This is a genomic window from Ferrovum sp. PN-J185 (assembly GCF_001581925.1).
In the GTDB taxonomy this organism is placed as follows: Bacteria; Pseudomonadota; Gammaproteobacteria; order Burkholderiales; family Ferrovaceae; genus PN-J185.
Genome location: NZ_LQZA01000001.1, coordinates 865,070 through 922,740, shown reverse-complemented (window position 1 = coordinate 922,740; position 57,671 = coordinate 865,070). Strand labels below are relative to the sequence as shown.

Below are 57,671 nucleotides of genomic sequence, written 5' to 3'. Positions count from 1 at the left end.
AGAGTCATCATTGGCCCAAATGGTGCGGGGAAGACTACTGTATTAGATTTGATCTGTGGAAAAACAAAAGCCACATCTGGATCAATTAAATTTAAAGATTCGGAATTAACAAAATTACCTGAATATAAATTGGTACAGCTAGGAGTTGGTCGGAAATTTCAAACCCCGTCAATTTATGAAAATTTAACAGTCTTTGAAAATTTAGAGATCTCTTATCCCAAAGGTAGAAATGTATTCGGCGCACTCCGATTCAAAAGAGATGAGGTGATCTTAAATAAAATTTATGAAATTGCTGACATGATTTTTTTAACAGAATTACTTCAAATTCAATCTGGATTATTAAGTCATGGTCAAAAGCAATGGTTGGAAATTGGTATGTTACTGATCCAAGACCCAGAGCTTTTAATGCTTGATGAACCTGTAGCAGGGATGAGTGTGGTTGAGAGAGAAAAAACTGCCGAATTACTGAATAAAATTGCTAAAGGTCGTTCTTTGATAGTAATTGAACATGACATGGAATTTGTAAAACAGATCGCGCATCGAGTTAGTGTATTACACCAAGGAAAGCTATTAGCAGAAGGAAGTATGGAATCTGTCCAATCAAATCCAAAAGTCATTGAAGTATATCTTGGCCATTGAGGAAAATTTTATGTCAAAAAAAATGTTTTCAATACAAGAATTAAATTCTGGTTATGGTCAAAGTAAGGTAATTAGTGACATAACACTTGATATTAAGCAAAAAGAAATTGTTGCCATTATGGGTAGAAATGGTATGGGAAAAACTACCTTATTTAAGACGTTAATGGGGATTATTCCAACTATGTCTGGAGATATTATTGTTGATGACGTTTCTTTAGCCAAAATGGAAACCTACAATCGAGTGCAAAATGGAATTGCTTATGTACCCCAGGGTAGGATGATATTTTCAAATATGACCGTACTAGAAAATATCCAAACTGGTCTACCTCAAAAAGCAAATGGTAAAGTCCCTGATGAAATCTACTCTTTATTTCCTGTGTTATATGACATGCGTTCTCGTAAAGGAGGCAATTTATCTGGCGGACAGCAACAACAATTGGCTATCGCTCGAGCATTAGTAACTAATCCCAAAGTATTGCTTCTTGATGAACCTACTGAAGGTATTCAACCTTCAATAATTAAAGATATTGCTAAAACACTAAAAGAGATTCGTAGTTTAAAAGACTTAACAATCATTGTTTCTGAGCAAGTGCTAAGTTTTACTATGGAAATTGCTGATCGTTTTTGTGTTTTAGAAAAAGGCAAGTTGGTTTATCAAAATAGTGCAGTAAATGTTGATGAAAAAATTATTAGTTCATATTTATCCGTTTAACTTAGGAGATTGTCATGGCAGATACATTAATTAAAGTTGATCTTAAAGAGTCCCCTTATAACAATGAAATGGTACATAACCGTTGGCATCCCGATATTCCTATGGCCTGCTGGGTTAAACCTGGGAATGACTTTATTTTAGAAACTTATGATTGGACAGGTGGTTTTATAAAAAACAATGATAGCGCTGACGATGTAAGAGATATTGATTTGTCTATAGTTCATTTTTTATCAGGACCCGTTGGTGTTGAAGGTGCTGAACCTGGTGACTTACTTGTTGTTGATTTATTAGACATTGGTGCTAAACAAGATAGCTTATGGGGATTTAACGGCTTTTTTTCAAGAAAGAATGGTGGTGGCTTTCTTACGGATTTTTTTCCTCATGCTCAAAAATCCATTTGGGATATACAAGGAATGTTTACTAAAAGTAGACATGTGCCTGGCGTAAATTACGCTGGACTAATTCATCCTGGATTAATTGGTTGTCTACCAAGTCATGACCTACTTGAGCAATGGAATAGCCGTGAACAGTCTCTTATAGATACTAATCCTAATCGAGTTCCTCCTTTGGCAAATCCACCTTTCCCAACTACCGCACACATGGGTAAATTAACTGGCGAAGCAAAATTAAATGCTGCTATGACTGGTGCTAGAACGGTTCCTCCGAGAGAACATGGTGGTAACTGTGATATTAAAGATTTATCAAGAGGCTCAAAAATTTACTTCCCTGTCTATGTTAATGGTGCTGGTTTATCTGTTGGTGATTTACATTTTAGTCAAGGTGATGGGGAAATTACCTTTTGTGGTGCTATAGAAATGGCAGGATGGGTTCATATGAAGGTTGAACTTATTAAAGGTGGAATGGAAAAATATGGTATAAAAAATCCAATTTTTAGACCAAGCCCTATTACTCCAACATACAAAGATTACCTAATATTTGAAGGAATTTCTGTGGACAATACTGGTAAACAGCATTATCTTGATGTAAATGTTGCTTATCAACAAGCTTGTTTAAATGCAATAAATTATCTTACAAAATTTGGATATAGTCCTTCTCAAGCCTATTCTATTTTAGGTACAGCACCTGTTCAAGGTCATATTAGTGGTGTTGTTGATATTCCTAATTCCTGCGCGACACTCTGGTTACCAACAGAAATTTTTGACTTTGACATTAAACCTAACGCATATGGTCCTACGAAATTTATAGATGGAGGAGCAAGTATGCCAATTTCATATGATAAGGAATAGTTATGCCTACCTATGATTTTGATTGCCCCAAATGTGGATCATTTGATTTGATTTTAAAAATAAATGATCGAGATGCTGATCAATTTTGTCCGATATGCGGAGAGAAATCTGTAAGAAATATTATTCAAGCCCCACAATTTTCTTTTATGACTACAGATAAACGAACAGCGTATGAGATAAATGAAAAAGCTTCTCATGAACCTAAACTTAGATCCCACGGCTCAAACTGTTCTTGTTGTGGGTCAGGAAAACAAAGTAAAAATCCTAAGTCTTTTATTAACAAAAGACCTTGGATGATAAGCCATTAATTAAATAATTAACTAATAGAGGAATAATATGATACATGGTGATATATCTAGTAGTAATGATACTGTTGGTGTAGCAGTTGTAAATTATAAAATGCCTCGTTTACACACTAAAAGTGAGGTATTAGACAATGCAAGAAATATTGCAAGAATGGTTGAAGGAATGAAAATTGGTTTACCAGGATTAGATTTGGTAATTTTTCCCGAATATAGTACCCATGGAATTATGTACGATAGTAAAGAAATGTACGAAACTGCATCGACTATACCTGGAGAAGAAACAGCAATATTTGCTGAAGCCTGTAAGATGGCAAATGTTTGGGGTGTGTTTTCTTTGACCGGAGAGCAACATGAACATCATCCACATAAAGCACCGTATAACACATTAATTTTAATGAATAACCATGGTGAAATTGTTCAAAGATATAGAAAGATTATGCCTTGGACACCTATTGAAGGATGGTATCCTGGGGATAAAACCTATGTTACTGAAGGTCCAAAAGGATTGAAAATTAGTCTTATTATTTGTGATGATGGTAACTATCCTGAAATTTGGCGGGATTGCGCAATGAAAGGAGCTGAGTTAATTATTCGATGTCAGGGATATATGTATCCTGCAAAAGAACAACAGGTATTGATTTCTAAATCTATGGCTTTTGCGAATAATACTTATGTTGCTGTTGCAAATGCATCAGGTTTTGATGGGGTTTATTCATATTTTGGACACTCTGCAATTATCGGCTTTGATGGTAGGACATTAGGAGAGTGTGGTGAAGAAGAAAATGGTATTCAATATGCTGCGCTATCTAAAAGTTTAATACGTGATTTTAGAAAAAATGGACAATCTGAAAACCATTTATTTAAACTATTACATAGAGGTTATACGGGTACAATCAATTCAGGAGACAGTGTAGATGGTGTTTCTGAGTGTCCATATGATTTTTATAAAGATTGGGTTAAGGATCCCATTAAGGTGAAAAAATCTGTCGAAAATCTGACAAGAGATACTGTTGGTACTAAAGAGTGCCCAATACCTGGTATTCCTAATTAGATACGTGGAGAATGGCTCTGAATCAAATTTCTAATAAATATTTCATTTCAAAAAATGATTCAGTAAAAAAATCTCTTGGATGGAGTGCTTTTTTGTGTTTGCAATATGCTAGAGACAACAACAGAACAAAACTGTTATTTCATCGTCATTCTGGCCCGTTAAGAATACAAAAAGTACTCTATCCTGAGGATGAAGAAATTTGTCATACTTTGATTTTACATCCTCCAGGCGGATTAGTAAGTGGCGATGGTTTAGAGATAGATATAGATCTTCAAAGCAAGTCGCATGTTTTAATTACTCAGCCTGGCGCAACCAAGTGGTACAAAAGCTCAGGATTGTATGCTACACAGACGTTAACTATTCGTGTTGATTCAGGTGCGGTTTTAGAGTGGTTACCACCAGAAACTATTTTTTTTAAAAGTACTAAAGCAAAAATTGAAACTTTAGTTGAACTTAAAAAAGACTCAACTTTTATAGCTTGGGAGATATATTGCTTTGGAAGACGTCTCTCTAATGAGGTATTTGATTATGGTGAAGTACAGTCAAGATATCGTATTAGACTTGAGGGGCAGTGGTTGTTAAATGAAAGGGGGTTATTTAATGCTACTGATCCTTTTATGAAATCTTCTATTGGAATGGCAAACAAGTCCATTTTTGCAACCTTCATTATTTATCATTCAGAACTTAGTAAGGATTTATTGACTTTATGTCGTAGTGTTATTCCACAAGAAAATGACTCAAAACATGGTTTGACACTAGTTAATGGCATGCTTATTGCTAGATATTTGGGTGATTCCTCGGAAAGCGCGAAGAATTATTTTATTAAACTTTGGCAACTAATTAGACCCTTAACGATAGGCAAAAAAGGGATTTTGCCTAGGATTTGGAGGACATAACCAATTATGGAGTTAACACCAAGAGAAAAAGATAAATTATTACTTTTTACTGCATCACTGTTGGCAGAGAGACGCCTTGCGAAAGGACTTAAACTTAATTATCCAGAATCAATAGCATATTTGTCTGCTGCAATTATGGAAGGTGCACGAGAAGGTAGGACGGTTTCAGATTTAATGAGTTATGGGACAACGCTATTGACACGGGAGCAGGTTATGGATGGCATTCCTGAATTAATTCCTGATGTACAGGTTGAAGCTACTTTTCCTGATGGGACAAAGCTAGTAACAGTTCATCAACCAATTAGATAGGTATGAATATGATTCCAGGAGAATATTTGTTACGTAGTGAAAGCATTGTAATTAATAAAGGACGATCTAGTATTGTCATTTCTGTTGTTAATTCTGGTGACAGGCCGATACAAGTTGGCTCACATTATCATTTTTATGAAACCAATGATTTTTTGTTATTTGATAGAGAGAAAACAAAAGGTATGAGATTAAATATTTCTGCAGGCACTGCTGTACGTTTTGAACCTGGACAAGAAAGAACTATTGAATTAGTTTCTATTGACGGATTAAAAATTATTCAAGGATTTCAAGGTAAGATCCAAGGAGAGTTAGAATGAAAAGATCTACTATTCAAAAAATTAGTTTACTATTTTTGATTTTAATATCCCCTAGTTTGGCTTTCGCTCATCCTGGACATTTACATGGCTTAGTTGGTGGCTTAGTACATCCGTTTACTGGTATTGATCATATTTTAGGTATGCTTTCTATGGGGGCTTGGGCTACATTAAGATTTAATAAAAATAAATTTTTACTTTTTATAATTTATATACTTGGGTTAATTGTAGGTGGCGTTATTGGTATTAATTTAAAAATACTGGCAAGTACTGACTTTTTAATCGCTTTATCTATTGGTATTACTAGTTTATTTATACTTAAAGACTCAACTACAAAATGGTATGTCCAATTATTTTTAACAATGTTTTTTTCAATAACGCATGGAGTTGCTCATGGAAGCGAAATTGCTTCTTTAGCTAATCCTGTAACCTATATTTTCGGTTTTTTATTATCCAGTTCAATTTTATTCTTACTAGGAAGTTATATAGGTAATTATTTAAAAAGCCATTCTAAGACTAAAGAGAATATAGCTTACTTATTACTTATTTCTGCTATTGGTTTAATTTTGGAGATATAAATGTCTCAAGAAATAGATAGAAAAGCTTATGCGGAAATGTTTGGTCCAACTATAGGTGATCGTATACGTTTGGCGGATACTAATCTTATTGTAGAAATCGAAAAAGATTACACAATCTATGGTGAAGAAGTTAAATTTGGTGGGGGTAAGGTAATACGTGACGGAATGGGGCAGTCACAATTAACTGCTGATAAAGTTGCGGAAACTGTTATCACTAATTCAGTAATTATTGATCCAATATTAGGAATTATTAAAGCAGATATTGGAATTAAAGATGGTCGTATTTGGAAGATAGGAAAAGCTGGTAATCCAGATATTCAACCTGGGGTCACAATACCTATTGGCGGTGCTACAGAGATAATTGCTGGCGAGGGAATGATAGTAACTGCTGGCGGTATAGATACACATATACACTTTATTTGTCCTCAACAGATAGAAGAAGCCCTTTGTTCTGGGATAACTACCATGTTTGGTGGTGGAACTGGACCTGCCACAGGAACTTTTGCTACTACTTGTACGCCTGGACCATGGCATATCTATAATATGCTAAAAGTATCAGATTCCTTTCCTATAAATTTAGGATTCATGGGTAAGGGTAATGTTTCAACGCCGCTACCTTTAGAAGAACAAATTCAAGCTGGTGCTATAGGTTTAAAACTTCACGAAGATTGGGGTAGTACCCCTGCGGCTATTGATAACTGTTTAAATTTAGCAGAAAAATATGATGTGCAAGTTGCGATACATACCGATACATTAAATGAGTCTGGTTTTGTTGAAACAACAATTGCTGCTTTTAAAAATAGAACGATACACACTTTCCATACAGAAGGTGCAGGAGGTGGGCATGCGCCTGATATCATAAAAGCAGCGGCAATGAGTAACGTGCTTCCATCCTCCACCAACCCTACACGACCATATACTATTAATACTATTGATGAACATCTTGATATGTTGATGGTATGTCATCATTTAGATTCAGCAATTGCTGAAGATGTTGCATTTGCTGAATCACGTATCAGACGAGAAACTATTGCTGCCGAAGATATTCTTCACGATATGGGTGTATTTTCAATGATGTCTTCTGACTCTCAGGCAATGGGAAGAGTAGGGGAAGTTATCATGAGAACATGGCAAACTGCCCATAAAATGAAATTACAACGCGGTGTATTACCTGAAGACTCTAGGTTAAACGATAATTTTAGAGTTAAAAGATATATAGCAAAATATACTATTAATCCAGCTATTTCTCATGGAATAAGTCATGAGGTTGGATCACTTGAAGAAGGTAAGTTGGCAGATTTGGTTTTATGGAAACCTGGTTTTTTTGGTGTAAAACCTTTTCAAGTTTTAAAAGGGGGAGTCATCACATACTCTGTGATGGGTGATCCGAATGCGTCAATTCCTACTCCTCAACCTGTACATTATCGTCCAATGTTTGGTGCGTACGGAAAGGTGATTTACTCAAACAGTATAACTTTTGTATCACAAATTTCACTAGAACTTAATGTTTTTGAAAAGCTGGGACTGGAAAAGAGACTAGTACCTGTAAAAAATATTAGACAAGTAAAAAAGCAAAACATGATACACAATAATGCTACACCAATTATAACTGTAGATCCTGAAACATATTTAGTTTGTGCGGATGGACAACCCCTTATATGTGAACCTCTTTCTGAATTACCAATGGCACAACGTTATTTTCTTTTTTAGTGAGTTTCATCATGTTAGTGATTGAAAAAAAAATTGATACTGAAATTAATCCTACAATTCGGTTAGTTCTCCCATTTGAATTACGTTGTAAAAACCGTCTTTTAACTAAACTAGAAAATGGTGAGGAAGTTGGATTATTTCTTGATAGAGGGACTGTTTTAAGGGGTGGAGATAGATTGTTAGCTAACGATGGTCGGGTTGTTGAGGTTATATCAGCACCAGAACATTTGAATATTGTGCGTACAGATAATACTTACTTATTGATGCGTGCAGCATATCATTTAGGTAATCGACATATTCCAGTGGATATACAAATTGATCGTTTAATGTTTCAAAAAGATCATGTTTTAGCAGAAATGATTAGAGGGCTTGGTTTGCTGGTTGAAGAAGATTTTGTTGCTTTTGAACCTGAGTCAGGGGCTTACGGAAAACATGTAGGTCATTCTCATGGGCATAGTGCTGAAGGAGTAGGACGTGGAGCTAGGATACATGAAATGCTCTAATGATACTCATGATTTGAATTTATTTAAATTATTACACATTGTTAGCCCCACACTACCGGTTGGCGCCTTTAGTTACTCGCAAACTCTTGAGTGGTGGGTTGAACAAGGTGTAGTAAAAGATGAAAGTAGTTTTATTAAATGGCTAAGTGACTTTTTATTATTAGGCCAATTTAGAAGTGACTTGGTTTTTTTTAATCAAGCTTTTACTTCAATAAAAACAAATGATTTTAATCATTTTTTAGAAATTAATTCGTTATATTTAAGCTCTAGAGAAACCAGTGAATTAAGACTAGAGTCTATTCAAATGGGGTATTCTCTCTTAAAGTTAATTCCTGAAATCACATCCTTAGATTTAAAACTTTTTCCTTTTGATAATAAAGAACTTGGATATCCACTGGTATGGGTATTGTTAAGTTACTATTGCGGTTTAAATAATGTAACAGCTCAAAAGGGTTTTCTTTGGTCCTGGTTGGAAAATATTGTTATGGTTGGAGTAAAAGTAATTCCTCTTGGACAAACTGCAGGGCAGCGAATTTTAGTCAAAATGATTGAGATCTTAGATTTAAATCTTGAAAAAATGATATCTATTAATAATGAAGATATACCTATAACCACATTACCTGGATTAGCTATTGCTAGCTCATGTCATGAAACACAATATACGAGGCTATTTCGCTCATGAATCAAACTAAACAATTGTTAAGAGTAGGCATTGGTGGCCCTGTTGGGTCAGGAAAAACAGCATTAACATTAGAGTTATGTATTGCTTTTCGTGATAAATATAATATCGCTGCAGTTACCAATGATATCTATACAGAAGAGGATGCACAATTTTTAGTTAAAAATCAGGCATTACCACCTAATCGAATTATGGGAGTAGAAACTGGTGGTTGTCCACATACTGCTATACGTGAAGATGCAAGTATTAATTTGGAAGCTATTGATCGACTAACTAAAAGATTTCCTGATCTTGATGTGGTCTTTGTAGAAAGTGGTGGAGATAATTTAGCCGCAACATTTAGCCCAGAATTATCAGATTTAACTATTTATGTAATTGACGTGTCTGCTGGTGACAAGATTCCAAGAAAAGGAGGACCAGGGATTACAAAATCTGACCTTTTAATTATAAATAAAATTGATTTAGCACCGTATGTAGGTGCGTCTCTTGATGTTATGGATTGTGATGCCAAGAGAATGCGTGGAGATAAGCCTTTTGTTTTTACTAACCTAAAGACAAAGCAAGGTTTAGATCAAGTTATAAAATTTATTATCGATAAGGGAATGTTATGAATGAGTACTCCAAATTAGGAGTATTTAATGTTCGTAGGGACTATAACGCTTGGGTTGCAGATGAAACAATGGAAGATTTTGCTTTGCGTTATACACCCAAGTCTTTTCGTAAGTGGAGTATTGCCAGTGTAGCAAACACAGCTTTTAGCACCTCCTCATTTATGGTACTTGAAGCACTTGGTGCAACTCTGTTAATTCACTATGGTGGTATTAATACTTTTTTCGCAATTCTTACTGCTTGTTTAATAATCTTTAGCGTAAGTATACCTATTGGATATTATGCAGCTAAATATAATCTAGATATGGATCTTTTAACTCGAGGATCAGGTTTTGGGTATCTAGGGTCGACAATCACTTCACTGATTTACGCCGCTTTCACTTTTATATTTTTTGCTCTTGAAGCAACTATCATGGCATACGCATTGAATGTGGCTTTTAATATCAACTTAACATGGGCATATTTAATTTCGGCGTTAGTTGTTATTCCAATTGTTACACAAGGTATTACATCCATAAGTAAATTCCAAACTGTTACACAATTGATATGGCTTATTTTATTAATACTACCCTATGTTTACTTATTTTCAACAAATACAGCATTAATTGAAGATATTATGAGATTTGGTGGGTTATATGGTGAATCAGATAAATTTCAACTACAGAAGTTTTTTTCTGCGCTTACAGTAATTATGCCTTTACTAGCGCAAATGGGAGAGCAAGCAGATTATTTAAGATTTATGCCACCTCAAGTTCGAAATAATAAGGGTCGATGGTTGATTGGAGTAATTGTAGGTGGTTCAGGCTGGGTTATTCTCAGTATGTTTAAAATTTTTGGTGGAGCAATACTCGCATATATTGCATATCGTTTTGGTACGGATTTAGAACATACTTTAAACCCAAATACTCTTTACTTTATTGTCTATAGACAGATCTTCAATAACCATACAATTGTACTTATTTTAGCAACAACTTTAATATTAATATCTCAATTAAAAATTAATGTTACAAATGCCTATGCCGGATCACTTGCCTGGTCTAATTTTTTTTCAAGAATAACTCATAGTCATCCTGGTAGAGTGGTTTGGGTAATTTTTAACATTGTTATAGCATTACTATTAATGGAGTTAAACCTAATTCAAGTAATGGATACTGTTTTAGGTGTATTTTCTAATATTGCTGTACCTTGGATAATTACAGTATTCGCAGACATTATAATAAATAAACCGTTAGGCTTATCACCTGAAGGGATAGAATTTAGACGTGCTTATCTTTTTGACATAAACCCGGTTGGGGTTTTTAGTGTAATCATTACTTCTTGTTGTTCTATCCTTATATATATAGGTTTTTTTGGAAATGAATACAGACCATATGCAATATTAGTATCCTTAGTTTTTCCATTGTTGTTATCTCCAATAATTGCTTTTTATACCAAAGGTAAATTCTATATTGCAAGAAATAACCAAGATCATTCACACAATACTGCAGAGAATTCTGATTGTGTAGTATGTGGAAATAAATTTGAAAAACTGGATATGGCCCTCTGTCCAGCCTATCAAGGTAGTATCTGTTCTTTATGTTGTACCTTAGATGTTAGATGTCAAGACCAATGTAAACCATATGCGAACATAAGTAGTCAAATTAATCTATTAATTGATAGATATCTACCAAAAAAGATTGTTGTTTTAATTAGGTCAGGTTTAGGTCATTATTTGATTTTATTTTTTTCTTTTGTACTTCTACTAATGCTTTTTTTGATTTTATTTTATTATCAAGACTTATATTCAAATACAGTTTTAAATTTTGATGATCCAGAGAAATTCATTAAGAATTCTTATATAAAAATCTTTATTAGTCTAACACTAGTAATGGGTATAGTTTCTTGGTGGTTAGTGTTAGTGAGCCGAAGTAGAAAGGTAGCGTATGAGGAGGCAAAATCTCAGACTGAATTATTAATGAAAGAAATAGTATCTCATCAGAAAACAGATAAATTACTACATGAAGCTAATCTTGCCGCAGACTTTGCTAATGCTGCTAAGAGCCGATATATAATGTCTGTTAGTCATGAATTAAGAACACCATTAAACAGTATTTTAGGTTATGCGCAAATATTAGACTCAGATAAAAGTATTCCAGAAAATAGAAAAAATGCAGTAGCTACTATACGAAAAAGCGGAGAGCATTTATTGTCTTTAATTGAAGGGACGTTAGATATTGCTCGTATAGAAAGTGGGAAAATGAAGTTAAAAATCACACAAGTACAATTTAGAGATTTAATTCAACAAATAGTAAGTATGTTTGAGTTACAAGCATATAAGAAAAATCTAAAGTTTGAATTTGAAGCGTTAACTTATCTACCAGTAATTGTTCGTGCAGACAGCGCTCGAGTAAGACAAATACTTATTAATATATTAGGTAATGCTATTAAGTTTACTATGCAAGGAAAAGTGGTTTTTAAAACAAAATATCAAGGAGATATCGCTACATTTATAATTGAAGATACAGGTCCAGGTATCAATAATACAGATTTAGAAAAAATCTTTGAACCTTTTGCACGAGGTACAGGTATCTCTACAGAAATTGAAGGTGGTACAGGATTAGGTCTAACCATTACTAAAATGTTAATTGGTATTATGGGTGGTGAAATTACTGTGACAAGTCAAGAAAAAGTTGGTACTACATTTACAATAAAGTTATATCTTCCCCAAGTTATCACACAAAATCCTCTTAAAGATTTTAATAAACAAATTTATATTGGTTATGAGGGACCAAGAAGAAGAGTGATGGTTGTAGACAATGAAGAAATTGATAGAACCTTACTTAAAAGCTTTCTAGGTCCTTTGGGTTTTGATGTAATTGAAGCAGAGAGTGGTGATCATTGTTTGAACTTATTAAATAGTATAAACCCAGATATTATTTTTATGGATTTAGCAATGCCCGGAATTGATGGATGGGAAACCATTTATAAAATCAAACGAAAATTTAGTGATAAAAATTTTATTTTTGCAATAATTTCTGCTAACGCATTTGAGATTAATACTGAAAATAATGTAGGTATTACCTCAGAATCTTTTTTTACTAAACCTGTTTCTATTGATGAGCTATTGAGATTCATTGGTGATAAGTTATCTTTAAAATGGATTACACACACAGTTGAACCAACTAGTCCTTCATTGTTTGAAATTGACTATAGCTATCCTCCTGACGAGTATTTAAATAAAATAAAAAATAGTATAGATGCTGGTTATTGGAAAGGGATTCTAATTGTATTAGACGAAGTGATCTATACCAATAAAAAATATCAAGATTTTGTTAATCATTCTAGAACATTAGCTAGTCAATTTAAATTAGATGAATTACGTCTTTTCATAGATAAAGGTTTAAGTAGATAAAATTTTATATGTATACCATTTTAGTTGTTGATGACACACCAGAAAATTTAGCAGTTTTACATGACTCACTTGATGAGGAGGGCTATTTTGTATTAATAGCTACTAATGGTGATGCTGCCTATAAAATTGTTTATCAACAAGAAGTTGATCTAATACTTCTAGATGCTGTTATGCCAGGTATAAATGGTTTTGATTTAGCGAAAAAATTAAAATCAGATCCTTATACAAACAATATCCCTATTGTTTTTATGACAGGACTCACAGAGACTGAGAGTATAGTTAAAGCATTTAATAATGGGGTTATAGACTATGTAACTAAACCATTAAATCCAAAAGAAGTGCTGGTAAGAATTTCATCTCATATAAAAACTTCAAAAGCAAATAATCTTGTTAAGGATTTATTAGACGAAGTTAATATGGCGTCTATTTCTATTAACTTCTCCTCCAAAAATATAAATTGGATTACAAATCATGCTAAAAAATTACTGGAAACTTATTTGAGTACTTCCGAAAGAGATTGGGTATTATCTCTCTTTATTTTTTTTGAAACTAACAAAACTTTATTAAATCAAATTGATATTCCAATTATTCTTAGTGAAAAAAATGGCGGAAAACTATATCTTCAAATTAGGGATATTAAAAAAAATAATAATGAAATTGTTATTTCATTGAGGGAGGAAAATGAAGCGTTAGTTCTTGGTTCATTGCAAAATGATTTTATGCTTACTTTTAGAGAAGCAGAGGTTTTATTGTGGCTAACAAAAGGTAAGACAAACCGAGAAATAGGTTTAATACTGGGTAATAGTCCAAGAACTATAGATAAACATGTTGAGCATATTTTCGAAAAGATTGGTGCTGAAAATCGTAATTCTGCTATTAATCTTGTGTTAAATAATAAAAATATTAAAGGTAGTCTTTTTTAGTTAAAAGATTCTTTGTTAGACTTAAATACACTTTATGTCAATACTAATTTTTTTGGATACAATTAATTTATAGAATCTTATTGAGAGATTTAAGTGGTTTTATAAAGGGTTTGATATAGAAATATTTACTGCTTTGAAACCCTACCTTTTTAATTTCTTAAGAATATGTTTAATTCAAACCAATAGCTTTTATAAAACAAAAATCTTTTTTTACTGCATTTTAAAGATTATATCTCTATAAATTAATCCCCTAAAAATGCTAAATATTTATACCATTCTATTTTAATTATTATTTTATTACCTTGGGTTAGAGTTGACTAAATGTATTGGATTAATATAGATCAATGCATCAATACGAAAAGTCCTGTAATTTCTTGAAATAAAATTCAGTGTTATTTTACTAATTAAATTTTTTCAAATTTATCTCAAATGTCCATGTTGCATATTATGGCATGATAATTGCTTGGTTAAGTATGAAAAACAGGAGATAGACAAATGATTAACATGAAATCGTTTTCAGTAGTATTAGCAATTTCTATTACATTGTCCGCATCTTTGGCTGATGCAAAGGAGACGGTAAAAATTGGTTTTATTGGACCTTTGACAGGAGGTAATTCTGCAATTGGTGTTGGTGGTCGTAATTCTACTCAGCTTGCGATAGATTTAAAAAATAGAGATCCAAACGCAAAATATCACTATGAATTGGTCACACTTGACGATGAGTGTAAACCTAGCACTGGTGTACAAGTTGCTACAAAAATGTCGAGTGATAACTCCATTGTTGCTGGAGTTACACATTTTTGTTCATCGGTTGCCATTGCTACAGTAAATACTTATCAACGTTTTGCATTTCCCGTAATTGTGTGGGGAGCAGTATTACCTGATGTTACTTATAAAAATAATTTTTCTGAAATTCATCGTGTTAATGGAACAATGATTACACAAAATGAGGTGGCTGCGAAATTTATGACTAATCTTGGTTATAAGCAATTTGTCATTATTCACGATACAACAGATTATGGAAAAGGTCATGAGGAATATTTTTCTAAGGATATAAAGAGTAATGGTGGAACAATTTTAGCTAGTTTTGGTGTTCCAGTTGATCAGCAAGACTTTACCTCTGAATTAACAAAAATAAAAGAATTAAAACCACAAGTTATATTTTTTGGAGGACTGACTCCATTAGGTGTTCGTATTAGAAATCAAATGCAAAAGATGGGTATTAAAGCAATTTTTGAGGGAACATCAGGCATTAAATCAGAAGCGTATATAGATGGTGTTGGTAAAGAAGTTGCAGAAGGTTCGTTATCATTTCTGGAAGGCGCTCCTGCAGAAAAACTACCCGGAGGTAAGTTTTTCTTGCAACAATATAAAAATGAAAATTTTAGTGAACCGCCAGAAGCGTATGGACCTTTTGCGTTTACTGCAGCAAATTTAATTATTAATGCTGTAGAAAAAGTAGGACCAAATAGAAATAAAGTTAATTTAGAGTTGAATAAGACGAAGGACGTTGACACAATTATAGGAAAAGTTACTTTTGATGATCATCGCCAAAATATTGTTCCCCTAGTTAGTGCTTATGTCGCTCAAGATGGTAAATGGGTACTATGGGAAGATAGCCAATATGCAAGCAAAAAGCGTATTTTAAAATAATTTTTATAAGAAAGAGGAAGACTGAGTCTTCCTCTGAGAAAAATATGATGGATATAATCTTTCAATACTTAATAAACGGACTAATGTTAGGCATCATTTATGCGATGGTGGCAGTTGGTTTTACTCTCTTTTTCGGTACTTTGAATGTTATACAATTTTCACATGGTGATGTATTAACACTTGGTGCCTTTTCGGGTTTGGCATCTATTTACTTTGTACATAGTAATTCAGTCTGGATGACAATATTTTTAATTCTAATGTTTTCCATAGTAATTACATCAATTGTTGGTATGTTTATAGCGAGGTATCTTATTTTACCTATGCGTAATGCACCATCTATCAACATATTGTTATCAACTCTGATGTTTGGAACAGTAATTCGTGAATCACTACGTTTATTTTATCCTGATGGTGCCAACCCCAAAAGATTTCCAAATTTATTACCAACTGGACAGTTATCATTGGGATCTTTTTCAATCTCAGTAGATAATATTTATATACTTTTTTTTGGATTATTTGTAATAATTAGTCTTGCAGTTTTAATAAACAAGACTAAATTAGGTCTTGCAATACGAGCCATTTCACAAGATAGTGAAACTGCAAAATTAATGGGAATTCCTTTTAATAGATACGTTTTAATTACGTTTATTATAGGATCGTCTTTGGCTGCAATTGCTGGTGTGATGGATGCTTTATATTACAATGAGATAAATTTTAGTATGGGTTTGTTGTTGGGAGTAATTGGTTTTACATCAGCAATAATAGGTGGTCTAGGAAATATTTATGGGGCTATTATCGGTGGTTTTCTTTTTGCTTTTTTAGAAGTGGTTGGTGGATCACTAATACCAACTCTTTTCCCGACAATACCAAGTGCCTATAAAGATGTATTTGCATTCACCATGGTTATTATTTTAATGAGCTTTAAACCAACAGGTTTATTGCCAGAAAAATTTAATGAAAGAGTTTAACCTAAGGTGATAGCTACGATGATTTCTATTTTCAGTGTTCTTATTACGAGTTTTGGCATTAGTATTCCTCTTGTTTTGTTTTTAAACGCAGATTCTCAATCTACACTTATTAAGTTACTGTTAGTTCTATGTGTTATTTCAGTATTACTTATCAAATCACCATTAAGAAATATATTAGCCAGTTATCAAAAACATTTAGATGATAAAAGACTTTTAGCTGTATATCTAATAGTAGCACTGATTATTTCAATGTATTTTTATCAAACACCTTTTGTGTTATTAATGATGTGTAATGTATTGTTATACTCTATAGTATGTTTAGGACTTACTGTTCAATTTGGTTTTACAGGAATAATCAATTTTGCAGCAGCTGCTTTTTTTGGTATTGGTGGTTACAGTACAGTCTTATTGACACAATTACACATACCAAGTTTATTGGTGATACCACTAGCAGGATGTATTTCCATGATATTTGGTAGTGTACTTATCATACCAGTGCTTAAAACAAGAGGCCATTATGCTGCATTAATTACTATTGCTGCTGGAATTTTGTTTAAAAGCTTTTTGGAAGTAAATGACACACTAGGTGGTCCTCAAGGTTTGCAAGTTCCGAGTATCTCGTTATTTGGATTTGACTTTAATAATCCAATTACCGTTAGAGATACTTCGTTTTCTTTTTATCTACCCTATATTTTACTTTGTACATTAATATTTATTGTTTTGTATTTTGTCACCAATCGAATTGAAAAGTCGTGGTTTGGACTTACATTGGATGTTGTTAGAACAGATGAAACTGCAGCTTCAACCTTTGGTATTTCTATTCGAAAATGGAAAATTAGTGCTTTTCTAATAGGTAACTTCTTTATAGGTGTTGCAGGAAGTGTTAACTCAAGTGTTACAGGTTTTATTGCCCCTAATAATTTTACATTTAGTGATTCATTATTAATGATTTCAATTATTATTTTAGGAGGTATTGGTAATATTAAAAGCATACTACCAGCAACCTTAATTATGATCATGATTCCAGAAAAGCTACAGTTTATTCAGGAATATCGTTTTTTAATATATGCGTTACTGATAATTTCTATTCTGTTGTTTAGACCTAATGGTTTATTCCCAAGAGGTATTCGTAATTTTAGTAAGTAGCGATGAGGTTAAATGTGTCTAATCTAGATATTGAAGTAAATAATGTTACTGTAAAATTTGGAGGATTAATTGCTCTTAATGATATAACTCTTACGTTTAATCATAATCAAGTAATTGGACTATTAGGACCTAATGGATCCGGAAAAACTACATTATTTAACTCGATTACCGGTGTGTATAAGGTTAGCGATGGTCATATTAATTTTGCAGATAAAGATTTATGCCAATTAACTCCGCAGGATATTTTTAGATTGGGTATTACCCGTACATTTCAACGATCTAGATTGTCTCTTGATTTAACCGTTTTTGATAATATTGCAATTGGTCGACATGCACATCTTAATAACGGTTTATTTTCGGTTGTTTTTAAACGTCACTTATTTTTAAAAGAATTTAATGAGACCGTATTAAAAATAAGGACATTAATGGAATTATTTTGTCCTCATTTAATTGAACAATTAAATAAACCTGTTAATCAGCTATCTATGATCGATCGGAGACGTATAGAGATTTGTAGGGCACTTATTGCAGAACCTAAAGTATTACTTTTAGATGAACCTTCTGCTGGAATGACACATGATGAAACACATGAGTTAATGGAGGACGTACTAATTGCAAAAAAAAATCTTGGCGATATTACAATAGTTTTAATTGAGCATGAGATGAGTGTTATTAAAAAAATTACAGAACGTTGTTTGGTATTAAGTTACGGTAAACTAATAGCCGATGATACTTACGATAACATCATAAAAAATTACGAGGTACAAAAAGCTTACCTTGGTGAGGAAGTAGCATGAGTATCTTAACAATTAACTCTATTTCTGTTGGATACGATACCGTTAATGTACTTCATAACGTATCTTTAAATGTTAAAGCGGGAGAGATAACCTGTATTTTAGGGGCAAATGGGGCTGGAAAAAGTACACTAATACGAGCTATTACTGGTTTGACACCACCACGTCAAGGTTCGATTTTTTGGAAGAACTCTGATATTACTAATTATCCTACACATAAAATTGTTGCAAATGGTATTAGTTGCATACCAGAGGGTAGGAAGGTTTTCCCAAAGTTAACTGTAAGGGAAAATTTATTATTAGGTAGTTTTTTGGAAAGAAATACTATAAAAATCAATCAACGTCTTGATCGTGTATTTTCATTGTTCCCAAGATTAAAAGAAAGAACGGACCAATTTGCAGGAACCATGTCTGGTGGTGAACAAGCTATGGTATCGATTGGCCGTGGTCTCATGGCAGATCCTGAATTATTGATTATTGATGAACCGTCACTCGGTTTGTCACCATTATATGTCCAAGAAAATTTCAAAATTATAAAAGATATTAATCAATCTGGCGTTTCAATTTTATTGGTTGAACAAAATGCTAAACAAACTTTAGCAATTTCACATCATGGATATTGTATTACGCAAGGTTGTGTAGTTGCATCGGGCACTGCACAGGAATTACTCAACAATGATGAAGTAAAAGCTGCATATTTTTCTTAAACTTATAAATTATGACAATTTTTAAAGACTTACAATTTCATCGAGAACTTCAGAGTCAGATACAAGAAAAAGAGTTAATAACCTTGATTAATCAACTGGCTACTTTTGGAGGTCGTAATGATGGTGGTGTCTCTCGTCTAGCGCTTTCAAATGAAGACATACAAGCAAGATCTTTTTTAATTGAAATAGCTAATAACAATCAATGGAAAGTATTTTCTGATGAAATAGGAAATCTTTTTATTCGTATAGGAGATGATAATGTAGCACCAGTTCTTTGTGGGAGTCACATTGATACACAACCTGTAGGCGGAAAACTTGATGGAGCGTATGGTGTAGTCGCTGCAATGTTGGCGGGAAAAATACTAGAAAAAAATGGTTTCACAAAAAATACTCCTTTAGAAATAGTTATATGGAATAACGAAGAAGGTTGTCGATTTTCTCCTGGGACGATGGGGTCTAGTGCTTTTGTAGATAGAAGTAATATTGCAAAATATTTGACTTCCATTGATAAAGATGGAGTTTCCTTAAAAGATGCGTTACTTCATTTGCGAAAACATGAAAAGTTGGTACCAATTAGACAAGAAACTCCGATTATTAAGGCGTATTTAGAATTACATATTGAACAAGGACCTATACTAGAGCATGAAAAAAAATCTTTGGGAGTTGTGACAGCAATCCAAGCTGTTAGATGGTTTAAAATAACCATAGAAGGAGTTGCTGCCCATGCTGGTACTACCCCTATGCATCTTAGAAAGGATGCATTGATTTTTGCTCATAAATGCTTTGATGAAATTTTAAGGAAATGCGATAAATTTGTAGAGTTAGGGTTATTAATTACGAGTGGTAGTTGGCATGTAAGTCCAAATTCAATTAATACGATACCTGATAAAGTTACCTTTACAATAGATATACGTAGCAAAGAAGATGATCTTCTTGATCAAGCAGAACAGATCATAAACTCTATATTAAAAAACACCAGCGAAAAGTATGATTTTAAATGCACTTTAGACTCACTTTTCAAACGTCAAGTTACTTATTTTCCTACATCCTTAATAAAAGTGCTTAATGAAGCATGTAATTCTACTTGCCAAATCAATAATGCATCTGGTGTAAAAGAAATGGTTTCAGGTGCATTTCATGATGCTATGTATTTATCAGATTACTGTCCCGCTGCAATGATTTTTGTCCCAAGTATTCATGGAATTAGCCATAATGCAATTGAAGACACCAATCCATTTGACTTAACAAATGGACTGAAAGCACTTACTTCTGCATTAGCATTATTGTTACTCGATGAATCTTGATTTTTTCCAAATGAATTTTCAAGTATATTGAGTTAATTTATTCATTATCAAGTAATGTTTATGCTTGATAAGATTGTTACTTTCATATCATTCAAAAAGTATACATAGTATCAAACGATAACAAATCAATCATTGTCCCGTTGTAACCACAGCTGTAGTTGTTGAACTGCTACCATTTTGGGTTAATGAACTGGTTGTAGGTGTATTTGTGTTGTTGCTACTACCACCACCGCAATTCGATAAGATAAAAATAGCAATTAAGATAAGAAGTTTATTCATGTGGTTATCTCTTATTGCATTTGACAAACACCACTAAAAGGATCACTGATACCTTGCACTAAAATGGTGTTTCCAGAATTAACTGGTAGTAAATTAAAGGAAAGTGTGTGTCCTGAACCTGCAGTGAAGCTGAGAGTATATGCACCCGTAATATTAGAGTTTGAAGTAACAGTAATGGATTTTGAACCATACGTATTAGATGAAGTTATGCTTCCACTAGAGAAAGTAAGATCCATTGAGCTATAAGTAATAGTATTGTTAGTGAAGTTTATAAGTGCTAAAACATTATATGTCGCACTAGTTGCTCCTGGAGAAATGGGTGGTGTAGCTATCATGCCACAGCTTCCAGTTAAGGCAGCTAAAGCATAAGTAGGATATAGATAGAAGAAAGCGGCTAAAATTAAAAAAAATAATTAATTTTTTTCATTTTATTCTTCCTTTTATATGTGTTCATTTTTGATTTTGCTCTTCGTAAATTAATAAGTCAAATTATATTTATTGTTATATTTCGTATGAAGCAAAACTTTTTTTATTAGGATAAAAATTATTATTAAAGATTTAATCAATAGGATCAATAAATAAATCTTTTTGGTAGTTTTTCGAAGTATTGTGTGGATAATATTCAAATACATTATGTTTTTATTTCGTAACATATAAAGGTGTAGTGTAAGTATTATGGTTAATGTGATGCTAATTTATCCGTGCGTGAGGCTATTAGAATCAAAGGTACACCATATTTTGAACTTGCTCTTGATGATTTAACATTAAATGATAATCAATTACTCGATGCTATGTTGGCCAACCCTATTTTGATTAACAGACCTTTTGTAATCACCGCAAAAGGAACAAGGTTATGCAGACCCTCTGAGATTGTATTAAAGATATTACCTAAGCCTCAGAAAGATACATTTATTAAGGAAGATGGTGAATTAGTCGTTAAAAATGAGGGCTGATATGGATCAACTTGATAATACTTTACCTAATATTTATAAGGACTCATTTAGAGAAATCAATATTACAGATTTTTCTAAAATTGGATCTTCATCACATAAACCTAAATTTCTATTGCTATTTGGTTCTCTAAGAGATCGCTCTTATAGTAAATTTTTAATCCATGAAGCTGCGAGGTTGTTAGTGAAGTTAGGTGGAGAAGTTAAGATATTTGATCCCAAAGGTTTACCCCTACCAGATGGTGCACCTGACACCCATGAGAAAGTTATTGAGTTAAGGGAATTAGCTAATTGGTCAGAAGGTATGGTTTGGTGTTCACCAGAACGACATGGTGCAATGACAGGGATTATGAAAGCCTAAATTGATTGGATTCCTTTGGCACAAGGATCAATAAGACCAACACAAGGTAAAACTCTAGCTTTGATGCAAGTATCGGGAGGTTCTCAGTCATTTAATGCTGTAAACCAAATGAGAATATTAGGACGTTGGATGCGTATTATTACCATACCTAACCAATCTTCTGTGACGAAAGCATTTCAAGAGTTTGATGAATTGGGTAGGATGAAACCTTCGGCTTACTACGACCGTGTAGTTGATGTTATTGAGGAATTGTTTAAATTTACGTTATTAACGCGTGATATTTCTATCTATTTAACTGATAGATATAGTGAACGTCGGGAAATAAATAAAAAAGAGTAGAATTCTTATTCTCCGTATAGATGTGATTAGGTACAAATCTGTACTTTATAAACCAAACTTTTGTTAAGCTAAGTCAAGATCTATCCATCCACGTAGTGAGTTGATAAACCATATTTTTTTGGCAACCAGCAAGTCTTCCTTAAAAAGGATCTTTTCTTTTATAAGAGAGTTCTCTAAAAGTACTTGTCTTAGTATGCCTGGTAATAAACCACTTTCACTACTTGGAGTTAATAACTGACCATCAATTTCTAGAACAATATTACCCTTGGTGAATTCTGTTATTTCACCACGTTCGTTCCAAAGAATTAAATCAAAAAAAACGTCTTTATTTTGTGTAAATAGTTCATCGTAAACTGATCTATCAGTAGTTTTATGTCTAATTCTAAAATCATTTGAAGAAATAGGAGAGGATGCTAATTGCACTTTAGGTGTAATTGGCGTAACAGGTAACTCATAAATCTCCCAACGTGCAATACCATTTTTATGATAGATAAATCGCGCACGATAACTTCCTAATTTTGTTTGTTCATATAACTCATTAATACTCAGATAGTGTGTTTGATTTGGTGGGAAAAAGTTAAGTTCATTTGCTGACTTCTTTAATCTCTCAAAGTGATAATCCCAAAATACACATTTACCATGAATTAGATTGACGGTTTCAAATAATGAGTAGGGAGGTTCTTGGTGTAAGAAATGTATTTTATTATTTATTTCTTTGTATTCATTTGTTGCTTCTGAATCCCAGGTGATACCACTGCCAACACCATAAGTGAGTGAATTATCGTATTTATTATGATAAATAGTCCTAATTGCTACATTAAATAAACCCTGTTGGTTTGGAGCTAAATAACCAATTGCACCACAATAAGGCCCCCTTGGTACACTTTCAAGATTGCTAATAATCTCCATAACCTTTGCTTTGGGGGCGCCTGTAATTGAACCGCAAGGAAATAAGGCGTAAACAATATCTCTGAATCTTATGTTCTCTTGAAGTGTACCTTGGATAGTACTTGTCATTTGTAAGATGTCTTGATAGGTCTCTACTTCAAATAACTTGTTGGTTTTGACTGAGCCTGTTTCGCAAATTTTCGATAAATCATTACGTAATAAATCTACAATCATGACATTTTCAGATTGGTCTTTTTTTGATTGTTGTAATGATTGAATTTGTTCTTGTAATGAATATTGACTGATAAGCGGATGTGTTCCTTTCATCGGCTTTGTTTCTATATATTGATTTGACCAAGTGAAAAATAGTTCTGGAGAAAATGATAATATTGAGAAATCAGAGTGTTCTATAAAAGCACTATACTTAGCTCCTTGACAGTCGATTAATTGATGGTATAACCCTTCAATATCTCCTTCAATTAATTGACTTTTTGCTCTCAAAGTATAGTTAACTTGATAGCAGTCGCCATTTCTTATATGGTTTTTTATGGTATTAATCGATTCAATAAACTCATTAAGGCTTTGTGATAGTTTCCATTGGCTTGTTTTAGCGTGTTTATGTTTTTTTTGGTATTTATTTACCACTAAAGGAGCTTTATAAATACCAAAATAGAGTAGGTATGTGGTCAATCCAGAGTCATAACTTAAAAAGCCAACAACATAGTTTCCTTTTTCCTGTTCACCCTCTAGTTGCGTTAGACAATTATCAATATCTTCATTTCCCTTACAGGCAATTATATTTAGAGGATCTCTAAAATAGAGTCTTTGTGTTACAGATTCATTGATAGGGAAGTCTAAGATAATATTTAAGAAACTATCATTGTTCATGGTGTTGTTTGAATCTTAGTATAATGAAGTTATAGGTTTAATTAAGAGATAATATTCTATTCAAGTTTTTACATTAAGATAGGTTTTTATGCAAAAAGATCCACGTAAAGATTTTAATAAAGAATCCATCAATTGGGACAATGATAATGCAAAAGTGCATATGGCCAATGCTATCGCACAGGCAATGATTGATAGTGGAAGAGTAAACAAATCCCAATCCGCATTAGATTTTGGCTGCGGTACAGGTCTTGTAACCTTGGCTATTTTGCCACATGTGAAATCGATAGTAGGTGTTGATAGCTCAACGGGCATGTTAGAAAGATTAGATGAGAAGATAAAAACTAATCAACTAACTAATATTTCAACCCAGTTTGTAGATTTTGAGCAGGGTACACCTATAGAAGGTTGCTTTGATTTAATTATTAGTAGTATGACTGCTCATCATATTCCAGATACTTTAGAGTTGTTAAAAGAATGGCATCGGGCTTTAGGGCCACAAGGACAAATTTGTTTTGCAGATTTGGATAGTGAAGATGGTTCATTTCATTCAGATAATACAGGCGTCTTTCATTATGGCTTTGATCGAAATATGTTGAAAACATATTGCGAACAAGCTGGATTTGTTAATATTACTGATAGAACTGCTACAACAATAATTAAAGAAGTCGATGGACAAGAAAAAACTTTTCCTATATTTCTTGTTTGTGCAACAAAGGCCGTATAATACTTATAAGACATTAAAACGCTGTGGATATTTGCACAGCGTTTATTTTTTTAGGGACAATATATGAAAATTGTATTAACAATTATTGGTGAAGATCGTGTCGGTATTGTATCTCGAGTAAGTACAAAACTAGCAGACTTTAAAGTAAATATTTTAGATATCAATCAAAATATTCTAAAAGGTTTTTTTAATATGGTTATGATTGCAGAAATGACCGATCAAACACTTACCTTAAAAGAACTACAAAATGAGTTTAATCAATTAGGTGATGAAATAGGCGTGACTGTAAAAATACAACACGCAGATATTTTTATAGCTATGCACAGAATTTAAACCTATTAGAGACTACTATGTTATTACCAAGTGATATATTTGAAACACATCAAATGATTGAAAAAAACAATCTTGATGTGAGAACAATAACCATGGGTATTAGCTTGAGAGCTTGTTCCCATCCAGAGTTAAATGTTCTTTGTAACAATATCTACGATACCATTACTAAACAAGCAGAACATTTAGTACGTGTCGCAGAAGATATTCAAAGTGAGTATGGGATCCCTATTATAAATACCCGTATATCAATTACCCCCATCGCTGTGGTTGCTGAAAGCAGTAAAACAGATACCTATGTTCCTATTGCCGAAACGCTTGATCGTGCTGCTAAAAACCTGGGCATCAACTTTATTGGTGGGTTTTCAGCTCTTGTTGAAAAGAAAGCTACTCCAGGCGATTTGGTTTTAATTAACTCCATTCCTGAAGCAATGGCTGTGACCGAGCATGTTTGTTCATCTGTAAATATTGGCACAAGTAAAGCTGGTATTAATATGGATGCAGTGAGGTTGATGGGTAAAATAATCAAAGATACTGCCTATTTAACCCGTGATAGAGATGCGATTGGCTGCGCTAAGCTTGTTATCTTTGCCAATGCGGTTGAAGATAACCCATTTATGGCAGGCGCTTTCCATGGCATAGGTGAGGGAGAGGCTGCAATTAATGTGGGCGTTAGCGGTCCTGGAGTGGTTAAACAAGCACTTGAATCAGTACGTGGTTTACCCTTTGATGAAGTAGCTGAAAGTATCAAACGTAGCGCTTTCAAGATTACACGGGTAGGACAGTTAGTTGCTCGTGAAGCATCAAGACGTCTCGGTGTGAAGCTTGGGATTATTGATTTATCCCTGGCCCCAACACCGGCAGTTGGTGATAGTGTGGCTTATATTTTAGAAGAAATGGGGCTTGAGAGTTGTGGTGCACCAGGAACCACTGCTGCTTTAGCCTTATTAAATGACGCTGTTAAAAAGGGTGGTTTAATGGCGGCGCAACATGTCGGTGGATTGAGTGGTGCATTTATTCCGGTGAGTGAAGATGCGGGGATGATTGCTGCAGTTGAAAGGGGTAGTTTAACTTTAGAAAAATTAGAAGCCATGACCTGTGTCTGTTCTGTGGGTCTTGATATGATTGCAATACCAGGTGATACCTCAGCTGAAACCTTATCAGGAATTATTGCAGATGAAGCTGCAATTGGAATGATTAATAACAAAACAACAGCAGTGAGATTAATACCTGTTCCAGGAAAAGGAGTAGGGGATCGAGTTGAATTTGGTGGGTTACTTGGTCATTGCCCAATAATTCCCGTCAATACCTTTGGCAATTATGATTTTATTCAACGAGGGGGGAGAATTCCTGCTCCCCTAAGAAGTTTAACTAACTAATAGTTAGTTTTGAGTTGAGTTTTTTCTGCCTACCATTCGTTGGTAGAGGGCTATGCTCTCACCAACGATCCCTTTTCTGAATATCAGTACACATACAACAAATATGATACCCATAATCACGGTTACCATATCCCCCGCACTATCAGCCAGTTGATCTTCTAAACCAATAATAATAGTTGAACCTACGACAGGTCCTAAAATGGTACCAATACCACCAAAAATTGTCATAAGAACTACATCACCTGACATATGCCAATGAACATCAGTCAGTGTTGCAAAGTTAAACACCAACATTTTTAATATACCAGCGAAGCCTGAAATCGAAGCAGAGAGTACAAAGGCCAATAATTTATACTTTGATACGTCATAACCTAAAGAAATAGCTCTTGGTTCGTTTTCTCGAATAGCTTTTAATACTTGACCAAAGGGAGAGTGGATAGTGCGATAAATGAGCAGGAAGGCAAAAATAAAGCCTGCTAATATAACGTAATAGAGAGTTAAATCGTTCTGCAAAGACAAGCCAAACAAATTTCCCCTTGGGATACCTTGCATACCATCTTCACCACCAGTGATTGGCGCTTCCAAACAGATAAAGTAGATCATCTGAGCAAGGGCTAAAGTAACCATGGCAAAGTAGATACCTTGTCGACTAATTGCTAATAGTCCAACAAGCCAACCTAACAATGCTGTAAAGAAGACCCCACCTATTACTCCGATGACAGTCGGTAATTCTAAATTTTTAATTAAGTATCCGGCAATATAGGCAGCCCCACCAAAAAAGGCAGCGTGGCCAAAGGATAAGAGGCCAGAAAAACCTAATAATAGATTAAAAGCGCAAGCGAAAATGGCGAAGCACAGTATTTTCATTAACAGTACTGGATAGATAAAATGAGGGAGTATTAATCCAATTGCTAATAAAACAAGATAAATAATTGTGCGCATCATTTTTCACGTCCAAATAAACCAGCAGGTCTAAAGATTAGAACAATTGCCATAATAATGAATACAACTGTTGATGAGAGCGGGGGATAAAATACTTTGGTTAAGCCCTCAATAATACCAAGACCCAGACCTGAAATAATTGCTCCTGAAATAGAGCCCATTCCGCCAATAACTACTACCGCAAAAACAATAATAATTAAGTGTGAACCCATTAATGGACTAACTTGATATATGGGAGCGGCCATCACCCCAGCAAAACCAGCTAACGCCACACCAAATCCATAGGTGAGCATAACCATTAAAGGAACATTAATGCCGAAGGCTTGTGTGAGTTTAGGGTTTTCAGTTGCAGCTCTTAAATAGGAACCTAAACGGGTTTTTTCAACCATAAACCAGGTAAGTACACAAACAATTAGAGATAAGAAAATTACCCACAAGCGATATTTGGGAATAACCATGAAACCTAAATTTACCGGTCCATCTAGAATTTCTGGTATGTCATAGGTTTCACCACTCACGCCAAATTTGCTTCTAAAGTAGCCTTCAAAAATCAAGGCAAGACCAAATGTGAGTAACAAACCATATAAATGATCAACTTGGTATAACCATTTGAGTAATAGTCGTTCAATAATCACACCGATTAGTCCTAAGATAATCGGTGTAATGATTAATGCTTCAAAATAACCAATGTTGAATTGTGATAGGAGCATCCATGCACAAAATGCTCCTATCATGTACAACGCCCCATGAGCAAAATTAATAATATTCAACATGCCGAATATGACGGCTAAACCAAGACTGAGTAGAGCGTAAAACGACCCGTTAACTAGCCCTAGCATTAATTGACTGTACAGTGCCATAAGGGGCACGCCGAATATCTCAATCATTTTTTAACCAATGGGCAAGTTGATTGGCTTAAGGGCTGAAATGCTTCAGCAGCAGGGATTGTTGCCAAAATATTATAGTAATCCCATGGGTATTTTGATTCGGATGGTTTTTTAACTTGTGCTAGGTACATGTCATAAACCATACGTCCGTCTTCACGAATATGACCATTTTGTGCATAGAAGTCATTGATAGGAGTTTTCTTCATCTGAGTCATCACTGTTTTTGTGTCATCTGACCCAGTAGCCTGAACTGCCTCTAAATAATGCATCACAGCAGAGTAAACCCCTGCTTGGTTCATACTTGGCATTTTATGCATTTTCTCAAAGTAACGTTTTGAAAAGGCTCGTGATTCAGGTGTACGGTCCCAATAAAATCCAGTGGTCAAGTACATTCCTTGTGTTTGTTTTAAGCCAACACTATTAACATCACTAATAAAAATGAGTAGAGCTGCTAAATGTTGTTTTGGGGTGATACCAAATTCTGCCGCTTGTTTGATAGAGTTGATGGTGTCGTCACCCGCGTTTGCAAGACCTACAATCTGTGCTCCTGACGCTTGTGCTTTTAATAAATAAGAGGATAAATCACGGCTAGGGAAGGGATGAGATACGGAACCTAATACTTGTCCGCCCGCAGCTTTGATGGCTTTAGTTGCATCATTTTCAAGTGAATGACCAAAGACATAATCAGCAGTTAAAAAGAACCAGGTTTTTCCACCTTGTTTTACAACTGCTTTGGCTGTTCCCTGACCTGTGGCGTAAGTATCGTATACATAATGAACAGTCACGTCATTACAACCTTCATTGGTGATTTTCGATGAACCAGCACCAGTGATAATAACAATTTTATTTTTTTCTTTAGCTACTTTCATGGCAGAGAGGCCGGCAATACTGCTAACAAGATCGGTGATCATGTCAACATGTTCACGATCAAACCATTCTCTGGCTTTATTCGAAGTAATATCAGCTTTGTCCTGATGATCAGCGGTAACCATGTCAATTTTGAATTTAGGATGATATTTACTTTCAAAATCACTAATGGCCATTTGTGTTGCGGTAATTGAACCCTTTCCAGAAAAATCAGAATAAGGGCCGGACATATCTGTTAATACGCCAATTTTCACCACATTATCTGAAATTTGCGCCTGGGCAGATTGTTGCACACCAAGAGCCAGCAATGATGCGACAACGATTGATTTTAGGGTTGATTTTTTGTACTTGGTCATGAATGACTCCTCCTTGTCGTTAAACACCTAATAATTCAAACATCTCATTTTGTTTTGATGCAAGTTCTTCTTGCTTAACTTCCATACATACTTGCCCATGTTCTATAATTACCATACGATCAGCAAGAGGCGCTGCAAATTTAAAGTTCTGTTCCACTAATACAATAGTGAATCCCTTACTTTTAAGCGCTGTGATAATTTCTGCTAAGCGGTCAACAATTACAGGGGCTAGTCCTTCTGAGATTTCATCTAGTAGCAGTAACTTGGCCCCTGTTCTTAATATCCTTGCCATGGCTAGCATTTGTTGTTCACCACCTGACATTCTGGTACCTTGACTATGACGTCTTTCTTTAAGATTAGGAAACATGTCATAAATTTCTTCTAAGCTCATTCCGCCGGAACTGACAATCGGAGGCATGAGAAGATTTTCCTCACAAGAGAGTGAAGAATAGATGCCTCTTTCTTCAGGACAGTAACCAATACCAAGTTGTGCGATTTTATGAGTAGCGAGTTTTATTGTTTCAGTGCCATTCACTGTAATAGAGCCAGAGCGTTTACCCGTTAAGCCCATAATCGCTCTAAGGGTTGTTGTTCGTCCGGCACCATTTCTGCCTAGAAGTGATAAACATTCCCCACGTTTAACGTCAAAGTTGATACCGTGTAGGATGTGTGATTCGCCATAGTAGGCATGTAAGTTTTTTACATCTAAATAAACTGGTTCACTCATGGACTGATTCCGTTGCTTGGGTTCCCATATAAGCTGTCATCACTTCTGGATTGGTGGATATAGTCTGATAGTCACCTTCAGCTAAAACGCTACCACGTGATAAAACAGTAATACTGTCAGAGATACCAGATACAACTTTCATGTTGTGTTCAACCATTAGTATGGTTCTTCCAGAAGAAACGGATTTAATTAGCTTCATCACATGATCAACGTCTTCATGTCCCATACCTTGTGTGGGTTCATCAAGTAACATGAGTTCTGGTTCAAGTGCTAGAGTGGTAGCAATCTCTAACGCTCTTTTTCTACCATAAGGCAATTCAACAGCTAATTGTTTGTGAAATGATTCAAGTTCAACAGCGTGGAGTAATTCAAGTGCCTTTTGATTTAAATCATTTAAAGATTCTTCAGAACGCCAAAACTGAAAACTGGTTTTTCTTTTACTTTGAAGGGCAATTCGTACGTTTTCTAAAAGTGTTAAATGAGGAAAAACAGCGGAGATTTGAAAGGATCTAACAATGCCGCGACGCGCAATTTCTGCTGGCTTTTGCTTTGTTATATCCTCTGAATTAAAGAAAATTGATCCTTCAGTTGGATCAAGAAATTTTGTTAACAGATTGAAACAAGTGGTTTTACCTGCACCATTGGGGCCAATTAATGCGTGAATGTTGCCGCGCAATATTTTTAGGCTTACATCGTTGACAGCAACAAACCCTTTAAAGCTTTTTGTCAGGTGTTGTGTGGTTAAAATATAGTCATTATTTTTATCAGTCATTGCTACACCCAAATGCAAAATCTACATAAGCATACCCGAAATATTTCAAATTTTGTATAATTAATGGTTAAGTAATTTTAGATAACGTGAAAAAGGTCTCTCGATGGAAACAACACAAGCTAATGGTCTGGAAAGATCGCTCAATTTAACTATACCTCTCAACCAGTTGCAAGAGGAGGTAGCCAAGCGTCTTAAGCATCTTTCTAAAACAGCAAAGATGCAAGGTTTCCGTCCTGGAAAAGTTCCTTTATCCATTTTAGAAAAACAATATGGCGGTCAATTGCACCAAGAAGCATTGGGTGATTTAGCTCAAAATCAGTTTTTTATGGCCATTAAAGAAAATAACTTTAAAGTGGCTGGATATCCAAGTTTTGATGCAAATCCCGACCATAAAGAAGAGTCTACAATTGGTTTGGTAGCAAGGTTTGAGGTGTTTCCTGATATTACCATTGGAAATTTAAAGGAAGTAACCATTAACCGTCCCGTTACCGAAGTAACCGACGCTGATATTGATCGCACTCTTGATATTTTAAGAAAACAAAGAGTGAGTTACACGATCGTTGATCGCCAAGCGCAAAATGATGATCAGGTTGTCATTGATTTCAAAGGGTTTATTGGTGACGAGCCATTTCAAGGTGGAGAAGCAGATAACTATCAATTGGTATTAGGGCAAAATCAATTTCTTCCTGATTTTGAAGCCAATGTTATCGGCATGAAACAGGGTGAATCAAAAAGTTTTGACTTAACTTTCCCTGAAGATTATCAAGCTACCAACTTAGCAGGTAAAACCGTACGTTTTGATGTTAAAGTTCATGAGGTAAAAGAGCCAGTATTACCTCCTGTTGATGAAGAGTTTGCCCGTTCTGTTGGTATTCAAGACGGTGATGTATCGAAATTACGCGCTGAAATGAAAAAAAATCTTGAACGTGAGGTTAAAAATAGAATCAAATCTCAAGTTAAAGATCAAGTAATGCAGGCATTGCTAGATAAAACCCTAATTGACGTACCACAATTTTCATTGTCTCAGGAAGTGCAGCGATTGAGACAAAATACTTTAGCAGATCTAGAAAGCAGGACTGGGAAGAAACAATCTTTAGATTTACCAGACTCGTTATTCGTAGATCAAGCTAAAAGACGGGTGTCCTTAGGGTTGATTTTGGGGGAAATCATTAATTCCCAATCAATTTCCTCAAAGCCTGAACAAGTGAGAGCGTTAATTGAAGAAATGGCCAGTGCTTACGAACAACCTGATGAAATTGTTCGTTGGTATTATCAACAAAAAGATAGATTACAAGAGGCTGAAACGGTTGTTCTAGAGGATAATGTAGTTGAATGGGTATGTGCTCAAGTCAATACTGTTGATGCGCCAACAAGTTTTGAAGATCTTGTTGGAAAACAATAATTAAATTAGGAATCAATAAGATGTCTGATTATTTTAAGGTAAACCCTCAAGCTTTGGGATTAGTCCCCATGGTCGTAGAACAAAGTGGCCGTGGAGAAAGAGCTTATGATATTTACTCTAGATTACTTAAAGAGAGAGTGATTTTTCTGGTCGGTCCAGTCACTGATGACACAGCTAATTTGGTTGTCGCTCAATTACTGTTTTTAGAATCAGAAAATCCTGATAAAGATATTAACTTATATATTAACTCTCCAGGGGGGTCTGTATCAGCCGGGCTCGCAATTTATGACACAATGCAGTTCATAAAGGCTGATGTTAGTACAACTTGTATGGGGATTGCAGCGAGTATGGGTGCCTTTTTGTTGGCAGCTGGTCAAAAGGGTAAACGTTTTACTCTCCCCAATGCGCGTGTAATGATTCACCAGCCCTCGGGTGGTGCGCAAGGTCAAGCATCTGATATAGAGATACAAGCAAAAGAAATTCTATATTTAAGACGTCGTCTTAATGAAATGATGAGCTTACATACAGGCCAACCTCTTGAAATTATTGAGAAAGATACGGATAGAGATAACTTTATGAGTGCTGATGAAGCATTGAAGTATGGATTGGTTGATCAAATTATTGAGAAACGTAGTCAAATTGGTTCGTGATATTTATTTGATATCGCGCTACACTGTTTTTGAAGAGATTTTATAAGGAATGGGTTTATGACCGATAAAGCTGGCGGCGAAAAAATCCTATATTGCTCATTTTGTGGCAAAAGCCAACATGAAGTAAGAAAGTTAATAGCTGGCCCCTCTGTGTTTATATGTGATGAGTGTATTGAGTTATGTAACGACATCATTAGAGAAGAAATACAGGGTGCTGAGGTAAAAAGTACTAAAACAGAATTGCCTACGCCTCAAGAAATAGCCGATATTCTTGATCAGTATGTGATTGATCAGAAAATGGCTAAAAAGACATTGGCTGTAGCTGTTTACAATCATTACAAGCGGCTACGTAATGAAAGTAAAGAGAAAGAGGTGGAATTAGCTAAAAGTAATATTTTATTAATTGGGCCTACAGGCTCTGGTAAAACATTACTTGCGCAAACCTTGGCAAGATTACTTAATGTTCCTTTTGTAATCGCTGATGCGACCACGTTAACTGAGGCGGGGTATGTGGGTGAGGATGTTGAGAACATCATCCAAAAACTACTTCAAAAATGTGATTACGATGTTGAAAAAGCTCAAAAAGGGATCGTTTACATTGATGAGATAGATAAAATTTCACGTAAATCTGATAATCCTTCAATTACAAGAGATGTATCTGGTGAGGGTGTGCAGCAAGCTTTACTTAAATTAATCGAAGGGACTATTGCATCGGTTCCTCCGCAGGGTGGTAGAAAGCATCCAAATCAAGAGTTTGTACAAGTGGATACGACAAATATCTTATTCATTTGTGGCGGTGCTTTTGGTGGATTAGAGCGGATAATTCGTGAACGTTCAGAAAAGGGTGGTATTGGATTCTCAGCTGAGGTATCAAGTAAAGATGCTAGAGAAAACAGTGAGTTACTGCATGAAGTTGAACCAGAGGATTTAATTAAGTTTGGGTTAATACCTGAGTTTGTTGGTCGTTTACCTGTGGTTGCTACGCTTGAAGAATTACATGAAAATGCCTTGGTTAGAATTCTTACCGAACCTAAAAACGCACTCACTAAACAGTATCAAAAACTGTTTGCCATGGAGAATGTGGATTTAGAGTTTAGGGAAGAAGCATTACATGCCATTGCTAAAAAAGCACTACAAAGACGAACTGGTGCCAGAGGATTACGTTCGATTATTGAACATGCCTTACTTGATACGATGTTTGATCTTCCATCAATGGAAAATGTCAGTAAAGTTGTAATTGACGAAGCAACTGTACAATCAGAAGGGTCTCCCTTATTGATTTATGCAGACCAACAAAAGGTAGCTGGGGTTTAACTTTCTCTATTGAAAAAGGGATAGGCAGTCCCCATCTGCCTTATAGTTACAATTTACATTCGGGAGTCCATCATGACCTCTTTATCTGAAACCCCCATCAGCCGTACTGAATTTCCATTACTTCCATTACGTGACGTGGTGGTTTTCCCCCATATGGTAATCCCGCTTTTTGTTGGGCGACAAAAATCAATTAAGGCCCTGGAAACCGCAATGGAGCAGGGTAAAAGTATTTTGTTGGTTGCCCAAAAATCGGCAGCTAATGACGAGCCTAAACCTGAAGAGTTGTTTCATGTAGGAAGCTTGGCCAGTATTTTACAGATGTTGAAATTACCAGATGGCACGGTCAAAGTACTTGTTGAGGGCGTTAATCGTGCGAATGTTACGGATGTCATTGATATCAAGACACATTTTGTAGGTGGGGCAGTTGTTGTTGAAAAGCAGGTTACAGATGACCCTGAGGTTGAGGCGATGCGCCGTACCTTGTTGGCTCAATTTGACCAGTATGTAAAACTGAATAAAAAAATCCCACCTGAAGTCATGACTTCTTTCTCGAGTATTGATGAAGCAGGACGTTTAGCAGATACAATTGCGGCTCATTTGCCGTTAAAACTTGAGCAGAAACAGCAAATCCTTGAAATGTTTGATATTCAAGAGCGCTTAGAACACTTACTCACTGTTCTAGAAAGTGAAATTGATATTTTACAGGTTGAAAAACGTATTCGTGGACGTGTTAAACGTCAAATGGAAAAAAGCCAACGTGAGTATTATTTAAACGAACAGGTTAAAGCGATTCAAAAAGAATTAGGTGACAGCGAAGAAGGCGCTGATTTAGAGGAACTTGATAAAAAAATCAAGGCTGCCCATATGCCTAAAGAGGCAAGAACTAAGGCAGAGGCCGAGCTTAAAAAATTACGTCTCATGTCCCCTATGTCGGCAGAAGCAACCGTTGTTAGAAACTACATTGATGCGTTAATTGGTTTGCCTTGGAAGAAAAAAACCAAAGTTAGTAATGATTTAGGTGCTTGCGAAAAAGTGCTTGATGTTGATCATTACGGTCTTGATAAGGTTAAGGAGCGTATCGTCGAGTATCTGGCAGTTCAAACACGAGTCGATAAGGTAAAAGCCCCCATATTATGTTTAGTAGGCCCACCTGGTGTTGGTAAAACATCTCTTGGTCAGTCCATTGCACGTGCAACAAATAGAAAGTTTGTACGTATGGCATTAGGTGGAATGAGGGATGAGGCTGAAATCAGAGGACACAGACGTACATACATTGGGGCCATGCCTGGAAAAATCCTCCAAAATATGACTAAAGTTGGGGTGAAAAATCCTCTGTTTTTACTCGATGAAGTAGATAAATTAGGACAAGATTTTCGTGGCGACCCATCGTCAGCTTTACTGGAAGTGTTAGATCCTGAACAAAATAATGCTTTTACCGATCATTATGTTGAGGTTGAATATGACCTGTCAGACGTAATGTTTGTGGCAACTGCTAACACACTCAATATTCCTGCTCCTCTGCTAGATCGAATGGAAGTTATTCGCTTATCTGGTTATACCGAGGATGAAAAGGTCAATATTGCACGTAAATACCTATTACCAAAACAACTCAAGGCAAACGGGTTACGTGAAGAAGAGCTTCATATGTCCGATTCGGCACTACGTGAAATTGTTCAATACTATACTCGTGAGGCAGGAGTACGATCTCTTGAACGAGAAATCGCAAAGATATGTCGTAAGGTGGTGAAATTCTTACTACTTAATAAGAAAACTTCAGAAGTTAATATCACACCTAAAAATATTCAAAAATATTTAGGTGTTCATCGTTACAGCTTTGGCTTAGCTGAAAAAAATAATCAAGTTGGCCTTGTAACTGGGCTTGCTTGGACTGAGGTGGGTGGTGAGCTACTCACTATTGAAGCAGTGAAATTACCAGGAAAAGGAAAAATGACCACAACTGGTAAGTTGGGTGAAGTGATGCAAGAGTCGATTCAAGCTGCATTAAGTGTAGTGAGAAGTCGAGCCAAATCTTTGGCCATTGCTGAGGATTTCTATGAAAAGGCAGACATTCACATTCACTTACCTGAAGGAGCAACGCCTAAAGATGGTCCTTCTGCTGGAATTGCCATTACTACAGCCATGGTTTCCGTACTTACAGGAATCCCTGTAAGGGCTGATGTGGCGATGACAGGTGAAATTACTCTTCGTGGTGAAGTGCTGCCAATTGGTGGGCTAAAAGAAAAGCTGTTGGCTGCGCATCGTGGCGGTATTAAAACCGTATTAATACCTGATGAAAATGAAAAAGACTTAACAGAAATTCCTGATAACGTAAAAGCCAAATTAGACATTCATTGTGTTAAATGGATAGATCAGGTACTTGCTATTGCTCTGGAGCATTTGCCTGTGGTTGAAGTGGCGACAGATGATGGAGTTACTACCAAATCTGCGTTAGCAGAATCTATTGCCCCCTCAATAAAACATTAATAGAGTATTAATTCCCCCCATCCAAGGGATGGGGGGAGTTAATTAATATGCTCCGAAAACTCAGCCTTATTGTATTAATAAGTGTAGTTAACTTGGCCTATGCTGGCTCTAATTTAACTGGTGTATGGCAGACCTTTAACGAACAACACCAACCTAATTCACTTGTTGAAATTACCGAGCAACAAGGACAGTTAGTTGGAAAAGTAATCTTAATTTATCCCGAACAAGAGCATGATAGTAATCCAGTTTGCGATAAATGTAAGGGTATAAACCATAATAGACCAGTACTGGGTATGACTATTTTATGGGGATTTAGTCTTCATAACGGCCAAGAGGGATATATTCTCGACCCTGAAACAGGTAATGTCTATCATGCAACATTAACGCTTCAACACAATCAATTGTTAGTACGTGGTTATATCGGTATGCCTTTATTCGGAAGAAGTGTAATTTGGTCTCGTATTCGCTGATACTACAATAGATAAAACTTATATTCAGCTAAGTATATTTATCTATGATAGAAGTAATAATCATAGACAACAATAATTATTATTATTTTATTGGGAGGAGAAATGGTTTGGCGAGCATTTCTATTTGATGTGGATGGTACGCTAGCAGAAACTGAGCGTGATGCTCACCGCGTGGCTTTTAATCAAGCTTTCAAAGAACATAATCTAGACTGGTATTGGGATGAAATGCTCTATGGAAAGTTATTAAATGTAACTGGTGGTAAAGAACGAATGCATCATTACATACATGAATTCACCGATATAGATCCCAATCAAGAGAATTGGAACGATTTAATTAAACAAATTCATAAAACCAAGACTGATTATTATGTTTCTTTATTAAATGAAGGGTTAGTACCTCTTCGTCCAGGTGTGAAACGGTTGCTAGAGGAAGCCAGAAATGAAGGTTTACGTTTAGCAATTGCCACTACCACAACACCTGATAATGTCATTGCGTTGCTTGAAAATAGCTTGGGTAAGCATTCTGTAGAGTGGTTTGAAGTCATTGCTGCGGGCGATGTGGTTAAAGCTAAAAAACCTGCTCCTGATATATATCAATGGGTCTTAAATCAAATGGCATTAAAGCCTAATGAATGTTTAGCATTAGAAGATTCTGAAAATGGCCTAAGAGCTGCAACACAAGCAGGTATTCCGACGCTGATCACTGTCAATGATTATACTCAGCATCAGGATTTTAATGAGGCATTACTCGTTGTCTCTCATCTTGGTGAAAAGACTAATCCAAGTTATCAATATGAAAATGGAGAGTGGAACCCTATTGGGACGATTGATATTTCTTTTTTACAACAGCTAAAAAAAGAGAAATGTATCTAAATGACTAAACCAAGTAAGGTAATGATAGTAGGTAACAAGGCATATTTTAATAATAAAAATGGTTTGATTTTTTCTTGATTAAAGAATCTTTTGAGTATTGTGGCTCCAATCGGATTCGGGGCATTCGCGATTAGTGTAAGCCCCCCACCAGCGATAGCTCCTTTTACCAAAGACAATTTAAACTCATCGCTTGGATTAGCTAACAAAGAACCCAAATAAGTTAGTGCAGCATTATCTGTTATTGCAGTCAGAAGCGTGGCACCCAGATAGACTTGTATGGTAGTAAGAGATGTTAAAGCAGTACTTAACCACCACGTTTGTTGACTACCAATAAGAATTAGTCCTGTTAAAAACAAGCCAACAAATGACGCTTCGCGAAGCATTAAACGCTCTTGATGAATAGCGTAAATATGCGTGAAAACAATAAAGACAATGAGTATCCCTACAAAAAGAGTGAGATCATGGCTTGTTAGAATAACCAGTATCATGAAAATAACGTGAGTAACGACAACGCCTAAACTTACTTTTTTATATGAAAGAGTAAGTGTATTGTCCATTGTATAGAACTCTTTTTTAAATAATAAAAATCCTAGTAGTGTGTTCATTACCACAATCGTAAGAATTTTAATGGCAAATGTGGATAACATAAAACTCATATCCCAATGCCAGGTATTGGCTACCATTAAAATAGGTGGGGCTGCAAAAGGAGTTAATGCACCTCCGATTGAAACATTTACAAAGAGAATAGAGAGCATCATATACCTTAACTTTTCTGACTGAATTCTAGGGAACAGGGTTTCTTTTAATATGATGGCGCTAATAGTCATTGCTGCAGGTTCAGTGATGAATGAGCCAAGAAGAGGGAGTAGAGTCAGGGTTAAGAAGTAAATACTAATAGCAGGTTTAACTATATGCTTTTGTACAAAAAAAATAATGATGTTTTCTACAAAAGTTAAAATTGGCTTGGTACCAGCTATTGTCATAATGGCAATAACAAATAATGGCTCTGTGAAATCAAGGCTATGTAAATAATGTATTAATTTATTTTGTCCTTCAAATAACAACATCAATAAACACAGTACTAACGACCATAAGGGGAAAATTAATTCGATTTCAGTAATAAGATGAATGAATCGTTTATAGTTAGGGAAACGACTGTCTAATGTCTTAATATAAGATGCAAGAAATGTATGTATTAGCGCTAAAACAAAGACCGCTAAATATAAAGATGTAGTAAGTTTCATTATACAAAATATTGATCAAGTGACTAAAACTGTATCATTGAAATATGCTTTTTATCTACAAAAAATAGATGTCTATTGAGTCATTTAGGTATAAGATAAATTAACGCTATTAATTTTTATAATTAACGGCTATTTTAAATTATTCAATATGGTCATTCAAAAATGACAAAACAGTTATCTCCTCATCAAATTATCTATAGCGAAAATGAGATCTTAGCCATTGATGCTTATTGGCGGGCAGCTAATTATTTATCGGTTGGACAAATTTATTTGCAAGATAATCCTTTATTAAAGCGACCATTGCACTCAAATGATATAAAAAATATGTTATTGGGTCATTGGGGTACTACACCTGGTCAAAACTTCATCTACGCTCATTTAAATCGATTTATTACTGCTTATGATTTGAATATGATTTATATTTCTGGCCCTGGTCACGGAGGTCCCGCATTAATTGCGAACACCTATCTAGAAGGCACATATAGCGAGATTTATCCACATATTAGTCAAGATGAAAACGGTTTAAAAAAATTATTTTTCCAGTTTTCCTTTCCCGGTGGGGTGCCAAGCCACGTTTCTCCAGAATGTCCCGGTTCTATCCACGAGGGTGGGGAACTTGGTTATTCTCTGAGTCATGCTTTTGGTGCTGTTTTAGATAATCCTGATTTAATTGTTGCATGTGTTGTAGGAGACGGAGAAGCTGAAACAGGACCCCTAGCTACCGCTTGGCATTTAAATAAATTTTTAAATCCAGTCACAGATGGTGTGGTAATACCTATCTTACATTTAAATGGTTATAAAATCGCCAATCCCTCACTCCTTGCTCGTATTGGTCAAGAGCAATTAAATGCATTAATGATTGGTTATGGATGGAAACCACTATGGGTTGAAGGGAGTGATCCGATTTCAATGCATTACAAAATGGTTGAAGTACTTAATCAGATACATGGTGAGCTAAAAAATATACAACAAAGAGCAAGAATAGATGGGCATATGGAGAGACCATTATGGCCAATGATTGTTTTAAAAAGTCCTAAAGGATGGACCGGTCCTAAAATGGTTGATGGTATTGCTATAGAAGATACGTTTCATTCGCATCAAGTTCCGATTCAACATCCTAAACGCAATCCTCTTCATTTATCATTATTAGAAGAATGGTTACGCAGTTATCAACCGCAAGATTTATTTAATGAGCAAGGTCAACTTTGTGACTATCTACGGGCCTTGGTACCCAAAGGTTTAAGGCGGATGGGCGCAAATTTACATGCTAATGGAGGACTTTTATTAAAACCCTTGGTGTTACCAGATCTATCCTTAAGTGCAGAGATTATTCAACAACGAGGACAGATGGGACCAGGGGACACCCGGGTATTAGCGCGTTGGTTAAAAGAAGTTGTTTTATGTAATGAAAAGACACGAAACTTTCGTCTATTTGGACCCGATGAGACCATCTCAAATGGTTTGGAAGCGGTATTTGAAGTGACTTCGCGTCAATGGATGGGAGAGCGTTTATCAACAGATCAATATTTATCTACCGATGGGCGTGTCATAGAGGTTCTTAGTGAACATCAGTGCCAAGGTTTTCTAGAAGGATATCTATTAACTGGAAGGCATGGGCTATTTAATTGCTACGAAGCCTTTGTACATATTATTGATTCCATGTTGAATCAGCATGCAAAATGGTTAACAGTTTCTGCCAAACTACCTTGGCGAAAAAAAATTGCTTCTCTAAATTATCTACTAAGTTCTCATGTATGGCGCCAAGATCATAACGGCTTTACTCATCAGGATCCAGGCTTTATTGACTTACTAGTGAATAAAAAACCTACAATTGTGCGTGCCTATTTTCCACCTGATGCTAATTGTTTGCTGGCTGTTATGGATCATTGCTTACGTACTGAACATTTAATTAACGTCGTTATTGCAGGGAAACATCCATCACCTCAGTGGTTAACATGTGATGAGGCGATTAAGCATTGTTTACAAGGAATTGGGGTTTGGCAGTGGGCAAGTAATGATCAGCTTAACTTTCCTGATATGGTTATGGCATGTTGTGGCGATGTTCCTACACTGGAAACATTAGCGGCAGTGTCTCTGCTTCGTAACTATTTGCCTGATATTCGTATTAGAGTTGTAAATGTAGTTGATTTAATGCGTTTATTGCCTGCTGAAGAACATCCGCATGGACTAACAAATCATGACTTTGAAGATATATTTCCCATTCATGTACCCGTCGTTTTTGCTTATCATGGATACCCTTGGCTTATACATAGACTTACTTATCGACGCAATAATCAACATCGAATCCATGTGAGAGGATATAAAGAGGAGGGGACCATAACCACTCCATTTGATATGACTGTTCTTAATGATATCAGTCGATATCATCTAATACTTGATGTGCTTGATCGACTTCAGGTTGTTAATGAAAAAGTAATTTATTTGAAACAGTTAATAGAAGAAAAATTAATCGAACACCGGCAATATATTAATTTACATGGTGAAGATTTACCGGAAATTAGAGAGTGGAGCTGGGATCTTAGTTAGATTAAGGAGAAATCATGAAAATTTCATTTCATGGAGCGAATCAAGATGTTACAGGATCTTGCCATTTATTAGAATGTAATGGAACCAAAATTCTTATAGATTGCGGTATGTTTCAGGGTGGTCGTGAACTTGAAGAGGAAAATGCAGAGCCCTTTGGTTTTGAGCCTGAAGAAATTGATTTTGTCTTACTAACGCACGCCCATCTTGATCATTGCGGTCGTTTACCACTACTGGTTAAAAGAGGTTTTAAAGGTGAAATTATTACTACCTCAGCAACTAGAGAGTTAGCACGATTAGTAATGGTGGATGCAGCTCACCTACAGGAAGAGGAAGCGTTACATCGTTCTCGACATCCAAAAAGTAATCATAATCACCATAATAAGAGCACAGAAATCTCTCCATTATATGTACTAGTAGACGCATTTAGAACGATGGATTTTTTTGGACGTACAGTACATTATCACCAACCATTTCAGTTAACAGAGACTATATCAGTCACCTTTTATGATGCAGGGCATATACTAGGCTCTGCCAGCATTTACATTTCTGCAGTTGAAGATAACATAAAAAAAACAATATTGTTTTCTGGAGATATTGGAAACAGTGGACGACCATTATTAAATGATCCAGAAACACCTGCAGAGGTAGATTATGTGGTGATGGAAACAACTTATGGTGATAGATTACATCGCTCTTTTTCTGATTCTGTGAATGAGCTTTATCACGCAATTGAACACACCATAAACCATGGTGGAAACGTCATAATCCCCACTTTTGCTCTTGAGAGAACACAAGAGATACTTTATTTTCTAAATAGAGGAATCGAGCAACAACAACTTTCTTCTTCGACGCAGGTTTTTTTAGACTCACCCATGGCAATTTCTGCTACTCAAATATTTGAACGTCATCCAGCATTATTTAGAGAATCCATTAAACAACTTTTTGATTCAAAAAAAGATCCTTTTCAGTTACCAGGCTTACATTTTAGTAGAGAAACTGCTGATTCCATAGCCATTAATCGTATACAGTCTGGTGCAGTCATTATGGCAGGCTCTGGAATGTGTACTGGAGGACGAGTACGTCACCATTTGCAACATGGGTTATCCCGCTCTGAATGCGCTGTAGTTTTTGTTGGATATGCCTCTCAAGGTACTCTGGCGAGAAGAATTATTGATGGAGCTAAAACGGTAAGAATCTTTAATGAAGAACTTCCTGTAAGAGCAAATATTTACACAATCAACGGATTTTCTGCGCACGCAGATCAGGCTGAGTTGGTTAATTGGCATAAAAAAATAAAAAATATTAAAGGTACCTTTCTCGTTCATGGAGATTTCAAGGTGATGCAAACTTTTAAACAACTAATAGCAGGTAAAGTTGACGTCCCAGAAAAAAATCAAATTTTTAATTTGTAGTTAAGAGCTTAATGATAACCACTCATCTTCAAGCTGACTCAGTTTTTTTTCGATTTCGATTAATTGATCGTTATATGCAGCTAATTTTTCATAATCTGTGTTACTTTCTATTGATACTTGTATTTCTTTACGTTCTTGTTCAAGTATTGAAATACGTTGATTCAATTTCTCAATAGATTGGGTTGGTTTGTTTTCTTTACGTGACTTTGATTTTGAGTTTGTTAGCGTTTCAGAGGGAGCCTTGATACGTTTTGCAATATCAATCAAATGGCGTTGGTAATCTTCTAAATCTCCATCAAATGGAGCGACACGAGCATTATGCACCAACCAAAACTCATCACACACTTCTCTTAATAAGGCACGATCATGACTGACCAATAAAACTGTTCCTTCAAATTCGTTTAATGCTATTGATAATGCTTCGCGGGTAACTAAATCCAAATGGTTAGTAGGCTCATCGAGCAGTAGTAAATTTGGTTGTTGCCAGACAATCATACTAAGTACTAAACGTGCCTTTTCACCACCACTCATTGTCCCAACTTGTTGGGTTAATTTATCCCCACCAAATTGAAACTGGCCAAGATAATTTTTAATATCCTGTTCTCTGGTACTTTGACCAGATAGAGCGCCTCGAGAAACAACATCTTTAACCATGCGTATAAAGTGTTCTAAAGGATTGGCGTTGGCATCTAAAAGATCCATTTCTTGCTGAGCAAAATAGCCTATACGTAAACCACGACCTTCAGTCAATTCGCCCGAGAGTGGAGCAATAGATTTTGCAATGGTTTTTACTAACGTCGATTTACCTTGGCCATTTGCGCCCAATATACCGATTCTTTGACCAGCTAGTACTGAAAACTCAACATTATTTAGTATGGGAGAGCTTTCAGAATAACCCAGAGTACCGTTATGGAGAGTTAGCATAGGATTAGGTAGATGTTTGGGTTCGTCAAACTTAAAGGTGAACTCGGCATCAACTAACAAAGGCGCTAACATTTCCATTCTACCTAATGCTTTAACTCGACTTTGTGCTTGCTTGGCTTTACTTGCTTTGGCTTTGAATCGGGCAATAAATTTTTGTAGATGAGCGATTTTTTCCTGTTGTTTTTGATAGGCATTTTGTTCTAGTGATAATTTTTCTGCACGTTGTTTCTCAAAAAAACCATAACTTCCGCCGTATCTTGTTAACTTCCCACGCTCTAAGTGGACAGTTACCTGCGTTACTGCCTCTAAAAAGTCTCTGTCATGACTAATTACTAGCATAGTTCCTGTGTATTTTGATAACCACGATTCAAGCCACACTAAGGCATCTAAATCTAAGTGATTGGTGGGTTCATCTAGTAACAGTAAATCAGATGGACAAATTAAGGCTCGTGCAAGTTGAAGCCGCATACGCCAGCCACCAGAAAAGCTGTTTACAGGTTTGGTTAATTCGCTATTTTGGAAGCCTAATCCTAGTATGAGTGTTTGCGCTCGAGCTTCAGCATCTGCTTCACCTGCATCATATAATGCAGCATAAGCTACCCCCATACGCTCTCCATCACCACTGTCTACTGCGTTGGTGACCTCACTACGTGCTTTCATGAGAGTAAGATCACCTTCAATAACAAAGTTAGTTGCGCTCATTGTGGTTTCTGGCATTTCTTGAGCCACTTGTGACAGGCGCCAATGAGAGGGAATCTGGCATATCCCTTCATCCTCATGCAATCTTTTATCTAGTAATGCAAACAGGGTAGATTTACCAGTACCATTACGTCCCACGACGCCAACATGTTCACCTGGATTAATTGTAATATTCGCTTGATCGAGAATGGTTTTCGTACCGCGATGCAAAGTAACTTGGTTAAGTGTAATCATTTGTTTAAACTATTAAAGTATGTAATGTAATCTTCCACAGAGCTTACCAATAGTTCATATCAAAAACTCACTAAACACCTAAATTTGTGTTATTTGACTTAATGATTTCTTGAGTAATTTTTATTGATTTGATGCTTAGAGAAATATGTTTATCAATTATAATTGAAATCATAACTTAAAAGAGTGTAATCACGAATTTATCCGTTGCGCCATAAAACCCCCGCCGTTCAGGTCGTGGATATAAGTCACAGACGCCAACGGTGTTCTTCTAGTTAGCAAACTCTCCACATTGTGGTGTTTCATGTTGCTCATTGTGTTGATGAATGATGCAGATAGGCGCTCTGCTACAGGATTTCTCAGTAAAGAAAGAATTAAAAAACATATTTTTAGAAAAAGATTATTAGCTAGAGACGATATTGCCGACTATATCGATAGCTTTTACAATGAAACTAATAGGCATTCATTTCTATCTGGGGTAAGTCCGGAATAATTTGAAAAAGCGTTTAAAACTACCAAAAAAAGTGTTCACTAAACCCCGGGAATTCCACACTGGTGATCTTTTTCTCCTGGCTTGCTGACGCCGGAATGGGATTGCCATCGCGCAACAGGTCCGGCACCAACTCGCGGATGTCGTATGGGCTTCCCTCAATAAAACGGATAATTTCATTAAGAGTATAAACATGAAAGGAGTTTGTGATTTAGAGAAGAATGGTTTCACGCAAGAAATACAGTTCAGAGTTCAAAGTTGAGTCGGTGAAGTTGGTACAACAATCAGGTAAAGCGATTATTACCGTTGCTCAAGACTTAGGAATTCACGATAGTTTATAAAGGCGATGGGTCAAAGAGTCTGAAGGGGATAAGTTAAGTTCAAAGCCTCATATGCCTGAGTCTGTTTTGACGAAAGAGATCGTTAAACTTCGACGAGAAAATGACAATTTACGAATGGAGCGAGACATTATAAAAAAGGCGCTCAGCTACTTCGCGAAAGACCCGCTGTGAAGTATGCCTTCATTTTTTAATATATTGATCAGTTTTATAATTTAAAAAGACGTTATTCAACATTAGGTGGTATTAGCCAAGTAGAGTTTGAAAAACGCTATTTGAGCTTATAGGGGTGTCAGTAATATTGAGGGAAGCCCAAACAGCAAATTATAAAAGAGCGCGCGAACGTACCAGCCAAGGACGCAATCATCGATTGCTTACCAATGCCAAAAAACAACCGCTTGATCAATCAACTCGTAATACCTGCGGACTTCTGGTGGTTTTGCGCCAAGAAGAAAAGGGAGAGAATTGGCCAGGAGAGAGTGCAATGTGGCCACAGATGCGTAGCTAACCAGGCTGGCGGAGTCCGCAGGCTTACTCAGCGGTCCGCGCGAGTTCGAGGGGGCTGGCGCAGGAGCACATAAGAAAAAACCGCAACCGAGAGCGGTTGAGGTTTGAATATTGGTGGAGGCGGCGGGAATCGAACCCGCGTCCGAAAGTCCTCTGCAGTCAGTTCTACATATTTAGTCACATTGTTGAATTTAATTTCTAATTACGTCAATGGACAAACGCATCAGAAACGATTCACCATAAGTTTAATTCTGTAAGAGGTGACCCCTCATAGAACGATTCTCTGTATATGACTCCACTGCTTGGTTTCCCAAGCTCCAACCCAGAGAACAATTGGTGTGGAGCCTAGCCTTAAGCGGCTAGGGCGTAGTTGTCGTCGTTGGCAACTATAAGTTTTCCAGATGGATTTACGAGGTCAACTGGTCCTCGATATGCACTGAACTGTTTTGCAACCCCCGTCGAAGCCAGGTCGCCCCCCAATTTCAATTAATTATCCTCTGTTATAAGGTAATTGTCACTGTTTAATGCTATATTAGGGTGTTATGACTACATTTCAAGACCTAAATTTAATTGATCCTCTGCTCAAAGCGGTGGATGAGATGGGATATTCTGAGCCTACATCAATTCAAGCGCTAGCCATTCCAGCCATTCTTTCCGGGCAAGACGTTCAAGCTATGGCTCAAACTGGTACAGGCAAAACAGCTGGTTTTACGCTGCCTTTGTTACAACATCTCTCCCGTTTTGCAAGCTCTAGTATGTCCCCAGCTAAACATCCTGTTAGAGCTTTAATACTTACCCCAACAAGAGAGTTAGCAATTCAAGTTGAAGAAAGCGTTAAAAACTATAGTAAGTATTTAACTCTACGTTCATGCGCAATTTATGGCGGGGTTAATATTCAGGATCAAATTAAGTTACTGCAAGGTGGTATTGAAGTTGTTATTGCGACCCCTGGTAGATTGATGGATCATGTTAATCAAAAAACAATACAGTTGTCGCAAGTAAGTATTTTTGTCTTAGATGAGGCAGATCGAATGTTGGATATGGGTTTTATTCCCGATATAAAAAAAATTATTCAACTATTACCAACCCAGCGACAAAATTTAATGTTTTCAGCAACTTTTTCTGATGAAATCAATAAGCTTGCTAAGGGGTTTTTAAATCAACCTGTACAAGTCCAAGCAACACAGAGAAATACCACCGCTTCGTCAATCGTGGAAATTTTTTACGGAATTTCTGAACATAGGAAAAAAGATTTGTTGGTTGATCTTTTTCTAGGTACAAAATCAAGTCAAGCTATTGTATTCACTAACACAAAACTCGATGCTTCAAAATTATCACAAGCCATTTTACGTGAAGGTTTGAAATGTGATGCCCTTCATGGCGACAGAAGTCAGCGCGAACGAATTGAGATATTAGATAAATTTAAAAGTGGTGAAATTGAGTTGTTAATAGCAACAGATGTTGCAGCAAGAGGCCTTGATATTGACTCATTACCTTTAGTATTCAACTTTGATCTACCGAGCGTTGCTGAAGATTACATTCATCGAATTGGTAGGACGGGGAGAGCGGGAAGTCCCGGCCAAGCTATTTCTTTTGTATCTGAAAGTGATAGACGATTACTCGCTGCTATAGAAAAAGTTACTAATACGCGTTATGAATTAAGGTCTGGTGAATCCATATTAAATAAACACCAAAAATCCACAAACGAAACTTCTTCGTTTTATACAAAAAGCCATAGTTCTTATTTGATTTCTGATTCTAAAAAAGAAAAAGAAATTCCGGCTTTATTAAGAAAACCTGTAAATAATTAACAGGTATGAAGGATGAATCGCTTTTTTTAATGGTATACGTTCAACCTGGCGCATCAAAAAGTGAGCTGTCAGGTTTATTTGATGGCAACATTAAAATTCGTCTCAAAGCACCTGCCGTTGAGGGGCAAGCCAATAAAGCGTTAATTGACTTTTTGGCTGAGCATTTAGATCTTCCAAAAAAAGACATTGAAATTGTGTCTGGCATGCAAAGTCGACTCAAAAGAGTTAAGTTTTATAAAAGTTCCCCTAAAATTCATCAACTTTTGTTATCGCCAAGATAAATTTATTCAATTGTACTAATGTTTGTTACACGTTTAGAATGAGTTTAACTGTCAATTATTTGATAGTTACCTCCCTTGATGTGTTGAATGCCCGGCTCCCCCGGGCTTTTTTTTATAAAAAAATCTGTAATTAGTCTGCAAGATCTTTTAAATTGAGTAGAATATAAGATTAACTTTAACTTTTAATAAGTTTCTCCTATGGATAGAAATCATCTGGTTAACCTACTGCGTCAGTGTCTCCCTCAAGAATCTATTTTGACCGAATCTGAGGATGTAAAGCCCTTTGAAACCGATGGGCTTTCTGCCTATAAACAGTTACCTTGGATAGTGGTATTACCTACTGAAGAAAGTCAGGTTCAAGCTATCATGAAAGTGTGTCATCAAAACAAAATTCCTGTTGTAGCACGTGGCTCAGGGACAGGACTCTCTGGTGGGGCATTGCCTCATGAACAAGGTGTACTTCTATCTTTATCTAAGTTCACTAAAATTAAAAACATTGATGTTCTATCACGTACCGCTGTGGTTCAGCCAGGCGTTAGAAATCTAGCGGTATCAGAAGCAGCAGCACCACTAGGTCTTTACTACGCGCCTGATCCCTCCTCACAAATTGCTTGTAGTATTGGTGGTAACGTTGCTGAGAATTCTGGAGGGGTGCATTGCCTTAAATATGGGTTAACTGTTCACAATCTTCTTAAGGTAAGAGTGGTGAGCATTGAAGGAGATATTTTAGAAATAGGGGGAGAATCCCTGGATGCTGCTGGATATGATTTATTGGCATTAGTCACAGGTAGTGAGGGTTTATTAGGTGTGGTAACCGAAGTAACAGTAAAGTTATTACCAAAACCTCAACTTGCTAAAGCTATTCTAGCTGCTTTTGACGATGTGGAAAAAGCGAGTTCTGCAGTGGCCAATATAATTGCTGCTGGCATTATTCCAGCTGGTCTTGAAATGATGGATGGCCCCGCAACTCGTGCCGCTGAAGCATTTGTTCATGCTAATTATCCTGTGGATGCTCAAGCTGTACTGATTTGTGAGTCAGACGGTACACCAGAAGAGGTAGCAGATGAAATGGACCGCATGAAGGCCATCTTAGAGTCTTCAGGCGCATTGGAATTACGTTACTCACAAGACGAAGCTCAGCGATTAAAGTTTTGGGCAGGTCGTAAGGCTGCTTTTCCGGCTGTTGGAAGGTTGTCTCCTGATTATTATTGTATTGATGGGACAATCCCACGAAAAACATTGGGATATGTCTTGAAAAGAATTTATGAGCTTGGTCAGGAATATGGGCTTGAAGTGGCCAATGTGTTTCATGCCGGTGATGGTAATCTTCATCCATTGATTTTATTTGATGCTGCGAAAGAAGGTGAATTTGAAAGAACGGAAGCTTACGCAGGCAAAATTTTAGAATTATGCGTAGAAGTAGGGGGCACAATCACGGGTGAGCACGGGGTTGGTGTGGAGAAAATAAATCAAATGTGTAGTCAATTTGATGATCCAACTTTAACTTGTTTCCATGGAGTGAAAGCCTGTTTTGATCAAGATGGTTTACTTAATCCAGGTAAATTGATACCAACATTACATCGTTGCGCTGAGCTTGGTAGAATGCACGTACACCACAATCAACTCCCACATCCTCATTTACCCCGTTTCTAATCATATGAATTCAATTGAACAAATTTCAGATTTTGTAAAAAAATGCTCTTCACAGAATCGTACAGTTAAAATTAGCGGCACAGGCTCTAAATCATTTTGGGTAGATAGCCATGCTGATGAGCTACTAACAATGCAAGACTATGTGGGTGTGATTGACTATGAACCTAGTGAATTAGTCATGACAGTTAAAGCTGGTACATCGTTGGTTGAAGTTAACCGAATCCTTGAGAAAGAGGGACAAGTTTTAGCATTTGAACCACCTACATTTGGAGATAGAGGGACAATTGGGGGGATGGTTGCAACCGGTTTATCTGGACCACGACGAGCTTATGCTGGATCTGTTAGAGATTATGTTTTAGGTATTCGGCTAATTGATGGCGTAGGTCAAGATCTCCACTTCGGTGGCAAAGTCATTAAGAATGTCGCAGGTTTTGACGTATCAAGATTAATGGCTGGTGCGCTTGGCACTCTTGGGGTTATTACAGAGGTCTCACTCAAAGTTATGCCTAAACCTCAGTATGAAACAACCTTAAGCCTGTCAATGAATGAAACGCAAGCGATTCAGTTTATGAATCAAGCGGCTAGTAAACCCATCCCTTTATCAGCAACAAGCTTTTATCAAGGAGAGTTGAGAGTTCGTTTATCTGGTGCTGAAGTGGCTGTTCGCGCAGCGTGTAAAGAATTAGGGGGAGATACGATTGAGAATGCTGAGCAATGGTGGCAATCCTTGCAAAATCAAACTGCACCTTGTTTTGATTTAACAAAACCATTATGGCGACTATCTGTTAAAAGTACTGCTCAACCACTTGGATTATCAGGTCAAAGCTTAATCGAGTGGGGAGGAGCTCAACGTTGGATTAATAGTGAGCACACTTCATCGCAAATCTTTAAAGTCGCACAAGAAGCCTTGGGTCATGCGCAGCTTTTTAGACAGGGTAATCCAGCACATCCACTGGGATCACCACTTGCCAGTTCATTGATTCCAATTCATCAGCGTTTAAAGAAAAACTTTGACCCTAAAGGGATCTTTAATCCAGGATTACCAGGAAACTTTTAGTATGTATGTAAATATAATACCTGAATATAAACAAGCAGAGTTTGGTGAAGAAGCTGAAAAAATTCTAAGAACCTGTGTACATTGTGGCTTTTGTTTAGCTACCTGTCCGACGTATCAATTGCTTGGTAATGAATTGGATAGTCCGCGTGGCAGAATATATCTCATTAAAAATCTGTTAGAAGGTGAGCCTGTTACAGAAAATACACAACTTCACTTGGATCGTTGTTTGACTTGTCGTGCCTGTGAAACCACATGTCCGTCAGGGGTTCAGTATGGTAAGTTAGTGGATATCGGTAGAAAAATAGTTGAACATTCTGTTAAACGAAGTATTGGTTCAAGAGTTAAAAGATCTCTACTTAAAACAGTTCTGCCAAATCCCAAGCTATTTAATCCGTTGGTTGATGTAGGGCAAAAACTTAAACCCTTATTACCTCGTTCAATGACGAAAGTGTTACCTGACTTAAATCAGTTAGGACAATGGCCTACTGATCAACATGTAAGAAAGATGATTGTTTTAGAGGGTTGCGTACAACCTAAATTGACACCAGAAACCAATCTTGCAGCAGCAAAGGTTCTCGATAAACTAGGTATATCATTACTACGAGTGACCGGCAGTGGTTGTTGCGGTGCATTGACTCATCATTTAAATGATGAAGAATCGGCATTAATAGCAATGAAACAAAATATAGACGCTTGGTGGCCACATATTGAAAAAGGTGGGGTGGAAGCGATTGTTATCACAGCTAGCGGTTGTGGGACAGAAATTAAACAATATGGTTATTATTTAAAGCATGACCCTCTTTATTCTGATCGTGCACAACAAATTTCCCATTTAGCAAAGGATGTATCTGAGGTCATAGCACAATTACCTATTGAATCTCTGTTAAGTGGTGAAAAAATTGATGAGCGTATTGCGTTTCATGCACCATGTTCTCTACAACATGGCCAGAAGTTAAAAGGTTTTGTGGAGTCGTTATTGCAGCAATGGGGAGCACAATTAACCCCTGTTCCTGATGCGCATTTATGTTGTGGTTCTGCTGGAACTTATTCGATTTTACAACCTGAGATTTCTAAGAAATTACAGGCTAATAAAATTAAAGCATTAGAAAGTGGTCGACCCGATTTAATTTTAACCGCCAATATCGGTTGTCAAACTCACTTACATGGAGTGAGTTCAGTACCAGTAATTCATTGGATTGAATGGTTAGCGTCTCGTTTGGAATCGTAATACAACTAGTGCCACGCCCAGTGCTACCAAGGCCATGCCAAACATGGCCATGGTAGTTAGGCGTTCATTAAAGCAGATGTAGGCGATCAACGCAGTGACGGGGGGTACTAGATACAACAAACTGGACACTTCAGAGGCTTCACCATCACGGATTAATTTATAAAGTAACGCTACCGCGCCCACCGATAAAGCCAATACTGACCAGGCCATGGCGAAAATGAGTGACGTATTCCAATGAACTGTTCTATGTTCAAAGCAAATGGCGAGTAACCAAAATAATAAACCAGAGGTAATATACTGAAGCACCCCTCCTGTTCTTATATCAACGCTCGCAAAAAATTTCTTTTGATATACAGTTCCTGCACTAATACTGACTAATCCAATACAAGCATATAAACCAGACAAAGGGGTTAGATCATGACCTGATACACGATGACCCAACACTAAAAATAATCCTATTAGACCAATCAGTAGCCCTGCCCATTGCCTTAATGTTAAACGCTCATTTAAGATAAAAAAAGCGGCTACTGAAGTTAAAATGGGTTGCATGCCAACGATTAAAGATACCATGCCCGCTGGCATACCAATTGCAATCGCTGCCCATACCCCACCCAGGTAGCCTCCATGTACTAATAAACCCGCAACAATGACATGAATTGCTGCTAGTGGAGTAGGTGGCCAACTGGCTTTTGATATGAGTGCCATGATTAGTAGGATAACTGAAGCAAATCCCATTCTAATTGCAAGAAAGGTCATGGGTTCCATATAAGGTAAGCCATATCTGGCACCGATAAAGCCTGTGGCCCAGAGGAAAACAAATACAGAGGGAATAACAATCGCTGATTGAGTATGTTTAGTCGAATTCATTTAATTTGTAAATTAATGTACTTTTTATAATATTTTGTATACTGCTTTGTATTGTTGAACCGTAATATATCTGTGGTTTGTATATACCTAAATGTGTTAACGCTAGAGTAAGACAGTCAAAACTGACATCTATGGGTTTTGCTAAATTTTGTTTGCTTAATTTCTCACCATTATCATCTAAAACTAAAGGTAGGTGGCGATAAATTGGTTTATGATATCTTAAACTCTCCTGTATAAAACGTTGTACAAAGGTGTGGTTAAATAAATCTTCACCACGAACTATGTGCGTTATATTTTGTGTGGCGTCATCAACGCATACCGCCAAATCATAACTAATCAGTCCGTCTCTTCTTATTATGTTGATTCGGTCTTCTTTTGAAAGTATTTTACTGTGACGATGATTAACCTCATTAAAGCTACAGGCCTCATTATTGGTTAGCAAACGCCAAGCACATTGATTGGTATGCTTGATTGGGTTTACTAGACAAGGACAATCTATATTTCTATATTTTTTTCTATTTTCACGATTACAAACGCAAGGATAAAGTAAGTTTTTTATTTTAAGTTGTTCAATAGCATCATAATAAATATTTAGTCTTTTCGATTGATAAACAACTGGTTCATCACTTTCTAATCCATATTCTAATAATTTATTGATGATGGTTGTTGCGAAGTGATCTCTGCATCGTTCCTTATCAATATCTTCAATTCTAATTAACCATACCCCTTTATTTTGCTTTGCTTCTATGTAGCTTGCTAGCGCACAAACCAGGGAACCCAAATGTAGTTCTCCTGTAGGACTTGGTGCAAAACGTCCTCGATAGCGTAATGAGTTTTTTTTCATTTTAAAAAAACCTTAATAATGAGTATATTGAATAACTTATACAAATAGGATTATTGTTATGTAACCTTATTTATCAACCATCATTTATTCGTTTAAAATGATAAGAATTATTTAGGAATCATACCGTTATGTATAACATTCGTAAAAGTAGTGAGCGTGGGCACTTTAATCATGGTTGGTTGGATACTTTCCATAGTTTTTCCTTTGCAGAATATTATGATCCACAACACATGGGCTTTAGTGTTTTAAGAGTTATTAATGAGGATAGAGTGGCTGCGGGAACCGGTTTTGGCACTCATCCACATCGTGATATGGAAATTATTACTATTATTCTCTCTGGCGCGCTTCAACATAAAGATAGTATGGGTAATGGCTCCATTATCCGACCTGGAGATGTACAAAGAATGACTGCCGGGCGTGGCGTCACCCATAGTGAAGTTAATCCATCTTCCACTGATCCTGTTCATTTGTTACAAATTTGGTTGCTTCCTGAACAACGTTCATTGGAACCCAGTTATGAACAAAAATCTTTTTCTGAGGAAAGTTATACCAATCAATTTGCTCTATTGGCCTCTCATCAAGGTAGTGATGGTTCTGTATTAATCCATCAAGATGTAAGTCTTTATCGAGCCAAATTAAGCGCTTCTACAGAGTTAATCAAACCTCTTTCTTCTACAAGAAAAGGGTATTTACATGTTATTCATGGAGCAATTAAGGTAAACAAAACTATTTCCTTGACAACAGGAGATGCCTTAAAAATATCTGAGGAAGCTTCATTAGAATTAATTGCGGATACAGACTCAGAATGTATCTTTTTTGATTTACCAAATTAAAATGAATTATCAACAAACCTTAATTTCTGCCACGTTAATTAAGCGTTACAAACGATTTCTTGCGGATGTTACGTTAACAGACGGCAGTTGTCTTACCGTACATGTGCCTAATACTGGCTCCCTATTAGGCTGTGTTGATCCAGGGCTCCCTGTTAGATTATCTGATTCACTTAATGAGGAAAGAAAATATCGATTTACTCTAGAGCAAGTGATTTTACCAAGTGGTCGTGTTGGTGTGAATACACATATTGCTAATCATTTAGTTGGAGAAGCTTTAAAAAAGGGTTTGATCAATTCACTAACAGGCTATAACAGCATGCAAGCCGAAGTAAAATATGGCCATGAAAATAGCCGTATTGATTGGCTTTTAACTAATGATGAGAATCAACGTTGTTTTGTAGAAGTTAAAAATGTCACAGCAGCAGTTGATTCTGGAGTTGGATTTTTTCCTGATGCGCCTAGTGATAGGGCAGTCAAACATTGTCGTGAGTTAATCCGAATTGTCGGTGAGGGTCACCGTGCAGCTATGATTTTTTGCGTTCAAAGAGATGATGTTGAGTTTGTACAGCCGGCTGATCATATTGATCCGCAATATGGTAAAGCCATACGTGAAGCATTACAGGCGGGTGTTGAGCTATATGCGCTAGCTGCTGATTTAAATGATGATAGCGTTTATCTCACTAAAGAGTTACCTGTAAGATGTCCTTAAAATAGTATAATATTTAACAATTAATTATGCGTTTCTAAAGGGGTTGTTATGCCACATGCTATACGTTTCCATCAACCTGGCGGTCCGGAAGTGTTTAAGTGGGAAGAAGTTGAGGTTGCTCAACCTAAGGCAGGAGAAGTTCTCTTAAAACATACCGCGGTTGGTCTTAACTATATTGATGTTTATCATAGAACTGGACTTTACCCCGCGCCATTACCCGCTATTCCAGGTTTAGAGGCAGCTGGTGTGATCCAAGCGGTTGGTGATGGGGTTACCGATCTGAAAGTTGGGGATCGAGTTGCTTACGCCTCTGGACCGTTAGGTGCTTACTCACAAGAAAGAACAATGGCTGCGGATCGAGTAGTAAAATTGCCTGCCAGTATCTCAGATGAACAAGGTGCGGCTATGATGTTACAAGGTTTAACGGCCCAGTATCTATTACGTCGTACTTATCCAGTCAAAGCCGGTGATACCATTCTCGTTCACGCTGCTGCAGGTGGGGTAGGGTTGATTTTATGTCAATGGGCAAGACATCTTGGTGTAAAAGTAATTGGTACAGTAGGTAGCGAAGAGAAAGCCCAATTAGCCAAACAGTTTGGTTGTGATTATCCTATTATTTATACAAAAGAGGATTTTCAGGAGAAAGTACTTGAAATCACCAATGGTAAGAAAGTACCTGTTGTTTATGATTCTGTCGGTAAAGATACGTTTTTAAAATCTCTTGATTGCCTTTCCCCATTAGGTTTACTTGTTTTGTTTGGCCAATCATCGGGTAATGTACCTCCTTTTGACTTAGGACAACTATCTGTTAAAGGCTCACTGTTTATTACAAGACCAACACTAGCAACCTATACAGCTAAACGTGAGGATTTAGTAAATGGTGCTAATGAATTATTTGATGTGGTGAGTAAAGGTATTGTTAAAATTAATGTAAACCAACGTTACGCATTACAAGATGCTGCACAAGCTCATCGCGATTTAGAGGCGAGAAAAACAACTGGTTCAACAATTTTTACGGTATAACAAAATGAATATTGATAAAGAATTAGACGCACGTGGGTTAAGTTGTCCATTACCAATTTTAAGGACAAAGAAAATTTTATCTGATATGACGTCAGGGCAACTATTAAAAGTTGTTGCGACTGATAGCGGTGCTCCTAAAGATATGCAAGCTTTTGCTAATCAAACAGGGCATGAATTGGTTAATCATTCTGAAGCAAATGGTGAATATACGTTTGTGTTTAAGAAAAAATAAGAGATAAAATTATGAAAAAAATGGCTATTATTGCCAGTAAAGGCACGCTAGATATGGCTTATCCGCCTTTTATTCTGGCTTCTACTGCAGCAGCCCTTGGCTTTGATGTGAAAGTATTTTTTACTTTTTATGGCTTGCAACTGTTAAAAAAAGATTTGTCTGATGTAAAGATTAGTCCCTTGGGTAATCCTGCAATGCCAATGCCTATTCCAATGCCAAGTCTTGTTCAGGTTATGCCTGGAATGGAATCTATGGCTACTGTCATGATGAAAGATAAACTCAAGAAAAAAGGTGTGGCAAGTTTAGAAGAGTTACGGGATATGTGCTTGGAAGCAGGTGTAACGCTAATCGCCTGTCAAATGACATTGGACTTGTTTGACTTTAAACGAGAAGACTTAATTGATGGGATTGAGTTCGGCGG

The 57,671-nt window shown here is 36.2% G+C and carries 57 protein-coding genes, 1 other RNA gene and 2 pseudogenes (2 of these 60 running past the window's edge); 48 read left to right on the top strand and 12 right to left on the bottom strand.

Translation table 11 applies throughout. The features are described 5' to 3' along the window. From urtD to FV185_RS04365, 21 genes are all read left to right on the top strand, one after another. Nucleotides 1–639, top strand: partial view of an urea ABC transporter ATP-binding protein UrtD gene (urtD, locus tag FV185_RS04465; RefSeq protein WP_067493997.1) — the 3' portion only. The gene continues 99 nt to the left of window position 1, outside the view; only the last 639 of its 738 coding nucleotides appear in the window; its start codon lies beyond the left edge, outside the window; its stop codon occupies nucleotides 637–639. 22 nt (nucleotides 640–661) lie between these two features. After that, entirely contained in the window at nucleotides 662–1,351 is a 690-nt protein-coding gene (gene urtE / locus FV185_RS04460; protein ID WP_067494281.1) for an urea ABC transporter ATP-binding subunit UrtE, read from the top strand. A 14-nt stretch (nucleotides 1,352–1,365) separates the two neighbouring features. Further along, nucleotides 1,366–2,598: a formamidase gene (fmdA, locus tag FV185_RS04455; protein WP_067493994.1), complete on the top strand. Its 1,233-nt coding sequence runs from the start codon at nucleotides 1,366–1,368 to the stop codon at nucleotides 2,596–2,598. A 2-nt stretch (nucleotides 2,599–2,600) separates the two neighbouring features. Next, a complete protein-coding gene (locus tag FV185_RS04450; protein WP_067493991.1) occupies nucleotides 2,601–2,906 on the top strand; it encodes an FmdB family zinc ribbon protein in 306 nt (101 codons plus the stop codon). Nucleotides 2,907–2,934: 28 nt separating this feature from the next. Continuing rightward, nucleotides 2,935–3,954 carry an aliphatic amidase gene (locus FV185_RS04445; protein ID WP_067493988.1) on the top strand — a complete coding sequence of 340 codons (1,020 nt, stop codon included), beginning with the start codon at nucleotides 2,935–2,937 and terminating at the stop codon, nucleotides 3,952–3,954. 11 nt (nucleotides 3,955–3,965) lie between these two features. Further along, a complete protein-coding gene (locus tag FV185_RS04440; protein ID WP_067493985.1) occupies nucleotides 3,966–4,850 on the top strand; it encodes an urease accessory protein UreD in 885 nt (294 codons plus the stop codon). Nucleotides 4,851–4,856: 6 nt separating this feature from the next. Then, a complete protein-coding gene (locus tag FV185_RS04435; RefSeq protein ID WP_067493980.1) occupies nucleotides 4,857–5,159 on the top strand; it encodes an urease subunit gamma in 303 nt (100 codons plus the stop codon). 8 nt (nucleotides 5,160–5,167) lie between these two features. Beyond that, nucleotides 5,168–5,476 carry an urease subunit beta gene (locus FV185_RS04430; protein WP_067494278.1) on the top strand — a complete coding sequence of 103 codons (309 nt, stop codon included), beginning with the start codon at nucleotides 5,168–5,170 and terminating at the stop codon, nucleotides 5,474–5,476. After that, a complete protein-coding gene (locus tag FV185_RS04425; protein WP_067493978.1) occupies nucleotides 5,473–6,051 on the top strand; it encodes a HupE/UreJ family protein in 579 nt (192 codons plus the stop codon). The genes FV185_RS04430 and FV185_RS04425 overlap by 4 nt, the downstream gene beginning before the upstream one ends. Then, the gene (ureC, locus tag FV185_RS04420) at nucleotides 6,052–7,761 is read left to right on the top strand and encodes an urease subunit alpha (protein WP_067493973.1); all 1,710 of its coding nucleotides are present in this window, start codon (nucleotides 6,052–6,054) and stop codon (nucleotides 7,759–7,761) included. It abuts the gene before it with no gap. Between the two features lie 11 nt (nucleotides 7,762–7,772). Next, on the top strand, nucleotides 7,773–8,264 hold the full coding sequence (gene ureE, locus FV185_RS04415) for an urease accessory protein UreE (protein WP_067493970.1): 492 nt from the start codon (nucleotides 7,773–7,775) through the stop codon (nucleotides 8,262–8,264). After that, nucleotides 8,251–8,946: an urease accessory protein UreF gene (locus FV185_RS04410; protein ID WP_067493967.1), complete on the top strand. Its 696-nt coding sequence runs from the start codon at nucleotides 8,251–8,253 to the stop codon at nucleotides 8,944–8,946. Before ureE ends, FV185_RS04410 begins: the two co-directional genes overlap by 14 nt. Further along, nucleotides 8,943–9,554, top strand: a complete 612-nt coding sequence (gene ureG, locus FV185_RS04405) for an urease accessory protein UreG (RefSeq protein ID WP_067493964.1) — start codon at nucleotides 8,943–8,945, stop codon at nucleotides 9,552–9,554. Before FV185_RS04410 ends, ureG begins: the two co-directional genes overlap by 4 nt. Continuing rightward, nucleotides 9,551–12,943 carry a hybrid sensor histidine kinase/response regulator gene (locus tag FV185_RS04400; RefSeq protein WP_067493961.1) on the top strand — a complete coding sequence of 1,131 codons (3,393 nt, stop codon included), beginning with the start codon at nucleotides 9,551–9,553 and terminating at the stop codon, nucleotides 12,941–12,943. Before ureG ends, FV185_RS04400 begins: the two co-directional genes overlap by 4 nt. Nucleotides 12,944–12,951: 8 nt before the next feature. After that, nucleotides 12,952–13,866 (top strand): response regulator, encoded by a 915-nt coding sequence (locus FV185_RS04395; RefSeq protein WP_067493958.1) that lies wholly within the window; start codon nucleotides 12,952–12,954, stop codon nucleotides 13,864–13,866. Nucleotides 13,867–14,370: 504 nt separating this feature from the next. Further along, entirely contained in the window at nucleotides 14,371–15,519 is a 1,149-nt protein-coding gene (locus tag FV185_RS04390) for a branched-chain amino acid ABC transporter substrate-binding protein (RefSeq protein ID WP_067494275.1), read from the top strand. Nucleotides 15,520–15,566: 47 nt separating this feature from the next. Next, nucleotides 15,567–16,487 (top strand): branched-chain amino acid ABC transporter permease, encoded by a 921-nt coding sequence (locus FV185_RS04385; RefSeq protein ID WP_067493956.1) that lies wholly within the window; start codon nucleotides 15,567–15,569, stop codon nucleotides 16,485–16,487. Between the two features lie 18 nt (nucleotides 16,488–16,505). Continuing rightward, nucleotides 16,506–17,633 (top strand): branched-chain amino acid ABC transporter permease, encoded by a 1,128-nt coding sequence (locus tag FV185_RS04380; RefSeq protein ID WP_067493953.1) that lies wholly within the window; start codon nucleotides 16,506–16,508, stop codon nucleotides 17,631–17,633. A 14-nt stretch (nucleotides 17,634–17,647) separates the two neighbouring features. Continuing rightward, the gene (locus tag FV185_RS04375; RefSeq protein WP_067494272.1) at nucleotides 17,648–18,430 is read left to right on the top strand and encodes an ABC transporter ATP-binding protein; all 783 of its coding nucleotides are present in this window, start codon (nucleotides 17,648–17,650) and stop codon (nucleotides 18,428–18,430) included. After that, nucleotides 18,427–19,134: an ABC transporter ATP-binding protein gene (locus FV185_RS04370; protein WP_067493950.1), complete on the top strand. Its 708-nt coding sequence runs from the start codon at nucleotides 18,427–18,429 to the stop codon at nucleotides 19,132–19,134. Before FV185_RS04375 ends, FV185_RS04370 begins: the two co-directional genes overlap by 4 nt. A gap of 11 nt (nucleotides 19,135–19,145) precedes the next feature. Next, nucleotides 19,146–20,438 carry a M20 family metallo-hydrolase gene (locus FV185_RS04365; protein WP_067493947.1) on the top strand — a complete coding sequence of 431 codons (1,293 nt, stop codon included), beginning with the start codon at nucleotides 19,146–19,148 and terminating at the stop codon, nucleotides 20,436–20,438. 129 nt (nucleotides 20,439–20,567) lie between these two features. On the opposite strand, the gene FV185_RS09545 is transcribed toward FV185_RS04365, so the two are convergent. Continuing rightward, nucleotides 20,568–20,717 carry a hypothetical protein gene (locus FV185_RS09545; RefSeq protein ID WP_156474171.1) on the bottom strand — a complete coding sequence of 50 codons (150 nt, stop codon included), beginning with the start codon at nucleotides 20,715–20,717 and terminating at the stop codon, nucleotides 20,568–20,570. Nucleotides 20,718–20,780: 63 nt separating this feature from the next. On the opposite strand from FV185_RS09545, the gene FV185_RS04360 reads away from it, so the two are divergent. The 3 genes and pseudogenes from FV185_RS04360 (at nucleotide 20,781) to arsH (ending at nucleotide 22,367) form a co-directional block, all read left to right on the top strand. Continuing rightward, entirely contained in the window at nucleotides 20,781–20,963 is a 183-nt protein-coding gene (locus FV185_RS04360) for a hypothetical protein (RefSeq protein WP_067493944.1), read from the top strand. A gap of 440 nt (nucleotides 20,964–21,403) precedes the next feature. After that, a pseudogene (locus tag FV185_RS04355) lies at nucleotides 21,404–21,670 on the top strand (ArsC/Spx/MgsR family protein); the annotation flags it as partial. 1 nt (nucleotide 21,671) lies between these two features. After that, nucleotides 21,672–22,367: pseudogene (arsH, locus tag FV185_RS04350) on the top strand (arsenical resistance protein ArsH). A gap of 63 nt (nucleotides 22,368–22,430) precedes the next feature. Here the strand turns inward: arsH and pabB are convergent. Next, complete coding sequence (pabB, locus tag FV185_RS04345) at nucleotides 22,431–24,143, bottom strand: aminodeoxychorismate synthase component I (RefSeq protein WP_067493941.1); 1,713 nt, start codon at nucleotides 24,141–24,143, stop codon at nucleotides 22,431–22,433. 88 nt (nucleotides 24,144–24,231) lie between these two features. On the opposite strand from pabB, the gene FV185_RS04340 reads away from it, so the two are divergent. From FV185_RS04340 to FV185_RS04330, 3 genes are all read left to right on the top strand, one after another. Further along, nucleotides 24,232–24,867, top strand: coding sequence for a class I SAM-dependent methyltransferase (locus FV185_RS04340; protein WP_067493938.1), 636 nt, complete (start codon nucleotides 24,232–24,234; stop codon nucleotides 24,865–24,867). Between the two features lie 63 nt (nucleotides 24,868–24,930). Next, nucleotides 24,931–25,200: an ACT domain-containing protein gene (locus tag FV185_RS04335; RefSeq protein ID WP_067493936.1), complete on the top strand. Its 270-nt coding sequence runs from the start codon at nucleotides 24,931–24,933 to the stop codon at nucleotides 25,198–25,200. A gap of 17 nt (nucleotides 25,201–25,217) precedes the next feature. Beyond that, on the top strand, nucleotides 25,218–26,576 hold the full coding sequence (locus FV185_RS04330) for a PFL family protein (RefSeq protein WP_067493933.1): 1,359 nt from the start codon (nucleotides 25,218–25,220) through the stop codon (nucleotides 26,574–26,576). Between the two features lie 3 nt (nucleotides 26,577–26,579). Here the strand turns inward: FV185_RS04330 and FV185_RS04325 are convergent, their stop codons facing one another. Genes FV185_RS04325 through FV185_RS04305 form a run of 5 tightly spaced genes read right to left on the bottom strand, consistent with a single transcriptional unit; the run spans nucleotide 26,580 to nucleotide 31,127 of the window. Beyond that, entirely contained in the window at nucleotides 26,580–27,518 is a 939-nt protein-coding gene (locus FV185_RS04325) for a branched-chain amino acid ABC transporter permease (RefSeq protein WP_082787021.1), read from the bottom strand. Continuing rightward, nucleotides 27,518–28,405 (bottom strand): branched-chain amino acid ABC transporter permease, encoded by an 888-nt coding sequence (locus tag FV185_RS04320; protein ID WP_156474169.1) that lies wholly within the window; start codon nucleotides 28,403–28,405, stop codon nucleotides 27,518–27,520. The genes FV185_RS04325 and FV185_RS04320 overlap by 1 nt, the downstream gene beginning before the upstream one ends. Beyond that, nucleotides 28,402–29,628, bottom strand: coding sequence for an ABC transporter substrate-binding protein (locus tag FV185_RS04315; protein ID WP_067493927.1), 1,227 nt, complete (start codon nucleotides 29,626–29,628; stop codon nucleotides 28,402–28,404). Before FV185_RS04315 ends, FV185_RS04320 begins: the two co-directional genes overlap by 4 nt. A 19-nt stretch (nucleotides 29,629–29,647) precedes the next feature. Continuing rightward, the gene (locus FV185_RS04310; RefSeq protein ID WP_067493923.1) at nucleotides 29,648–30,355 is read right to left on the bottom strand and encodes an ABC transporter ATP-binding protein; all 708 of its coding nucleotides are present in this window, start codon (nucleotides 30,353–30,355) and stop codon (nucleotides 29,648–29,650) included. Beyond that, complete coding sequence (locus FV185_RS04305; RefSeq protein WP_067493920.1) at nucleotides 30,348–31,127, bottom strand: ABC transporter ATP-binding protein; 780 nt, start codon at nucleotides 31,125–31,127, stop codon at nucleotides 30,348–30,350. The genes FV185_RS04310 and FV185_RS04305 overlap by 8 nt, the downstream gene beginning before the upstream one ends. Before the next feature lie 103 nt (nucleotides 31,128–31,230). Here FV185_RS04305 and tig point away from each other — a divergent pair, with 103 nt between their 5' ends. From tig to FV185_RS04275, 6 genes are all read left to right on the top strand, one after another. Beyond that, entirely contained in the window at nucleotides 31,231–32,529 is a 1,299-nt protein-coding gene (gene tig / locus FV185_RS04300) for a trigger factor (RefSeq protein ID WP_067493917.1), read from the top strand. 20 nt (nucleotides 32,530–32,549) lie between these two features. Beyond that, nucleotides 32,550–33,179, top strand: coding sequence for an ATP-dependent Clp endopeptidase proteolytic subunit ClpP (gene clpP, locus FV185_RS04295; RefSeq protein WP_067493914.1), 630 nt, complete (start codon nucleotides 32,550–32,552; stop codon nucleotides 33,177–33,179). A gap of 57 nt (nucleotides 33,180–33,236) precedes the next feature. Beyond that, on the top strand, nucleotides 33,237–34,493 hold the full coding sequence (gene clpX, locus FV185_RS04290; RefSeq protein WP_067493911.1) for an ATP-dependent Clp protease ATP-binding subunit ClpX: 1,257 nt from the start codon (nucleotides 33,237–33,239) through the stop codon (nucleotides 34,491–34,493). A 72-nt stretch (nucleotides 34,494–34,565) separates the two neighbouring features. Further along, nucleotides 34,566–36,977, top strand: coding sequence for an endopeptidase La (lon, locus tag FV185_RS04285; protein ID WP_067493908.1), 2,412 nt, complete (start codon nucleotides 34,566–34,568; stop codon nucleotides 36,975–36,977). Nucleotides 36,978–37,024: 47 nt separating this feature from the next. Next, the gene (locus FV185_RS04280) at nucleotides 37,025–37,447 is read left to right on the top strand and encodes a DUF2147 domain-containing protein (RefSeq protein WP_067493902.1); all 423 of its coding nucleotides are present in this window, start codon (nucleotides 37,025–37,027) and stop codon (nucleotides 37,445–37,447) included. Between the two features lie 102 nt (nucleotides 37,448–37,549). Beyond that, nucleotides 37,550–38,320 carry an HAD family hydrolase gene (locus FV185_RS04275; RefSeq protein ID WP_067493900.1) on the top strand — a complete coding sequence of 257 codons (771 nt, stop codon included), beginning with the start codon at nucleotides 37,550–37,552 and terminating at the stop codon, nucleotides 38,318–38,320. Here the strand turns inward: FV185_RS04275 and FV185_RS04270 are convergent. Further along, nucleotides 38,317–39,564 (bottom strand): putative Na+/H+ antiporter, encoded by a 1,248-nt coding sequence (locus FV185_RS04270; protein ID WP_067493896.1) that lies wholly within the window; start codon nucleotides 39,562–39,564, stop codon nucleotides 38,317–38,319. The genes FV185_RS04275 and FV185_RS04270 overlap by 4 nt on opposite strands. 162 nt (nucleotides 39,565–39,726) lie before the next feature. On the opposite strand from FV185_RS04270, the gene FV185_RS04265 reads away from it, so the two are divergent. Both FV185_RS04265 and FV185_RS04260 read left to right on the top strand, forming a co-directional pair. Beyond that, nucleotides 39,727–42,111, top strand: coding sequence for a phosphoketolase family protein (locus tag FV185_RS04265; RefSeq protein ID WP_067493893.1), 2,385 nt, complete (start codon nucleotides 39,727–39,729; stop codon nucleotides 42,109–42,111). Nucleotides 42,112–42,125: 14 nt separating this feature from the next. Next, on the top strand, nucleotides 42,126–43,523 hold the full coding sequence (locus FV185_RS04260; RefSeq protein ID WP_067493890.1) for an MBL fold metallo-hydrolase RNA specificity domain-containing protein: 1,398 nt from the start codon (nucleotides 42,126–42,128) through the stop codon (nucleotides 43,521–43,523). On the opposite strand, the gene FV185_RS04255 is transcribed toward FV185_RS04260, so the two are convergent. After that, a complete protein-coding gene (locus FV185_RS04255; protein WP_067493887.1) occupies nucleotides 43,524–45,380 on the bottom strand; it encodes an ABC-F family ATP-binding cassette domain-containing protein in 1,857 nt (618 codons plus the stop codon). It abuts the gene before it with no gap. A gap of 319 nt (nucleotides 45,381–45,699) precedes the next feature. Here FV185_RS04255 and FV185_RS09665 point away from each other — a divergent pair, with 319 nt between their 5' ends. The 3 genes from FV185_RS09665 (at nucleotide 45,700) to FV185_RS04245 (ending at nucleotide 46,713) form a co-directional block, all read left to right on the top strand. Then, nucleotides 45,700–45,870, top strand: coding sequence for a hypothetical protein (locus FV185_RS09665; RefSeq protein ID WP_197457744.1), 171 nt, complete (start codon nucleotides 45,700–45,702; stop codon nucleotides 45,868–45,870). A gap of 218 nt (nucleotides 45,871–46,088) precedes the next feature. Further along, nucleotides 46,089–46,208: a transposase gene (locus FV185_RS09410; RefSeq protein ID WP_082787020.1), complete on the top strand. Its 120-nt coding sequence runs from the start codon at nucleotides 46,089–46,091 to the stop codon at nucleotides 46,206–46,208. Nucleotides 46,209–46,506: 298 nt separating this feature from the next. Further along, a complete protein-coding gene (locus tag FV185_RS04245; protein ID WP_067493882.1) occupies nucleotides 46,507–46,713 on the top strand; it encodes a hypothetical protein in 207 nt (68 codons plus the stop codon). Between the two features lie 111 nt (nucleotides 46,714–46,824). On the opposite strand, the gene ssrA is transcribed toward FV185_RS04245, so the two are convergent. Continuing rightward, nucleotides 46,825–47,189, bottom strand: a transfer-messenger RNA (tmRNA) gene (gene ssrA, locus FV185_RS04240). Between the two features lie 65 nt (nucleotides 47,190–47,254). Between ssrA and FV185_RS04235 the strand changes: the two genes are divergently transcribed. From FV185_RS04235 to glcF, 5 genes are all read left to right on the top strand, one after another. Further along, entirely contained in the window at nucleotides 47,255–48,523 is a 1,269-nt protein-coding gene (locus FV185_RS04235; RefSeq protein ID WP_067493879.1) for a DEAD/DEAH box helicase, read from the top strand. Nucleotides 48,524–48,528: 5 nt separating this feature from the next. After that, nucleotides 48,529–48,804, top strand: a complete 276-nt coding sequence (locus FV185_RS04230) for a DUF167 domain-containing protein (RefSeq protein WP_067493875.1) — start codon at nucleotides 48,529–48,531, stop codon at nucleotides 48,802–48,804. A 198-nt stretch (nucleotides 48,805–49,002) separates the two neighbouring features. Further along, the gene (locus tag FV185_RS04225) at nucleotides 49,003–50,457 is read left to right on the top strand and encodes an FAD-linked oxidase C-terminal domain-containing protein (protein WP_067493867.1); all 1,455 of its coding nucleotides are present in this window, start codon (nucleotides 49,003–49,005) and stop codon (nucleotides 50,455–50,457) included. A gap of 4 nt (nucleotides 50,458–50,461) precedes the next feature. Next, nucleotides 50,462–51,514, top strand: a complete 1,053-nt coding sequence (gene glcE, locus FV185_RS04220) for a glycolate oxidase subunit GlcE (RefSeq protein WP_067493864.1) — start codon at nucleotides 50,462–50,464, stop codon at nucleotides 51,512–51,514. A gap of 1 nt (nucleotide 51,515) precedes the next feature. Next, the gene (gene glcF / locus FV185_RS04215; protein WP_067493861.1) at nucleotides 51,516–52,742 is read left to right on the top strand and encodes a glycolate oxidase subunit GlcF; all 1,227 of its coding nucleotides are present in this window, start codon (nucleotides 51,516–51,518) and stop codon (nucleotides 52,740–52,742) included. On the opposite strand, the gene FV185_RS04210 is transcribed toward glcF, so the two are convergent. Then, on the bottom strand, nucleotides 52,719–53,609 hold the full coding sequence (locus FV185_RS04210; protein ID WP_067493854.1) for a DMT family transporter: 891 nt from the start codon (nucleotides 53,607–53,609) through the stop codon (nucleotides 52,719–52,721). The genes glcF and FV185_RS04210 overlap by 24 nt on opposite strands. Beyond that, a complete protein-coding gene (gene gluQRS, locus FV185_RS04205; RefSeq protein ID WP_067493850.1) occupies nucleotides 53,596–54,453 on the bottom strand; it encodes a tRNA glutamyl-Q(34) synthetase GluQRS in 858 nt (285 codons plus the stop codon). The genes FV185_RS04210 and gluQRS overlap by 14 nt, the downstream gene beginning before the upstream one ends. A gap of 128 nt (nucleotides 54,454–54,581) precedes the next feature. Between gluQRS and FV185_RS04200 the strand changes: the two genes are divergently transcribed. The 5 genes in view from FV185_RS04200 to dsrE2 are tightly spaced (at most 48 nt apart) and all read left to right on the top strand, a layout consistent with a single transcriptional unit that may run on beyond the window. Next, entirely contained in the window at nucleotides 54,582–55,286 is a 705-nt protein-coding gene (locus FV185_RS04200) for a pirin family protein (RefSeq protein WP_067493847.1), read from the top strand. 1 nt (nucleotide 55,287) lies between these two features. Then, entirely contained in the window at nucleotides 55,288–55,995 is a 708-nt protein-coding gene (gene sfsA / locus FV185_RS04195; protein WP_067493844.1) for a DNA/RNA nuclease SfsA, read from the top strand. Nucleotides 55,996–56,043: 48 nt separating this feature from the next. After that, nucleotides 56,044–57,018, top strand: a complete 975-nt coding sequence (locus FV185_RS04190; RefSeq protein WP_067493842.1) for a quinone oxidoreductase family protein — start codon at nucleotides 56,044–56,046, stop codon at nucleotides 57,016–57,018. 4 nt (nucleotides 57,019–57,022) lie between these two features. Next, on the top strand, nucleotides 57,023–57,250 hold the full coding sequence (locus tag FV185_RS04185) for a sulfurtransferase TusA family protein (RefSeq protein WP_067493839.1): 228 nt from the start codon (nucleotides 57,023–57,025) through the stop codon (nucleotides 57,248–57,250). 11 nt (nucleotides 57,251–57,261) lie between these two features. Next, nucleotides 57,262–57,671 carry the 5' portion of a sulfur carrier protein DsrE2 gene (dsrE2, locus tag FV185_RS04180; RefSeq protein WP_067493836.1) on the top strand. Its footprint extends 55 nt past the window's final position, so 410 of the gene's 465 nt are visible here — the first part of the coding sequence; its start codon is at nucleotides 57,262–57,264; its stop codon lies beyond the right edge, outside the window.

What these genes read in the sequence shown, in the direction of transcription:
- FV185_RS04185 (WP_067493839.1), top strand. Translation starts at nt 57,023, where the DNA reads ATGAATATTGATAAAGAATTAGACGCACGTGGGTTAAGTTGTCCATTA.
- FV185_RS04200 (WP_067493847.1), top strand. Translation starts at nt 54,582, where the DNA reads ATGTATAACATTCGTAAAAGTAGTGAGCGTGGGCACTTTAATCATGGT.
- FV185_RS04395 (WP_067493958.1), top strand. Translation starts at nt 12,952, where the DNA reads ATGTATACCATTTTAGTTGTTGATGACACACCAGAAAATTTAGCAGTT.
- FV185_RS04190 (WP_067493842.1), top strand. Translation starts at nt 56,044, where the DNA reads ATGCCACATGCTATACGTTTCCATCAACCTGGCGGTCCGGAAGTGTTT.
- FV185_RS04400 (WP_067493961.1), top strand. Translation starts at nt 9,551, where the DNA reads ATGAATGAGTACTCCAAATTAGGAGTATTTAATGTTCGTAGGGACTAT.
- FV185_RS04445 (WP_067493988.1), top strand. Translation starts at nt 2,935, where the DNA reads ATGATACATGGTGATATATCTAGTAGTAATGATACTGTTGGTGTAGCA.
- FV185_RS09665 (WP_197457744.1), top strand. Translation starts at nt 45,700, where the DNA reads ATGAATGATGCAGATAGGCGCTCTGCTACAGGATTTCTCAGTAAAGAA.
- FV185_RS04450 (WP_067493991.1), top strand. Translation starts at nt 2,601, where the DNA reads ATGCCTACCTATGATTTTGATTGCCCCAAATGTGGATCATTTGATTTG.
- tig (WP_067493917.1), top strand. Translation starts at nt 31,231, where the DNA reads ATGGAAACAACACAAGCTAATGGTCTGGAAAGATCGCTCAATTTAACT.
- clpP (WP_067493914.1), top strand. Translation starts at nt 32,550, where the DNA reads ATGTCTGATTATTTTAAGGTAAACCCTCAAGCTTTGGGATTAGTCCCC.
- FV185_RS04425 (WP_067493978.1), top strand. Translation starts at nt 5,473, where the DNA reads ATGAAAAGATCTACTATTCAAAAAATTAGTTTACTATTTTTGATTTTA.
- FV185_RS04305 (WP_067493920.1), bottom strand. Translation starts at nt 31,127, where the DNA reads ATGACTGATAAAAATAATGACTATATTTTAACCACACAACACCTGACA.
- FV185_RS04385 (WP_067493956.1), top strand. Translation starts at nt 15,567, where the DNA reads ATGGATATAATCTTTCAATACTTAATAAACGGACTAATGTTAGGCATC.
- FV185_RS04390 (WP_067494275.1), top strand. Translation starts at nt 14,371, where the DNA reads ATGAAATCGTTTTCAGTAGTATTAGCAATTTCTATTACATTGTCCGCA.
- FV185_RS04265 (WP_067493893.1), top strand. Translation starts at nt 39,727, where the DNA reads ATGACAAAACAGTTATCTCCTCATCAAATTATCTATAGCGAAAATGAG.
- FV185_RS04315 (WP_067493927.1), bottom strand. Translation starts at nt 29,628, where the DNA reads ATGACCAAGTACAAAAAATCAACCCTAAAATCAATCGTTGTCGCATCA.
- FV185_RS04330 (WP_067493933.1), top strand. Translation starts at nt 25,218, where the DNA reads ATGTTATTACCAAGTGATATATTTGAAACACATCAAATGATTGAAAAA.
- FV185_RS04335 (WP_067493936.1), top strand. Translation starts at nt 24,931, where the DNA reads ATGAAAATTGTATTAACAATTATTGGTGAAGATCGTGTCGGTATTGTA.
- FV185_RS04230 (WP_067493875.1), top strand. Translation starts at nt 48,529, where the DNA reads ATGAAGGATGAATCGCTTTTTTTAATGGTATACGTTCAACCTGGCGCA.
- FV185_RS04310 (WP_067493923.1), bottom strand. Translation starts at nt 30,355, where the DNA reads ATGAGTGAACCAGTTTATTTAGATGTAAAAAACTTACATGCCTACTAT.
- FV185_RS09410 (WP_082787020.1), top strand. Translation starts at nt 46,089, where the DNA reads ATGGTTTCACGCAAGAAATACAGTTCAGAGTTCAAAGTTGAGTCGGTG.
- FV185_RS04280 (WP_067493902.1), top strand. Translation starts at nt 37,025, where the DNA reads ATGCTCCGAAAACTCAGCCTTATTGTATTAATAAGTGTAGTTAACTTG.
- sfsA (WP_067493844.1), top strand. Translation starts at nt 55,288, where the DNA reads ATGAATTATCAACAAACCTTAATTTCTGCCACGTTAATTAAGCGTTAC.
- FV185_RS04370 (WP_067493950.1), top strand. Translation starts at nt 18,427, where the DNA reads ATGAGTATCTTAACAATTAACTCTATTTCTGTTGGATACGATACCGTT.
- FV185_RS04275 (WP_067493900.1), top strand. Translation starts at nt 37,550, where the DNA reads ATGGTTTGGCGAGCATTTCTATTTGATGTGGATGGTACGCTAGCAGAA.
- gluQRS (WP_067493850.1), bottom strand. Translation starts at nt 54,453, where the DNA reads ATGAAAAAAAACTCATTACGCTATCGAGGACGTTTTGCACCAAGTCCT.
- FV185_RS09545 (WP_156474171.1), bottom strand. Translation starts at nt 20,717, where the DNA reads ATGAATAAACTTCTTATCTTAATTGCTATTTTTATCTTATCGAATTGC.
- glcF (WP_067493861.1), top strand. Translation starts at nt 51,516, where the DNA reads ATGTATGTAAATATAATACCTGAATATAAACAAGCAGAGTTTGGTGAA.
- pabB (WP_067493941.1), bottom strand. Translation starts at nt 24,143, where the DNA reads ATGAACAATGATAGTTTCTTAAATATTATCTTAGACTTCCCTATCAAT.
- FV185_RS04440 (WP_067493985.1), top strand. Translation starts at nt 3,966, where the DNA reads ATGGCTCTGAATCAAATTTCTAATAAATATTTCATTTCAAAAAATGAT.
- urtE (WP_067494281.1), top strand. Translation starts at nt 662, where the DNA reads ATGTTTTCAATACAAGAATTAAATTCTGGTTATGGTCAAAGTAAGGTA.
- FV185_RS04380 (WP_067493953.1), top strand. Translation starts at nt 16,506, where the DNA reads ATGATTTCTATTTTCAGTGTTCTTATTACGAGTTTTGGCATTAGTATT.
- FV185_RS04235 (WP_067493879.1), top strand. Translation starts at nt 47,255, where the DNA reads ATGACTACATTTCAAGACCTAAATTTAATTGATCCTCTGCTCAAAGCG.
- glcE (WP_067493864.1), top strand. Translation starts at nt 50,462, where the DNA reads ATGAATTCAATTGAACAAATTTCAGATTTTGTAAAAAAATGCTCTTCA.
- clpX (WP_067493911.1), top strand. Translation starts at nt 33,237, where the DNA reads ATGACCGATAAAGCTGGCGGCGAAAAAATCCTATATTGCTCATTTTGT.
- FV185_RS04225 (WP_067493867.1), top strand. Translation starts at nt 49,003, where the DNA reads ATGGATAGAAATCATCTGGTTAACCTACTGCGTCAGTGTCTCCCTCAA.
- ureG (WP_067493964.1), top strand. Translation starts at nt 8,943, where the DNA reads ATGAATCAAACTAAACAATTGTTAAGAGTAGGCATTGGTGGCCCTGTT.
- FV185_RS04320 (WP_156474169.1), bottom strand. Translation starts at nt 28,405, where the DNA reads ATGATTGAGATATTCGGCGTGCCCCTTATGGCACTGTACAGTCAATTA.
- FV185_RS04430 (WP_067494278.1), top strand. Translation starts at nt 5,168, where the DNA reads ATGATTCCAGGAGAATATTTGTTACGTAGTGAAAGCATTGTAATTAAT.
- lon (WP_067493908.1), top strand. Translation starts at nt 34,566, where the DNA reads ATGACCTCTTTATCTGAAACCCCCATCAGCCGTACTGAATTTCCATTA.
- FV185_RS04270 (WP_067493896.1), bottom strand. Translation starts at nt 39,564, where the DNA reads ATGAAACTTACTACATCTTTATATTTAGCGGTCTTTGTTTTAGCGCTA.
- FV185_RS04410 (WP_067493967.1), top strand. Translation starts at nt 8,251, where the DNA reads ATGAAATGCTCTAATGATACTCATGATTTGAATTTATTTAAATTATTA.
- FV185_RS04255 (WP_067493887.1), bottom strand. Translation starts at nt 45,380, where the DNA reads ATGATTACACTTAACCAAGTTACTTTGCATCGCGGTACGAAAACCATT.
- FV185_RS04325 (WP_082787021.1), bottom strand. Translation starts at nt 27,518, where the DNA reads ATGCGCACAATTATTTATCTTGTTTTATTAGCAATTGGATTAATACTC.
- ureC (WP_067493973.1), top strand. Translation starts at nt 6,052, where the DNA reads ATGTCTCAAGAAATAGATAGAAAAGCTTATGCGGAAATGTTTGGTCCA.
- FV185_RS04260 (WP_067493890.1), top strand. Translation starts at nt 42,126, where the DNA reads ATGAAAATTTCATTTCATGGAGCGAATCAAGATGTTACAGGATCTTGC.
- fmdA (WP_067493994.1), top strand. Translation starts at nt 1,366, where the DNA reads ATGGCAGATACATTAATTAAAGTTGATCTTAAAGAGTCCCCTTATAAC.
- FV185_RS04210 (WP_067493854.1), bottom strand. Translation starts at nt 53,609, where the DNA reads ATGAATTCGACTAAACATACTCAATCAGCGATTGTTATTCCCTCTGTA.
- FV185_RS04360 (WP_067493944.1), top strand. Translation starts at nt 20,781, where the DNA reads ATGGTGTTTCCAGAATTAACTGGTAGTAAATTAAAGGAAAGTGTGTGT.
- FV185_RS04340 (WP_067493938.1), top strand. Translation starts at nt 24,232, where the DNA reads ATGCAAAAAGATCCACGTAAAGATTTTAATAAAGAATCCATCAATTGG.
- FV185_RS04435 (WP_067493980.1), top strand. Translation starts at nt 4,857, where the DNA reads ATGGAGTTAACACCAAGAGAAAAAGATAAATTATTACTTTTTACTGCA.
- ureE (WP_067493970.1), top strand. Translation starts at nt 7,773, where the DNA reads ATGTTAGTGATTGAAAAAAAAATTGATACTGAAATTAATCCTACAATT.
- FV185_RS04365 (WP_067493947.1), top strand. Translation starts at nt 19,146, where the DNA reads ATGACAATTTTTAAAGACTTACAATTTCATCGAGAACTTCAGAGTCAG.